Raw genomic sequence first — 55246 nt, 5'->3', positions numbered from 1 at the left:
GCGCGCGAAGCGCTCGCCGACGACGTCTCCGCGCGTGGCGAGGACCTGGCCGAACTTGACGTAGGACGGGCCGAGGCTTTCCAGCGCCCGGGCCAGGCGCTCGCCGGGATTGTCGGCGCGGTCGCGGCGCGCGATCAGCCGCAGGCCGCGCGACAGGATGCGCGCCGCGGCGGGCAGCTTCTCCTGATATTCGGCGGGCAGAATCGCGTCATGACGCGCCAGCGTCACGGCGGCGCGGGTCAGGCGGGCGAGGTGGGCGATCGTCGCGAACATCGTGGGCTGTTTAGAGGGGATGGAAGCGCCTGACCAGCGCGTCGAACCGACGCGCCGGGGCGGGTATCACCTATCGCCGCGGCCCCAGTCGCTCGGCGAAGGCCGATGCCAGTATGCCTGCGGGCAGGGCGACCAGCCCGACGCCGAGGATGGCAACGAAGCCGGCCGCGATCCGTCCCAGCGTGGTGATCGGATAGACGTCGCCATAGCCCACCGTCGTCAAGGTCGCGACCGCCCACCACAGGGCGCGCGGCACCGAGCCGAAGGCGTCAGGCTGGGCATCGGCCTCGACCACATAGAGCAGGACGGCCGAGGAAAACAGCATGACGCCGGCCATGGCGGCGGTCGCGGCCAGCCGGCGGCCGGCATCGCGGACCGCCTGACCGATCTCGCGGAAGGCCGGGAACATGGCGAACAGCTTCAGAAGACGGAACAGGCGGAAGAGACGGACCCAGCGTGCGGTCGCCCAGACTTCCGGGAAGAGCAGGAGCACGATCAGTTCCGGCAGGAAGGCGAGGAGGTCGAAGACGACCACCCACTGGCGGAAATAGGCGAGCCGCCCGCCCGGACCGGAGAAGGTGCGGTCGGCACCGGCGGCCCAGACCCGGAGCAGGAATTCCGCGCCGAACAGGACCGGAATGACCGCGTCCAGAAGGAGGATGCGCCGCCGCATGTCCGGGTCGAGGCCCGGCTCGGTCTGGACGGCGAGCAGAACCAGCGAGGCAATGATCACCGCAACGACGGCGAAATGCCCCCAGGTGAAATCCTTGCCGCCGGTATAGAGCAGGGCCCAGACCCGGCGTTGCAGCGAGCGTTGCGGTGCGGCCATCATTGTCCCCCGTCGCCAGAGGGTTAGCGATCAGCTGCCGGACTGTCCATCGGCGGCTTCGAACCGCACTGCGGGTTCGCCGATGCCATATCCGGCCAGCACGCTACGCATGGCCGGGGTGGTGCCGCGCAGCACCAGGCCGGTTCCGCGCCGCTGCGAGCGTTCGGCAAGACCGGCGAGCATGTGAGCGCCCGTGGAATCGATCAGCGGCACGTCCGACAGGTCGAGGATCAGCGTTGTCCGGCGTTCGGCGATGCGGTCGAGCACGGCACCGACCGAGGCGGCCGCACCGAAGAAGAGGGTGCCGGTGACCCGATAGACCACAGTGCCGGAATCGCCGGCCTCGTCCGGGCTGTAGGGGGCCAGCCGATCGGCCTGGTCGGTCGCGGCCAGTGGCGGATCGCCGGTGACGGAGGTGGTTTCCGACATGCGGCGGATGAACAGGATCGCGCCGAGCGCGAAGCCCGCCACGATCGCCTCGGCGAGGTCGCGGAACACGGTCAGGCCCAGCGTGACGGCAAAGACGGCAAAATCCCCGGCGGACGTGCGGGCCAGTATCGCGATCGCCCGGTGTTCGATCATGGTCCAGCCGATGACGACAAGCACGCCGGCGAGCGCCGCCAGCGGAATGTAGGCCAGTACGGGTCCGGCCAGGAGAAGAAAGACCAGAAGAAAGGCCGCATGCGCCAAGCCCGCCACCGGGCCGCGCGCGCCGGCACGGACATTGGTTGCGGTCCGGGCGATCGTGCCGGTCACGGGCAGGCCGCCGAACAGAGCCGAGGCAATATTGGCTCCGCCCTGGGCAACGAGCTCGCAATTCGACCGGTGGCGGCGCCCCGTCATGCCGTCTGCCACCGAGGCCGAAAGCAGAGATTCGATCGCGCCCAGCAGGGCAAAGGCGAACGCGTCCGGCAGGACGGCCATGACCCGGTCCTGCGACAGGTCCGGCAGGCGGGGCATGGGCAGGCCACGAGGCAATTCGCCGAACACGCTGACAACCGTCTCGACGGGAAGCCGCAGGACGAAGACGGCGAGGCTGGCCAGCACGATCGCGATCAGCATGCCCGGCCATTTCGGCAGCCAGCGGCGCTGGGCGAGGATGAGCCCGGCCGTGCCCGCGGCAATGGCCAATGCGGGTGTGTTCACCGATGGAAGCGCCTGCCAGAGGAGCGGCAACTTCTCGAGAAGCCCTGCGGGTTCGGGACCGTCGACCACGAGGCCGAGGGCGGGGCGGATCTGGCTGGCCAGGATGATCAGGCCGATTCCGGCGGTGAAGCCGACCGTGACCGGAAACGGGATGTATTTCACATATGTGCCGAAACGCAGAAGGCCGGCTGCGATCAGGATCACACCGGACAAAAGGACGGCAAGCAGCAACCCGTCGAGACCGTGCCGCAAGACGGTCGCCGCGATCAGGACGATAAAGGCTCCGGCCGGCCCGCCGATCTGAAACCGGCTGCCGCCGAGCGCCGAAACGATGAAGCCGCCGATGATCGCGGCATAGAGTCCGCGTTCCGGCGAGACGCCGCACGCCACGGCGATGGCAAGGGACAGCGGCAGGGCGACGATGGCGACGGTCAGTCCGGCAAGAAGATCGGCGCGGAATGCCGCGCTTCCATAGCCCTCACGCAGGACCGTGACGAGTTTGGGTGTGAACAGGTCGGCAAATGAGGGCTTCGACGATTCGGGCACGCAATGTCCCTCCCCGTTTCCCGTCATCGCATATCGGGGACGATCGGAACAATGACCTGCGTCAAAGCATCGCGGCGCGTTTCAGCAGCCAGTCACGCACGGCGGGATCGGCGGTCAGGTCCGCGGCCCGTCGATAGGCGTTCCCGGCCGCTTCCCTTTGCCCGGCTTCGGCCAGCAGGTGTGCCCTCGTCGCCCACCAGGGCTGAAAGTCGCTCACGCGTCCGGGATCGATGCGGTCGAGGGCGGCAAGGCCGGCGTCCGCACGGCCGCTTTCGGCCAGGGCTGCGGCCCGGGCAATCTGCGCACCGAGCGCCGGGGTGACCGTCACCAGGCGGTCGTAGAGCTGGACGATCGCGTCCCAGTCGGCCGATCCGCGGACCATGCGCGCGGCGTGTGCGGACTGGATGGCGGCTTCGAGCGCGAACCGGCCCGGCGGGCCGCATTCGATCGCGCGGCGCAGCGCGGTCTCGGCCTCCGCAATCAGGGAGCGGTCCCAGCGTGAGGTGTCCTGCCGGGACAGCGGAATGAAATCGCCCGCCATGTCGCGCCGCGACGGCTTGCGGGCTTCGCAGTGGAGCATCAGGGCGAGCAGGCCGTGAGCCTCGCCTTCGCCGGGCAGGAGGGCGGATGTCATCCGTCCGAGCGCGATCGCCTCGCGGGCAAAACCGCTGCGGACCCCGTCGAGCCCGGCCGGGTCGTCCCAGCCGGCGGTATAGGCCGCGTAGATGGCGGACAGGACGGCCCCGAGCCGGTCGGGCCAATCCGATCGCCCGGGTTCGCCGAAGCCGGGCCGGGTGGCGCGGATCTTCGCCTTCGCCCGTACCAGGCGCTGGCCCATAGCGGCGGGCGCGGTGAGGAAGGCCGCAGCGATGCGGGCCGCATCGAAGCCGAAGACGGTCTGCAGCATCAGCGGCGTGTGAACGTTCGAGGCAATCGCCGGATGGGCGCAGATGAAGAGCAGTTTCAGGCGTTCGTCGGGGAAGACGCTTGCCTCGGCATTGGCGGTCATCTCGGCTTCCTCGATCTGCCGCACCAGGTCGGGAGCGGCGGTTTCGGCCGTGGCGTTGCGGCGTGCGCGATCCACCAGGCGGCGGCGGGCAACCGCCAGCAGCCAGGCCTCCGGGCGTTCCGGTACGCCGCGCAGCGGCCAGGTTTCGAGCGCCGAAAGAAAGGCGTCGGCCAGTGCGTCCTCGGCGGAGGCGACATCGCGATTGCGCGCAGACAACCAGGCTATGAGCCGGCCATAGGCCGTCCGCGCGGCGGTTTCGGCCGCCGCGCGAGCCTGCCCGGCCTGTGATGGATCAGCCGCCATAGTCCGGGACGGGGCGGACTTCGACCGTTCCGGTCCTGGCCGCGGGACAGCGCTTGGCCCACTCGACCGCCTCGTCCATCGAGGCTGCCTCGATGACGTAGAAACCGCCCAGCTGTTCGCGGGAGTCGGCGAACGGACCGTCCTCGACGGCGGTGCCGCGCACCAGGCGGGCGGTGTGTGCCGCCGAAAGCGGCGCGCCCGAAACCATGGCGCCGGCTTTCGCCAGTGCGTCGGAATAGGCCATGTGTTCGCCAACGATCGCCATCTGTTGGGCTTCGGTCAGGCCAAAGAAGTTTTCCTCGGCCTCGTGCAGCAGGAGCATGAATTGCATGACAGCCTCCTAGGCGCGGTTCGTGGGTTGTACGGGGCGGACTTCAACTGCGCCGTTGGCGGCGGCGGGGCAGCGCGCCGCCCAGTCCATCGCCTCGTCGAGCGTGCCAGCCTCGATCAGGAAGAACCCGCCAAGCTGCTCGCGTGTGTCGGCATAGGGTCCGTCCTCGACAACGCCGTTCTTGAGCGTCGTTCCGGTGTCCGGCCCCTGCAGGCAGGCGCCGCCGACCGTCTTGCCGGCCTCGCTCGCGGCCTGGCTGTAGGCGAACCAGGGGGCCCAGTACTCGTCCTTGCGGTGATCGTCGCGCGCGGCGAAGTCGTCCGGCGTCTCGTAGATCAGGATGGCATACTGCATGTCTGTCCGGTCCTTTCGGTGTGAAATGCCGCACCGGAAATCGATGCGATCACGACAAGGACGTCCGGCAAAGCCCGATTTCGACACGCGGGCCGAAATTATTTCCCGTGCGGGGTGTCGACCGGCTTGTGGGAATGGTTTTCCTCGGCCCGTTCAACCACATCCTTCACCGGCGGACCGAAGCTGACGACGACATCGTCCGGACCGGCATTGACCCGCTCGGCCGTTGTGGAGAAGGCCAGCCGGCCGTTCGTCTTCAGGATGAAGAGCACCTTGGTCTCCGGGTCGCGCGAGGCGAGGAAGTCGTCATAGCCGAACTCCTCGCTGAGGCGCGTGCGCGAGAACACCCAGCCCTCCGCCAGCATGCGCTGCAGCTGGGTGTAGCTCATCCCGTCGCGGAACAGGGTGCGCCCGCCGACGGTGAAGTGCAGCTGGTGGCGCTCGGCGCGCTCGATATCGGCGTGCCCGTCCCCGTCCTGGACTCGAGTCCGGCCGAGCTGGAAGACCTGGCTGCGCCCGACTTCGGGGCCGAGGTCGGTACAGACGAGGGCGTTGTAGGCGTCGTTGTCGGTGGCGGCGATGAGCGCGCCATATTGCGCCATGTCGAGGCGGTGTTCGGCGGCCTCGGAGAGGATCTCGCCGTAATAGATGGGGATGCCGTCGCGCCGTGCCGGTGACAAATGGTTCCAGTTCGCATCGGCAATCAGGACCGGCATTTGCATTTCTGCCGCCTTGCGCGCCAGCGCCGTTGACCAGGGTGATCCGCCGACGATCAGGAGGCCCGGCGGTTCGGCGCGGGTGATGCCCAGCCAGTTGGAAAACGGCCGGATGGTAAAGCCGTGCAGGACGACGGTGACCATCACGATGAGGAAGGCGAGCGGCACCATGCGCCCGGCATCTTCCACGCCGTGTTCGACGAGGCTGGCGGCGAACAGGCCGGAAACCGCGACGGCGACGATGCCGCGTGGGGCGATCCAGGCGCAGAGAATCCGCTCCTTCCAGGTCAGTTTCGAGCCCAGCGTCGTCGACAGGACGACAAGGGGGCGGATAACGAGGAGGAGTGCGCCGAGGAAGAGGAGGTCGCGGACGCCGATCTGCATGATGTCGCCCAGCGTGATCGAGGCGGTGAGCACGATGAACAGGCCGGACACCAGGACGATGGTGATGGTCTCCTTGAACCGGCGCAACTCCTCGAGGCTTGCCAGCCGCGAATTGGCGAAGGCGATACCCATGATGGTGACGGTCAGGAGGCCGGCCTCCTCGAGGACGATATTGGTCGCGCCGAAGGCGATGACGACGGCGGCGAGAATGAGAGGTGCCTTGAGGAATTCGGGGACGAGGCCGCGCACGAAGGCCGCCGCGATCAGCCGGCTCGTCGCCAGGGCGATGATCGTGCCGATGACGATCGCGCCGCCGAGCCGCATGGCGATCTCCAGGAGGCCATCGCCCTGGGCGAGCGAGACGGCACCCTCATAGGCGATGACCGCGAAGATCGCGCCGATCGGATCGACGATGATGGCTTCCCAGCGCAGCAGTGAGGCGGGCCGGCGCGGCAGGCGCGCGGTTCTCAGAAGCGGCATGATCACGGTCGGGCCGGTGACCACCATGATGCCGGAAATGACGGCGGAGGTTTCCACCGACAGGCCGGCGAGGTTGTGAGCCGCCAGGAAGCCGAGCCCCCAGGTCAGGGGGGCACCGATGATGATCATCCGGCGGACGGCGGCGGACGTTTCGCGGATCTCGGCGAAATTCAGCGTCAACCCGCCCTCGAAGAGGATGATGGCGACGGCGATGGAAATCATCGGCTTGAGGAAGACACCGAACGTCTCGTCGGGTGCGATCAGCCCGGTCGCCGGGCCGACGAGGAAGCCCGCCAGCAGGAGGAAGACGATGGCGGGGGTCTGGGTGCGCCAGGCCAGCCACTGGGCCGCGATGCCGAGCAGCGCGATCAGCGCCAGGGCCAGAACCGGATCACTCATGCGTGTGTCCTAGAGCCGCCAGCCGGAATGAAGCGCCGCGATGCCGCCGGAATAATTGGTGACCGAGACGCGGTCGAAACCGGCGGCTTTCAGCTCGTCGGCGAAGGCATCCTGCGGCGGGAAGCGGCGGATGGATTCGACGAGATACTGGTAGCTGTCCCGGTCCTTCGCGACCGCCTCTCCGATGCGCGGAATCGCGTTGAACGACCAGGCGTCATAGATTCGTTCCAGCGCCTTCGTGGTCGGGCGCGAGAATTCGAGACACAGGAAACGCCCGCCGGTCTTCAGCACCCGGCGCATGTCCTTCAGCGCGGCGTCGCGGTTGGTCACATTGCGGATGCCGAAGGCGATGGTCACGCAATCGGCGATGGCGTCGGGCAGGGGCAGGCATTCGGCGTCGCCCGTCACCCATTGCAGGCGGTCGTCCGTGCCGCGCTTGAGGCCGGCGACCAGCATCTGCTCGTTGATGTCGGTGACGATGGCGCGGGCCGGTTCGCCGCCGCGGCGCTTGCGCACGCGCTCGGCGCGGTCGACGAAGGCGCGGGCGAGATCGCCTGTCCCGCCGGCCACATCGACCAGGGTCTGGCCGGGGCGCGGATTGGCCTCGGTGATCACCATGTCCTTCCAGACCCGGTGAATGCCGAGGCTCATCAGGTCGTTCATCACATCATAGCGGCGCGCGGAGCGGTCGAAGACGCCGCGCACGAGGCCGGCCTTTTCCTCGCGCGGAACCTCGCGGAAGCCGAAGGAAGCGGTGTCGGAAGCGTTCATGGCGCGCACCATAGGCGAGCGGGGGGAAGCGGGCTAGAAGCCTTTCCATGCCAGAGCTACCCGAAGTCGAAACCGTCCGAAGGGGTCTGATCCCGGCCATGGAAGGCCGGGTGATCGCGCGCGCCGAAATCCGGCGGCCCGATCTGCGCTTTCCTTTCCCGGACCGCTTCCGCGAGCGCCTGGAAGGCCAGACGATCGAGGCGCTGGAACGGCGGGCGAAATACCTGCTGGCGCGGCTGTGCTCCGGTGAGACCCTGCTGATGCATCTCGGGATGAGCGGCCGGTTCACCATCCATTGGCCGGAGGAAGGGGGCGGGGATTCACCGGGGGATTTCCATCATGCCGCCGGTGGGCTCGAGAAGCATGATCATGTGATCTTCGCGATGAGCGGCGGCATCTTCGTCATCTTCAATGATGCGAGACGCTTCGGATTCATGACGCTTTTCCCGACCGAGGGCGGAGAGGACGCCTCGCCCTTCCTGTCCGGTCTCGGTCCGGAACCGCTCGGGAATGAATTTTCGCCAGCCCATCTCGATGCCGTGCTCGCCGGGAAACGGACCCCGGTCAAGGCGGCGCTGCTTGACCAGCGCGTCGTGGCGGGTCTGGGGAATATCTATGTCTGCGAGGCGCTGTGGCGGGCCGGGATATCCCCGCGCCGGATGGCGGCGACCATCCCCGGCGCGCGGTCGGCGCGGCTGGTCCCGGCGATCCGGGACATCCTGAACGAGGCGATCGCCGCTGGCGGCACGACGCTGCGCGACTTCAAGGCGGCGGACGGGACGCTGGGTTATTTCCAGCACAGCTTCGCGGCCTATGGCCGGGAGGGTGAGCCCTGCCGCAAAGCGGACTGCGGCGGCATTGTTTCACGCCTCGTTCAGGCGGGACGGTCGACCTTCTTCTGCCCGGGCTGCCAGCGATAGGGACTCGCGCGTGGCGGGTCCCGCTGGACGAGCCGTGTCCGGGACGCCAGTCTCCGGCGCGAACCGAAACCCCAACACCCGATCTATCGAGAAGGGACTTTCCCAAATGTCTGCATTCGCAAGCTTCAAGACCTGGATTGCCGGCAGTGTCGCCGCGCTGGCACTGACCGCGCCGGCGCTGGCCGATCCGAGCCTGTGGCACCTCTCCGATGAAGACAGCGACATCTACATCTTCGGCACGGTGCATATCCTGCGCCCCGACGTGGAATGGCGCGCGCCGGCCGTGATGGCGGCGTTCGAAAGCGCCGACACGGTCTGGTTCGAGGCCCCGGTCAATGACCCGGCCGAGCAGGCGAACATGATGCCGCTGCTGCAGCGCTATGGCCTCAACCCGCCGGAGCGTCCGCTGTCGTCGCAGATTTCCGACGAGGCGAATGCGGCGCTGGCCGAACTCTCGCCTCTGCTCGGCACCTCGCCGGCCGCGCTGGAGCCGCTGCGCCCGTGGCTCGCCTCGGTCCAGATCACGGTCGGCTATGCCGTCATCGAAGGCTTCGACCCGACCTCCGGCGTCGAGGCCCAGCTGTGGCCCGAGGCGGTCGGCGCGGGCAAGGACTTGCAGTATTTCGAGACCGTCGAGGAGCAGCTGCAATTCTTCGCCAATCTCGATCGCGAGATCGAGGTCGAGCTTCTGGAGCAGACGCTGGCCCAGATCGACGAGGCGCCGGACACGCTGGACGGGCTGGTCACGGCCTGGGCGAATGGCGACCAGGCGACGATCGACCGGCTGATGAATGGTGATTTCCGCGACGATTCCCCGGAGGTCTATGACGTGCTGATTGCGCAGCGCAATGCGCACTGGGCCGATGTCGTGGAAGACATGATGGCCGGGTCGGGCACGGTGTTCATCGCCGTGGGTGCGGGCCATCTGCCGGGTGAAGGCGGCCTGATCGACCTGCTTGAAGACCGCGGCTTCACCGTCACCCAGGAATAGCCGCTCCACGGAAAGTGAAGGGCGCGGGTCTCGACCCGCGCCCGGCACTGCGTTATAGCGCCGCCCCTGATGCGGGGGCTGGCCCCCGGCAAGTTGGAGAGCCTCCATGGCCTACAAGATGATCCAGGTGAAGACCGAGGGCCGTGTCGGCGTGATCACGCTCGACCGGGCCGAGGCGCTGAACGCGCTGTGCGACACGCTGACGACGGAGCTGGCCGAAGCGCTGGCGGCGTTCGAAGCCAACAGCGATGTCGGCTGCGTGGTCCTGACCGGATCGAAGAAGGCCTTTGCCGCCGGCGCCGACATCAAGGAATTGCAGAGCAAGGACTTCGTCGGCCTCTATACCAACGATCCGTTCGAGAAGACCTGGGAATCGGTGGCCCGCTTCCGCAAGCCGATCATCGCGGCGGTGTCCGGCTATGCGCTGGGCGGGGGCTGCGAGATTGCCATGATGTGCGATTTCATCATCGCCTCGGAAACCGCCAAGTTCGGCCAGCCGGAAATCAATCTCGGCGTGATGCCGGGATCGGGCGGTACGCAGCGGCTGCCGCGTGCCGTGGGCAAGGCCAAGGCGATGGATCTGTGCCTGACCGGCCGGATGATGGACGCCGAGGAGGCCGAGCGCGCCGGTCTCGTCTCCCGCGTGGTTCCGGTCGATGATCTGATGGACGTGGCGATGGAGGCGGCGGAGTCGATCGCTGCGAAATCGCTGCCGATCGCGATGATGACGAAGGAAGCGATCAACCGCTCGTTCGAAATCGGCCTGACCGAAGGCATTCGCTGGGAGCGCCGTGTGTTCCAGTCGCAATTCACCACGGAAGACCAGAAGGAAGGCATGGCGGCCTTCGCGGAAAAGCGTGCCGCCCACTTCAAGCACAAGTAAGCTGCGGCCCGCCTCTCGGGCCTGTTGACGCAGACAGGCGGCGGGGCTATACGCCCCGCCTCGGTTTTGACCGCCGCGACCGCGCGGCGACAGACATACGGACAGATGACGCATGGCCAATACGGCTTCCGCCAAAAAGATGGTTCGCAAGCTTGCGCGCCGCACCGCGATCAACCGCTCGCGCCGTTCCCGCGTCCGCACCTTCCTGAAGAAGGTCGAGACCGCCATCACCGCCGGCGATCAGGGCAATGCCCGCGCCGCGCTGACGAAGGCGGAGTCGGAAATGATGCGCGCGGTTCAAAAGGGCGTGTTCCACAAGAACACCGCCTCGCGCAAAGTGTCGCGCCTGAGCGCCCGCGTGAAGGCGATGGCGAGCTGATCTTCAGCGCCTGACTTCGCGGCAGTTTCGAGAAACCCGTGACGATTCCGTCACGGGTTTTTTCGTGCCCGCAGGGGCCGATTCCGGCCCCGCTTGCGGCAACTGCAATTCGTAAAAAAAGTGTAAAATCGCAAACCTTGATCCGTTCACGCATTTTCGTCTGTCAAGCGAAGAATCTCGGAAAATGCCGACAGAGTCATATTGACGGTGAGGGGTCCGAGGTTAGTCTAGGGGCATCAGGACGATCTTCTCCATGCGGACGAAAATCCGGTCGGGCGGCGATGCATAACGCGTTTCGCCCGGGGAGATATTTATGATCTGAATTCAAATGCATAGCCCGATCCAGAGGCTAAATAAAAAGACGTTGGGGGCTTCGGTGTCGAAACAGGAAATTATCACGGGGGCGACCGGAATTCCGGCCGGCAATTCCAATATTTCGGAGATCTGGCGCGAAGTCCGTTCGCGCCTCAGGCGCGAGTATGGCGCGGCCCTGTTTTCGGCGGAAATGGCACGTTTGCGCGTGCGCATGACCGCCGACGGCAAGATCGAGGTCGTGGCGCCGAACGCCTTTTCGCGGGCCTGGGTCGAGGATCATGCCGGCGCCCGTCTCCAGGCCCTCTGGAGCGCGCTGGACGTCCGCAAGCGCCCCTTGTCGGTGATCAGCGAGGACGAAGCGGCGATGCGTGCGCCTGCGGCCCCGGCCGTCGAGGCCGAGCCTGCCCGTCCGGGCGGCGATGCCGCTGCCGAGGTCCGCACCGTCCGCCGTCCGGCCGAACGCTTCACCTTCGACACCTTCATGGTCGGCCCGTCGAATGAAGTCGCCTGCGCCGCGGCACGTTCCGTGGTCAATGGCTCTCCGTCGCCGTTCAATCCGGCCTTCTTCTATGGCGATTACGGATCCGGGAAGACGCACCTGCTCAATGCGATCGCGCATTCCGTCGAGCTGGGGCCGTCGCGGCGCAAGGCGCTCTACCTGACGGCGGAAGAGTTTCTCCAGGGCTTCGTCTCGGCGATGCGGGCGAAGGACACGTTCGCGTTCAAGGACATGGTCCGCAAGGTCGATGTCCTGCTGATCGACGACGTGCATTTCATCGCCGGCAAGCCGAAGACCGAGGACGAATTCCTGCACACCGTCGCGTCGCTGGTGGCGGACGGGCGGCAGGTCGTGCTGGCCTCGCACTGCCCGCCAAGCGAATTGCCGGTGATCGACCAGCGCCTGGCGTCGCTGCTGCGCGGCGGATTTGCCTGCGAGCTGTCGCGGCCCGATCTCGACCTGCGGCGCAAGATCCTCGATTGCAAGATTGCCCAGGCGCGCGGACACTATCCCGCATTGACGGTCGCCGAAGGCATTCGCGATTTCCTGGCCGCCCGGGTCACGTCCGGCGCGCGCGATCTCGAGGGCGTGCTCAACAACATCATCGCGCGCACGGCGCTGCTTGACCGCCCGGTGACGATGGAGGTGGTCGAGGCCGCGCTGCGCGAGCTGTCGATCCCTGGCGAGCGGCGCATCACGGTCGACGACATCCAGAAGATCGTGGCCGCCCGCTACGGCGTGAAGGTCGCCGACATCCAGTCGAAGCGCCGCACCAAGACGGTGGTGCGCCCGCGCCATGTCGCCATGTATCTCGCCAAGACGCTGACCACCCGCTCCCTGCCCGATATCGGCCGGCGGTTCGGTGGCCGCGACCACTCCACGGTCATCCACGCGGTCAACAAGGTCATCGCGATGATCGATGCCGGCGACCCGGTGAAGGACGAGATCGAGGCGCTCACCCGGGACATTCGCGGCTGACGCCGGACGGCCTTGCCCCGCCGCGTTGGACTTCGGGTCTTGCGGCGGGGCGAATTGCGGTGTGTTCTTCTCCTCTTCGCGAGCCGATTCCCCGCTGTTAGGGTGTATTCCCGACGCGCGGCCCGGCCGCCTCACATTCTCCGCCCGCCGCCTTCCGGCGACAGGCCCCAGCCAGACGATTGACCGCCATGAAGCTGACCATCGAGCGCTCCGCCCTCCTCAAGGCCCTCGGCCATGTGCAGGCCGTAGTCGAGCGCCGGAACACGATCCCGATCCTGTCCAACGTGCTGATCACGGCGGGGCCGGACGGGGCCAGTTTCGCGGCGACCGATCTCGATATCGAGATCCAGGAAAGCGTTCCCGCACGGGTCGATCGGGAAGGCATGGCGACCGCCCCGGCGCATACGCTCTACGAGATTGCCCGGAAACTGCCCGAAGGCGCCGACGTGACGCTGGAACTGTCCGGCGACGATCCGCGGATCAGCCTGAAGGCCGGCCGGTCGAGCTTCTCGCTGCCCTGCCTGCCGCCGGGCGATTTCCCGATGATGCCGACGGAGGATCTCGCGACCCGCTTCACCATCGAGGCGAAGGCGCTGGCGCGGCTGATCGACAAGACGCGGTTCGCGATCTCCACCGAGGAGACGCGCTATTATCTCAACGGTATCCATCTGCACGCCGCCGACAGCGATGGCCGCGCGACGCTGCGCGCCGTGGCGACGGACGGGGTGCGCCTGGCGCTGTCGGAAACCGATCTGCCCGACGGTGCGGCCGGCATGCCGGCCGTGATCGTGCCGCGCAAGACGGTGCAGGAGGCGCGCCGGCTGCTGGAGGATTCCGATGACGAGATCGATGTCTCGGTGTCGGAAGGCAAGATCCGCTTCCATCTCGGCAAGGCGGTGCTGACCTCGAAGCTGATCGATGGCGCCTTCCCGGACTATGAGCGCGTCATTCCGCGCGACAATCCCAAGGCGATGACGGTCGAGAACAAGCGCTTCGCGGAAGCCGTGGACCGGGTGGCGACGATCTCGATCGAGAAGTCGCGCTCGGTGAAGCTGTCGCTCGATGACGGCATGCTGACGCTGGCGGTAAACAATCCGGAATCCGGCCAGGCCTCGGAAGAGATGCCGGTCGAGTTCGGCGAGGGGTCGTTCACCATCGGCTTCAATGCCCGCTACGTGCTCGACGTGGCCGGCCAGATCGAGGGCAATGAGGCGCAATTCCACTTTGCCGACCCGGCCTCGCCGACGCTCGTGACCGACAGCGGCGATCCCGATGCGCTCTACGTGCTGATGCCGCTGCGCGTCTGATGCCGGCGCGGGTCCGCGCCAGGATGTCCGTTACACGTCTTCACCGCCTGCGTCTCACCGATTTCCGGGGCTATGGCGCGCTCGACCTCGATCCGGGGCCGGGGGCGAATGTGTTCTTCGGGCCGAACGGGGCCGGCAAGACCAATATTCTCGAAGCCATCTCCTTTCTTGCGCCCGGCAAGGGGCTGCGGGGCGCGGAAACCGAGGAGGTGATGCGTCACGATGCGTCCGGTCATGCCGGAGCCTGGGCGGTCTATGCCGAAGGCGAGGGGGCGGACGGTGAGGTGACGCTGGCGGCGGGCGCCCGCGCCGGCACGCGGCGCGAGACCCGGCTCGATGGCGCGCCGGCGACACGGTCGGCGCTCGCCCGCGCCTTCCCGATGCTCGCCCTGCAGCCGGAGGAAGACCGGCTGTTCGCCGGGCCGCGCGCCGATCGCCTCAAATTTCTCGACAAGCTGATCGCGGCGTCCCATGCCGGTCATGGCGAGGCGCTGCTGGCCTATGACAAGCTGCGCGCGCGGCGCCAGCGCCTGCTCGACGAGGGGCGGGCCGATCCGGCCTGGCTCGACGCGCTGGAAAGCGACATGGCGGGCCATGGCGTGGCGATCGCGGCGGCCCGGCTTGATGCGCTGGCGCGGCTGCAGGCGGAAATCGACGCCGCACCGGACAGCGCCTTTCCGAAGGCGGAACTGGCACTCGAGGGCGAGACCGAGGCCGACCTGGCGCGCGGCCTTCTGGCCGGAGATGCCGAGGACGCGCTGAAGGACCGGCTGCACGAGGGCCGCAACCGCGATGCCGCCTCGGGCCGGACGCTGTCACGGGGCCCGCACCGCACCGATCTAACCGCGCGTCACCGCGACAAGGACCGGCCGGCGGGGGAATGCTCGACCGGCGAGCAGAAGGCGCTGGTCGTGCGTCTTGCCCTGTCGCATGCCGCGGTGCTGCAGCGGGCCGTCGGGGCGGTGCCGCTGCTGCTGCTCGACGAGGCCTGCGCGCATCTCGACGCGCAGCGCCGGGCGGGCCTGGCCGAGGCGATCGCCGATCTCGGGGCGCAGGCCTTCCTGACCGGGGTGGAGCGCGGCCTGTTCGACGGTTTTGGCGGCGAGACGCGCTTCTTCGCGGTTGACGCCGGAGAGGTGACGCCGGGATGACGCTTGCCTCCTACGCCTCCTTTGCGGGCTTTCTCTTCGTGCTCTTCTTCACGCCGGGACCCGGCAATGTCGCCATGGTGGCGCGCACACTCGACGCCGGACCGGTGCACGGCTTCGTCTATGGCGGCGGCATCATCACCGGCGACATCTTCTGGATCACGGTGGCGATCACCGGGCTGACGGCGCTGCAGTCGCAGCTGGGGCCGTCGGTGTGGATCGTGAAGCTGGTCGGGGCGGGCGTGCTGTTGTGGTTCGCCTGGAAGGCCTTCCAGTCTTTCCGCAATCCCGAGACGCCGGAAAAGATCCGGGGCACGACATCCCGGCTCGGCTATCTCGCCACCTACGCGGCAGGCGTGGCGATGCCGCTGACCAATCCGAAACCGATTGTCTTCTACCTGTCGATCCTGCCGGCCTTCTTCGATCTCTCCCGGGTCGATCTGACCGCCTATCTGATCATGGTGGCGATCATGCTGGCGATGTATGCGCTGACCGCCGCCGTGCATGTCGGCCTCGCCGACCGGGCGCGCGGATGGCTGAAGGCGCGCGGCTTCAAGCGCTGGGCGGATGCGGTGACGGGGGTGGTGATGGTCGCCGTCGCGGTCGTTCTGGTGGTGCGGTAAGTCGCTGCTCCATTTCCCTCCCCTCAAGGGGGAGGGCGGGTGCATCATTTGCACCCGAATCAAGGCGGGAAACCGGGTGATTTTTACGCCTGTGTGACACCCGGTTTGAGCGAGTCCGGGTACTGCCCCGCAAGTCACTGATTCCATTAGGTTTACAGCGCCGTGAAACTGCACGCCGAAATTGGCCTTCCGACCCCGATTCGGCTAGAGTGCGCGGCATGAGCGACACACCGAATCCCGAGAATTCACAGGACTATGGCGCTGGCTCGATCAAGGTCCTCAAGGGCCTCGACGCGGTGCGCAAACGCCCCGGCATGTATATCGGTGACACCGATGACGGGTCGGGTCTGCACCACATGGTCTACGAGGTCGTCGACAACGCGATCGACGAGGCGCTGGCGGGCCATGCCGACAAGGTGACGGTGACGCTGCATGCCGACGGATCGGCGAGCGTGTCGGACAATGGCCGCGGCATCCCGGTGGACCTGCACGAGGGCGAGGGCGTCTCGGCGGCGCAGGTCATCATGACCCAGCTGCACGCCGGGGGTAAGTTCGACCAGAATTCCTACAAGGTCTCGGGCGGTCTGCACGGCGTCGGCGTGTCGGTCGTGAACGCGCTGTCGGAATGGCTGGACCTGACGATCTGGCGGGGCGGCAAAGAGCACAGGATGCGCTTCCGCATGGGCGATGCGGAAAACGGCAAGGACCTCGAAGTCACCGGCGAGGCCGGCATTGACGAGAAGGGCCGGCCCAATCGCGGCACGCTGGTGCGCTTCATGCCGTCGGAGACGATCTTCTCCAACATCGAGTTCAAGCGCGACACGCTGATCCACCGGCTGCGCGAGCTGGCCTTCCTCAATTCGGGTGTGCGCATCGTGTTCCGCGACGAGCGCACGCCGGAGGCGTATGAGGAAGTGCTGCAATATGAGGGCGGTGTGGCCGCCTTCGTGCAGCATCTCGACCGCAACAAGACGCCGCTCTTCACCCCGCCCGTGCTGGTCACCGGCGAGCGCGAAGGCGTCTCGGTCGAGGCAGCGCTGGAATGGAATGACAGCTATCACGAGGCGGTTCTCTGCTTCACGAACAACATCCCGCAGCGCGATGGCGGCACCCATTTGGCCGGCTTCCGCGGCGCGCTGACCCGGGTGATCAACAATTACGCGGCAACGTCGGGGCTGGCGGCGAAGTCGAAGGTGGCGATCACCGGCGATGATGCGCGCGAAGGCCTGACCTGCGTGCTGTCGGTGAAGGTGCCGGACCCGAAATTCTCGTCCCAGACCAAGGACAAGCTGGTGTCGTCGGAAGTCCGCCCGGCGGTCGAAGGCACGGTCTACGAAAAACTCGCCGAATGGTTCGAGGAGCATCCGGCCGAGGCCAGGGCCATCGTCGGCAAGATCGTCGAGGCCGCGGCCGCCCGCGAGGCGGCGCGCAAGGCGCGCGAACTGACGCGGCGCAAGTCGGCGCTCGACATCACCTCGCTGCCCGGCAAGCTGGCCGACTGTCAGGAGAAGGATCCGGCGAAGTCCGAACTGTTCATCGTCGAGGGCGATTCCGCCGGCGGGTCCGCGAAACAGGGCCGCAACCGGGAAAACCAGGCCGTGCTGCCGCTACGCGGCAAGATCCTGAACGTCGAGCGCGCGCGTTTCGACAAGATGCTCGGCTCGGACCAGGTCGGCACGCTGATCACCGCGCTCGGGACCGGAATCGGCCGCGACCAGATCGACTACAACAAGCTGCGCTATCACAAGGTCATCATCATGACCGACGCCGATGTCGACGGCGCGCACATCCGCACGCTGCTGCTGACCTTCTTCTACCGGCAGATGCCGGAGCTGATCGAGCGCGGCCATCTCTATATCGCGCAGCCGCCGCTCTACAAGGTCGAGCGCGGCCGGTCGGAACGCTACATGAAGGACCAGGCGGAGATGGATCTCTCGCTGCTCGAAGAGGGCAGCGGGGAGGCGACGCTGACCCTCGCCGACGGCAGTGTCATCGCCGGGCCGGACCTGCTGGAGCGGGTCAAGACGGCGCGGCTGGTGAAGCTGGCGGTCGAGCGCCTGATGGCGCGTGCGCCGGGCTTCGCGATCGAGGCCGCGGCGATGGCCGGGGCGCTGGCTCCCGACGCCGACGGCCATGTCGAGAAGGCGGCGGCGCTGCTCAACCTCACCGCAGACGAGGGCGAGGACAACTGGACCGGCCGCGTGTCGGACGAGGGCGGGCTGGTGTTCCAGCGCGAGGTGCGCGGCGTGACCGAGAAGGTCGTGCTCGACGAGGCGCTGCGCGTCTCGCCCGACGCCAAGCGCCTGACCGAGCGGGCCTCCGATCTCGCCAGCGACTATCAGGGCGCGGCGGTGTTCGCGGGCAAGCTGGGCGAGGTGCGGGTGTTCACGCCGACCGGCCTGGTCGATGCCGTGCTCGCGGCTGGCGCCAAGGGGATGAAGATCCAGCGCTACAAGGGTCTGGGTGAGATGAACCCCAGCCAGCTGTGGGAGACCACGCTCGACCCGAATGCGCGTTCCTTGCTCCGGGTGAAGGTCGAGGAACTCGACGGGGCGGACGAGCTGTTCTCGCGCCTGATGGGCGATCTCGTCGAACCGCGCCGCGACTTCATCGTCGCCAATGCGCTCGACGCGGAGATTGATGCTTAAACTCATCATTCCGGCGAACGCCGGAATCCAGATTCCAGGCGCGACCGGATCCCGACTTTCGTCGGGATGACGGTCACACGTGATTTCACGGGATCCCCGCCTTCGCGGGGATAGCGGCATCCCCGAAGGGATGCCTTACAAAAACCTCACACCCCGTTCAGTTCACAGACTCGCCTGAAAGGGGTATGAGCCCCGCTCCGCCTCTCCCCGAGCGAAGGACAGATCCATGCCGCACCTCTTCACGCCGCCGGTCCGCGACGAGGCCGCGCCGCCGCTGTTCAACACGCGGCGCATCGCGCTGGCCTTTGCCGGCCTCGCCGCGCTGGTCATGTCGCCCTTCGCCGCGCTGGCGATGACCCAGACGCAGGAAATGATGTTCGACCGGCCGCTGCTGCTAGCGCAGGCGCCCGAAGACCGGGTCTCCGACCTGCTCTCCGCCGACCGGCATATCCTGGTGGTGCGCCATGCGCGCAAGCAATCCGAGGACTGCAATGCGATCGAGTGTCCGCTCGGTGAACCGGGTCAGGCGATGGTCGCCGTGCTTTCCACGCTGATCGGCGACCGGCCGGTTGACGCGGCCTATGCCAGCGCGGCCTGCCGCACGGCGGCGACGGCAGAAGCCGGCGGCGCCTGGGTGATGATGCACCGCGCGGGAGACGATTACCCGCTCGCCTGCGGCGGCGGGACGGTCGACCGGACCCGCGCCGAGGCGATCAATGATGCGCGCGAAAGCCTGAACCGCTGGACGCTGGCCGCCGAGCATTCCAACACGGTCTGCCTGTGGGTGACGAGCTTTGCGGGTGAAGTCGCCGCGTCGGAGGCCGGATGCAGCGCCGAAGGTTCGGTCGGATCCGAAGCCTATGGCGATATCTACTGGCTCTACCGGGTTGGCGGGCAATGGCATGCGGTGACACTGCCAGGCGTGTTCGACGCGGAATAGAATGGGTATCCGCCCTCCCCCTTGAGGGGAGGGCCGGGAGGCTGCGCGTCAGCCAGCCGACCGGGGTGGGGGTGTCTTGATCGCCCGCTCACCCCACCCCGCTCCCGTCTTCCTGACGGAAGCCGCTCGCGTCCCTCCCCTTGAAGGGGAGGGAAGAGGCTTCATCCCAGCGGGTATTCCGCCTCGACGCGATAGAGGTTCGGCGCATTCTCGCGCGGGTGGCTGGAATAGAGGCAGAAGCGGTCGACGGTGAAGGCGGGCGTGGAAAACAGTGCGCAACGGCGCTCGAAGGCCAGCACCCGTTCCACTTCGGTGCGCTTCAGATAGGCCAGCGTGACATGCGGCGTGTAGCGCCGCTTCTCCGCCACCAGCCCGGCGCGGCGGGCCGCCCGGTCACAGGCCTGTGCCAGCAGCATCAGCGAGGGGTGGGATTCCACCCCGATCCAGATCGCGTGCGGGTCGGTCTTGCCGAAACTTCCCGCCCCCTTGAGCGCAAGCTGGAAGGGCTGGACACGCGCGCAGGCCAGTTCCGCGTCGAGGTCCTCGGCCGTCGCCTCGTCCATGTCGCCGAAGAATTTCAACGTGATGTGGAAATTCTCGCGCGGCGACCATTTCGCGCCCGGCACGCCCTTCTGCAGATGCACGAGGCGTTCCGCGATCTCGTCGGGGACGGGCAGGGCGGCGAACAGACGCAATGACATGGCGCGGCGGACATCCCTCGGCGGACGCAAAAATCCAGTGAAGGCACGCTATAGGGCGATTTCGTGACACTGGCTGCGGACAGGGCCGCCGACCCGCTAGGGGGGATTCACCCCCGCCTCCGTCTCCCCTTGTCACCCGGCGGCTCTGCACCGATATTGACCCCGGAACCGGACTGCGCGTCATCCCGCGCGCGGCCGGAATGGTTACTGAAAGCGAGACTGAGAAATGAACGAATTTTCCCGTGGCTATGCCGGCTCGCAGACGATGGACATGTCCGTCGATGCCGGGCTGCGCAGCTTCATGCTCGGTGTCTACAACAAGCTCGGACTCGGCCTGATCGTTTCGGGCCTGCTGGCTGTCGCGACCTCGCAGGTCCCGGCCGTCCGCGACCTGCTGTTCACCGTCCAGGTGACGCAGCAAGGCGCTTCGATCGGCCTGACCGGGCTTGGCATGATCGTGCAGTTCGCGCCTCTGGTGCTGCTGTTCGGCTCGATGTTCCTGATGAAGAACCCGACGGCACGCGGCGCCGGCCTGCTCTACTGGGCGGTCGTGTCCTCGATCGGCGCGTCGCTGGGTCTGGTTCTCCTGATCTATACCGGTGAGAGCGTGGCCACGACCTTCTTCGTGACGGCGGCGGCCTTTGGCGGCCTGTCGCTGTTCGGCTACACGACCAAGAAGGATCTGTCGGCGATCGGCAGCTTCCTGATCATGGGCGTGATCGGCCTGCTCATCGCGATGGTCGTGAACATGTTCCTGCAGAGCCCGGCGCTGATGTACGCCATCTCGGCGGCTGGTGTGCTGATCTTCTCGGGCCTGATCGCCTGGGACACGCAGCGCCTGAAGGCGACCTATTACGCGCTCGGCGGCGACCAGCGCGGCATGGCGGTCGCGACCAATTTCGGGGCGCTGTCGCTGTACATCAACTTCATCAACCTGTTCCAGTTCCTGCTGATGTTCCTCGGCAACCGGGAATAGGAACGCGGTTGTCCGGGTTTCCCGCGCAAGCGGGAATCCGGAACCTGGTGCAATATTCGGGTCCCCGCCTGCGCGGGGACCCCATTTTTTTCGACTATTCCACCACGCGGAAGCGGCGGCGGTCGAAGAAGGCCAGCAGGCTGGCGATTTCCTGACCGCGTTTCAGGATCGTTCCGCCGGGGGCGAGAATCTGCCACGCGCCCTGGCGGCGCGCATCGGCGGGCGTCTTCACGATGCGGTAGAGCGGGTGTTCGCTGGTGCGGCGGTAGACGGAGAACACCGCCTGTTCCTTCATCGCGTCGATGGCGTAGTCGCGCCACTCGCCCGCCGCGACCATGCGGCCGTAGACGCGCAATATGGCGTCGAGCTCCCGCCGGTCGAACATCACCTTGCCGGATTGCCTGAGGTTCGCGGGACTTCCCGTCACGCGCGACTCCTTTCCGCCATCATTCGCCTCTCAGGTGTAGCGCGGCTCCACCGCCCGAATCCTTAATTACGGACATTTCATCACATGCCCCATTCCGGTCAAATTTCGGTCGCCGGAGCGCCGCATCGCCCGGCGACCGTCCCAGTCGTCGGCCGGGCGGCCAATGGGACGGATCCAGGTTTCAGACAGCCCCCCCAGCCCCCCGGATTCGCGCCTTCGTCCGGCCGGCACCCTCCATTGACCGCTCCGTCAGGACCTGCCCAAACCGCGTCTGGCCAAGCCGCGCGCAGCAAGGTAACGCTTGTCTCCCTCACCACGCCGAGGAAGGGCTGACACCAGACATGCTCGCCGTCGAACAGCTGAAGAAGCGTTTCGGGACCCGCAAGGCGGTGGACGGTGTGAGCTTCACCGTCGCCCCGGGCGAGGTGCTGGGCTTTCTCGGCCCCAATGGCGCGGGCAAATCGACGACGATGCGGATCATCGCCGGGCGGCTGGAGCCCGATGGCGGGCGGGTGCGCGTCGGCGGCAACGACACGGTCGCGAACCGCCGCGCGGCACAGGCGCTGACCGGTTATCTGCCGGAAGGCGCGCCGGCCTATCCGGCGATGACGCCCTTCTCCTTCGTCGAATTCTGTCTTGCGGCGCGGGGCTGGCACGGCGCGGCGCTTAGAGCCGCGCGCGATCTCGCGCTCGACCGGGTGCATGTCGGCGACCATCGTCATGACCGGATCGCGACCCTGTCCAAGGGCTACAAACGCCGCACGGCTCTGGCCGCGGCGATCGCGCACGATCCGCCGGTTCTCATTCTCGACGAGCCGACCGACGGGCTCGATCCGAACCAGAAGGACGAGGTGCGCTCGCTGATCCGGGCTATGAGCGCCGACAAGGCGATCGTGATCTCGACCCATATCCTCGAGGAAGTCCCGGCGGTGTGCAGCCGGGCGATCATCATCGACCGGGGGCAGATCCTCGCCGATGCGACGCCGGAGGAAATCGCCGCGAAGACCGGGTCGGGCCGGCTCGACGATGCCTTCCGCAGCCTGACCACCGGGCGCGACCGGCGCGGACGGGAGGATGCAGCATGAGCGCGGAGGGCCGTTTCGTTCCGTCCGGCTGGCCGGGCCTGAAAGCCGTCGTGCGGCGCGAACTCGGCGCGTATTTCACGACGCCGCTGGCCTGGGTGTTTCTCGCGGCCTTCGCGTTCGCGGCCCCGGCCTTCGCCTTCAATGTCGGGCGCTTCTTCGACACCAACCGGGCCGATCTCGCCCCGCTCTTTGCCTATCTGCCGTGGCTGCTCATGATCCTGATGCCGGCGCTGGCCATGCGCGCCTGGGCGGAGGAACGCGAGCTCGGCACGATCGAGACGCTTTTGTCCCTGCCGATGCCGCTGTGGGCCGCATCGCTCGGGAAATTCCTCGCCGCCTGGTCGGTGGCCGGGCTGGCGCTCGCGGCCACCTTTCCGATGTGGATTGCGGTCAACTGGCTGGGCGCGCCCGATAATGCCGCCATCGCGGTGGGCTATCTCGGAGCCCTCCTGCTGGCCGGGGCGCACCTCGCCATCGGACAGGCGCTGTCGGCAGTCACGCCGAACCAGGTCGTCGCCTTCGTGATGGGCGTGCTCGTCGCCTTCCTGCTGACCATGGCGGGCCTGCCCTTCGTTACCGGAGCGCTGTCGTCCTCGGTTCCGGCCTGGATGGTCGAGGCCGTGGCCCACATGAGCGCGCTCGACCGCTATGCCGCGTTCGAGAACGGCGTCGCGCGCCTGCCGGACCTCGTCTACTTCCTCAGCCTGATCGCGGGCGGGGTGACGGCGGCGGGCCTGATCGCCGGTTCGACGCGGGAGGGCGGACGATGAGCCGCAAGCTGCATCTCGCCCTGATGCTGATCGGCCTCGTGATCTCGGTCATCGCGGTCAACATGATCGCCGCGAACTGGCTGTCGCGGGTGCGGATCGATGCGACGGAAGCCGGGCTCTACCGCCTCTCCGACGGAACGCTCGAGACGCTCGACGAAATCGGCGAGCCGGTGCGCTGGACCTTCTACTATTCGCGCCGGGCGGCGGCGGACTATCCCGCCATCCGCGCCTATGGCGCGCGGGTGCGCGAGCTTCTGCAGAGCTATGAGGCGGCGGCGAACGGGCGGATCCGCCTCGTAGAGATCGACCCGGAAGCCTTTTCCGAGGACGAGGACGCGGCGATCGAAGCGGGGCTGACCCCGGCGCCGATCGGCGAGGGCCAGCGGCTTTTCTTCGGTCTCGTTGCCGAGGACAGCGTCGACCGGCGGCTGGCGATCGCCTATTTCGCGCCGGAGCGCGAAGCACTGCTGGAATACGAGCTGACGGCGATGCTGGGGAATCTGGTGCGGACCGAGACACCGGTCCTCGCCATCCTGACCGGTCTGCCGCTGGCCGAGGACGCGCCGGCCAGGCTGAACAGCCGCATCGTGCAGCAACTGGAAGCCAGTTACACGATCGAATGGGTCGACCGCAGCTTTGTGGAATTGCCCGACGCCGACGCGATGCTGATCGTGCATCCTCCGCGCCTGTCCGACGCCCAGCTCTACGCGATCGACCAGTTCGCCATGCGGGGCGGGCGCATCGTCGCCGCGCTCGACCCGATGGCGCATGTCGCGCTGCGCCCCGGCCCTGACGGCCTGCCGCCGGTCAATGCCCGCCGCTCGAGCGATCTGGGCGCGCTGACGCAGACCTGGGGCGCGGTGTTCGACCCCGATGTGACGGTGATGGACCGCGAACTGGCTCTGCCGGTGCAGGTCAATGAGGGTGGACGGGTGCGCGTGCGGTCCTATCCGCTGTGGTTCGCGCCGGGGCCGGAGCAATTCTCCCAAACCGACCTGGCGATGGCCGGCTTTTCCCGGGGCATCAATCTCGGCTCGCCCGGCATGGTGACGCTTGAAGAGCGCGCCGGCGTGCGCGCCGAAGCGCTGGTCACGACCAGCGCGGACGCGGCGCGCTATCCCGCAGAGCAGGCCGCCAGCAATCCCGGACCCGACGCACTGGCCGAGGCTTGGCCGGAAGAGAGCGGACGCTACGTGCTTGCGGCGCGGATTTCCGGCGTGCTGCCTTCGGCCTTCCCGAACGGCCCCCCGGAGGGCGCGGAACGCATCTTCGATGTGGCCGAGCATCTGCCGCAGGCCAATGGCCCGACGGATGCGGTGGTGATCGCCGATGCCGACTGGCTTGATGACAGCTTCTTCCTGACGCGCGATGCGCAATTCGGGGACAGCGTTGTCGCCGACAACATGTCCTTCGCGCTCAACCTCGTCGACATGGCGCTGGGCAATCGCTCGCTCGTCGGGCTTCGCGCCGCGCCGTCCTCGGCGCGGCCGATGACGCGGGTGGACGATCTGCGCGAACGCGCCGAGGCGCGCTATGTCGAGGAACAGGCCGCGCTGCAGGCCGGGATCGACGAGGCGCAGGAGCGGCTGGCCGCGCTGGAAGACCCGTCGGCGACCGCCGAAGCCGCTGACCTCGCGCCGGAGGAACGGCTCGACGAGGTGAACCGGCTGCGTGACAATATCGCCTCGGCCGAACAGCGCCTGCGCGAAGTTGAACGTGATTTCCGCCGTGATATCGACGCGCTCGACAATGCGCTGCGCCTGTGGACGTTGTGGCTTCCGCCGCTTCTCATCCTGCTTTTCGGACTTGGCCTGACCGGTTGGCGGCGCTGGAGGGCGCGGCCGTGACGCTGTCGCCCGAACAGACGCGGCTGCGCGAGGTCATCCTGACGGGATGCGTGGCCCTGGTCCTGTTCGCCCTGGGTCTGGCAGGCTTCCTGCTGACCGGAGGCGAGGACGACCTGCCCGCGCGCAGCGGACCGGTCCTGCCGCGCCTCGCCGGCGATCCGGGCGCGGTCTACACGATCGAGATCACCACGAAGGAAGACCGTTTCGTACTGCAGGAAGACGGCGAGGGCTGGGTGTTGCTCGGCCGCGGCGGCTATCCCGCCGATGCCGGCCTTGCCGCGCGCCTGATCTCCCGGCTGGCCGCGCTCGAATACGCGGGACCACGCACCGCCGACCCGCAACGCCACGCCCTGCTCGGACTTCAAGCGCCCGAAGAAGGTGGAGATGCCACTTCGATCGTGCTGCGCGATTTCGAGAGCCAGGTCGTCGGCGAGGTGCTGGCCGGCGCCCGGCGCGGCGAGCGCGGCACCTATCTGCGCCTGCCGGGCGAGGACCAGGCCTGGGCGGCGGACGGGGTTCTTCCGGCGATCGCGACGCCGCAGGACTGGATGAATCTCGACTTCCTGGCGCTCGGTACGGACTCGATCGCGCGCGCCTATGTCGTGCCGGTCGACGGGCCGCCCTACTTCCTCGAACGCCCCGGCCTCAGCCAGCGCAATTTCGCCCTGCGCGCGCCCGCTGGCTGGCAGTTGATCACGCCCGGGGCGGGCAATGGCACCGGCACGGTGCTGGGCCGGCTGCGCTTCCGGGATGTCCGCGCGGCGCAATTCGAGGAGCGGCCGATCGCGCGCTACGAAGCGGAGACCTTTACCGGCCTGCGGCTGGAGATCGCCGTGCATGACACGGGCGGGGCGCGCTGGGCGGTGATCCGTGCCATCGCCCTGACCGATGACGCGATGGAAGACGCGCTGGCGCTCAACAATCACGCCGACCAGCTCGCCTTCCGGCTCAGCGATCTGACCGAAGAGCGGATGATCCGCCCCCTTTCGGAGATCGCCGAACCGGTCACCCGGTCCGAAGATGCGCCTTAACCAGATCACATTGCCGGTGCGCGACATCGCGCGCTCGAAGACCTTCTATCTGACGCTGGGATTCCGGCTGCTGGTCGACAGCCCGCATTATTGCCGCTTCCTCGCGCCGGACGGCGACACGACGTTCTCGATCCATGCCGAAGACGGGGTGATCGGGACCGGTCCGGTCCTTTATCTCGAAAGCGCCGACATGGACGGCGACTTTGCCCGGCTGCGCGCGGCCGGGGTGACGTTCGATACCGAACCGGCGGATGAAAGCTGGCTGTGGCGCGAGGCGTGCTTCCGCGACCCGGACGGGCATTACTGGAAGCTCTATTTCGCGGGCGGGAACCGCGTGAACCCGCCCTGGCGGGTGACGGGTTAGGCTCAATTCCTCTCCTGTTTGACGCTCCCCGGTATCGCGAAGCGATGACCGGGGCCCAAAGATTCGAGCGATTTCTGGATCCCGGACCGGCTGCGCCGTCCGGGAAACGTCAATTGAGATGTCCCTGGGGTCCCCATGAAAATGGGGACCTGAATGTCGTGCCAGCTTCGGGTTCCCGCTTTCGCGGGAAACCCAGGGGAAAGGAATCCTCACCCCACCCCGCTCCCGTCTTGCTCACGCAAGCCGCTCGCGTCGCTCCCCTTCAAGGGGAGGGATGGGGTCTCAGTCGTCCCCGTCCTGCTCGAACTCGCCGACGCCGTAGACCGGGCCGCCTTGCGCGCCCTGAACAATGATGACGCCGGACGTGCCCTCGGGCAGGGCAGCGCCGTATTCGGCCTGGCCGCCGGCCCAGTGACCGAGCGGGATGAGGGCGCGGACCGGATTGTAGAGCTGCATGTCGAGCCCGGCATTCTCCCCGGCTTCGATCCCGACCGTGTGCCAGCCGGGTTCGAACACGGCGAGCCAGATTTCCGATGCCGAGGGCGGCGATCCGGACACCTCGATCGTGTGATTGCCGTTGCCCGTCGCCAGCGTGGTGACGTGGACTCCGGCCATCATCGCCATGCGGCGGCGCTGCAGCGCCGACAGGATGGCGTCGGTCTGGCGGCCCTCGGCCTCGGCCGCACCGTCGATCACGAATTGCGGCGTGTAGACGCGCGGCACGTCGAGGCTGGATTTGTAGAGGCGCTGGCGCTCGGTGAAGGCGGGCTGGGCGTAGGTGTCGCGCCAGCCATAAATGTCCCAGTAGTCGACGGCGAAGCCGAGCGCGATCACATCCTCGCGCTCGTCCAGCTCACCGAGATAGAGATTGGCCGCCGGGCAGAGCGGGCAGCCCTGGCTGGTGAAGAGCTCGACCAGGATCGGACGCACCTGTTCCGGCGGGTCCGGCACATGGGCCGGTCCCGCGGCGGCTGTGGCCAGCCAGATGAGGGCCGAGATCACGGACTGCATGATAGCCAGTTAGGCGCTCCCCGCGCGACAGGCCAATCAATTGAGCGTGACCGGCCGCGAGGGGAGTGTGCCCTGAATGACTAGTGCGCGACAAGATTCCTGAGGACGTAATGCAGGATGCCGCCGGCGCGGTAGTATTCGAGCTCGTTCTCGGTATCGATCCGCACCCGCGCCTCGGCCGTCTTCACCGTGCCGTCGGCATTGGTGATGGTGACGGTCAGCAGCTCGCGCGGCTGCATCGTCTCGATGCCGTCCACACTGACCATTTCGTCGCCGGTAATGCCGAGGCTTTCGCGCGTCGCGCCGCCCTCGAACTGCAGCGGCAGGACGCCCATGCCGATCAGGTTGGAGCGGTGGATGCGCTCGAAGCTTTCCGCGATCACGGCGCGCACGCCCAGCAGGACGGTGCCTTTCGCCGCCCAGTCGCGCGACGAGCCGGTGCCGTATTCCTTGCCGGCCACGATGACGAGCGGCGTGCCCTCGGTCTGGTAGGCCATGGCCGCGTCATAGATCGCCATCTGCTCGCCGGACGGGAATTTCTTCGTGTAGCCGCCTTCGATACCGCTCAGCATCTGGTTCTTGATGCGGATGTTGGCGAAGGTGCCGCGCATCATCACCTCGTGATTGCCGCGGCGCGAACCGTAGGAGTTGAAGTCGCGCGGGGCGACCTGGTGGTCCTGCAGATAGCGGCCGGCCGGGCTGTCGGTCTTGATCGAACCGGCCGGGGAGATGTGGTCGGTGGTGATCGAGTCGGCGAACAGGCCGAGGATGCGGGCCTTGGCGATATTGCCCGGCGCGACCGGGTTCATCGTCATGCCTTCGAAATAGGGCGGGTTCTGAACATAGGTGGAGGTGGAATCCCACGCATAGGTGAGACCGCCCTCGACCTCGATCTTCGCCCACATCTCGTCGCCCTCGAACACGTTGGCGTAGCGCGAGGCGAACATGTCGGCGGTCACCGCCTGACGCACAACTTCGGCGACTTCGGCGCTGGTCGGCCAGATGTCGGAGAGATAGACGGGCTCGTTTTCCTCGTCATAGCCGATCGGGTCGTTGTAGAGGTCGACATTCATCGAGCCGGCGATGGCGTAGGCCACGACGAGCGGCGGCGAGGCAAGATAGTTCGCCCGCACATCCGGGTTCACGCGGCCCTCGAAATTGCGGTTGCCCGACAGCACCGAGCAGGCCACGAGGTCGCCCGACTGCACGGCCTTGGCAATCCGGTCCGGCAGCGGTCCGGAATTGCCGATGCAGGTCGTGCAGCCATAGCCGACCAGGTTGAAACCGAGCGCGTCGAGATCGTCCTGCAGGCCGGCTTTCAGGAGATAATCGGTGACGACCTGCGAGCCCGGGGCGAGCGAGGTCTTGACCCAGGGCTTCACCTTCAGGCCGCGCCTGACCGCGTTGCGGGCGACGAGACCGGCGCCGAGCATGACGGACGGGTTCGAGGTGTTGGTGCACGACGTGATCGCAGCGATCACGACATCGCCATGGCCGATCGAATAGTCGGTGCCTTCGACCTGAACCCGCTTGTGGGCCTCGGCCATCTTCTTGAACTCGCTGTCGAGCTGCACGGCGAAGGCGTCGGAGGCGGTCGAGAGCGGCACGCGGTCCTGCGGACGCTTCGGACCGGCGAGCGAGGGCTCGACAGTCGCCATGTCCAGCTCCAGCGTGTCGGTAAAGATCGGGTCGGCAGCGTAATCGGGGCGGTACAGGCCCTGGGCCTTGGCATAGGCCTCGACCAGCTTGACCCGGGACGGGTCGCGGCCGGTGGCCTTGAGATAGGCCAGGGTCTCGTCGTCGATCGGGAAGAAGCCGCAGGTCGCGCCGTATTCCGGGGCCATGTTGGCGATGGTTGCCTCGTCGGCCAGCGACAGGTGGTCGAGGCCGTCACCGAAGAATTCGACGAATTTGCCGACCACGCCGCGCTTGCGCAGCATCTGGGTGACGGTGAGGACGAGGTCGGTCGCGGTCGCGCCTTCCGGCAGCTTGCCGGTCAGCTTGAAGCCGACGACTTCCGGGATCAGCATGGAGACGGGCTGGCCGAGCATGGCCGCTTCGGCCTCGATGCCGCCAACGCCCCAGCCGAGGACCGAGAGGCCGTTGACCATGGTGGTGTGGCTGTCGGTGCCGACCAGCGTGTCGGGATAGGCGATCGTCTCGCCATCCTCTTCTTTCGTCCAGACGGTCTGGGCGAGGTATTCGAGATTGACCTGGTGGCAGATGCCGGTGCCGGGCGGGACGACGCGGAAATTGCGGAACGCCTTGGCGCCCCATTTGAGGAATTTGTAGCGCTCCAGATTGCGCTCGTATTCGCGCTCCACATTGTCCTTGAAGGCATTGGCACTGCCGAACACGTCGACCATCAGCGAGTGGTCGATGACGAGATCGACCGGCACCAGCGGGTTGATCATGTTCGGGTCGCCGCCGAGCTTCTTGGCCGCATCGCGCATCGCCGCGAGGTCGACCACGGCGGGCACGCCGGTGAAGTCCTGCATCAGCACGCGCGCCGGGCGGTAGGCGATCTCATGGTTCGACGTCTTCTCGGTCAGCCAGGTGACCATGGCCTCGATATCGGCCTTGACGACGGTCTTGCCGTCTTCATGACGCAGCAGGTTTTCCAGAAGGACTTTCAGCGAGGCGGGCAGGCGCGAAATGCCTTTCAGCCCGTTCTGCTCGGCGACCCTGAGGTCGAAATAGACATACGACTTGCCGTCGACATCGAGGGTGCGGCGGCATTTGAAGCTGTCGAGAGAGGCCATCTGGAGCGGTTTCCTTCCGATTGGAACGGTCCATCGCACCGCGTGCCGCAGTGCGGAATCGAGCGCGTTTTAGACCCCAAGAGCGTCCCGGGCAATGCATGGTGGTGACGGGCGCGGCAATCGGTTCGCTTGACCGGCCCCGGACAAGCGGCGAAACCGGAGCCAATGGACGCAAGCGGGCAATATTCCACCGATATCCGGGCCGAGGCGCTGACCCTGTCGCGTGGCGGGCGGATCGTCGCCGACGGGCTGTCGCTGGCCGCCGACCCGGGCGGGGCGGTGCTGCTGACCGGGCGCAACGGGGCGGGGAAGACGACGCTTCTGCGCGCGCTGTCGGGCCTGCTTCGTCCCGAAGCCGGGACGGTGACCTTTTCGGGAGCGCCGGCACGGCAGGCCGGGCCGATGGTCACGGCCTGGCTCGGTCATGCCGATGGTCTGAAACCCGGCGAGACGGTGCGCGAGGCCGTCGATTTTGCCGCCGCGCTGCATGGCCGCGATCTGGTTGCTGCCGATTCAGCCCTTGAAGCGCTCGCGATCGATGCGCTCGACGAACGCCCGTGCGGTCGCCTGTCACGCGGGCAAAGCCGCCGTGTGGCGCTGGCACGGGTGCTGCTGTCGGGGCGGCCGGTCTGGCTGCTCGACGAGCCGGCGGGACCGCTTGATGCCGCAGGCCGGGATTTGCTGGCGCAATCGGTTGCGTCGCACCGGGCGCAGGGCGGGGTGGTGATCGCCGCGACGCACCAGCCCCTCGACTGGCCCGGCGCGCAGGTGATGGAGATCGGCGCATGAGCGCAGTCGCCGCCCTGTTTGCACGCGAATTGCGCCTCGCCTTCGCGGGCGGGGGCGGACCCGCCGGGCCGGCGGCCTTTTTTCTGGCGGCGCTGACGCTGGCGCCGCTGGCAATCGGACCGGGCGGACAAGTGCTGGCCGCCGCGGGGCCGGGCGTGATCGCCTTCGCCGCGCTGCTCGCCGTCTTGCAGGGCGCGGAACGGCTTTATGGCGACGACCTCTCGGACGGCACGCTCGACGTCTATCTCCTGTCCGGGCTCGACCCGTCTGTGATCGCGGCGGTGAAGACGCTGGCGGCCGGCGTCGCCACGCTGTGGCCATTGCCGCTGATCGGCGTGCTGGGCGGGATCGCGTATGGACTGCCGCCCGTGGCCGCGCTCTTCCTTGGCGGGTCGCTGGCCTGCGCGCTGCCGGGGCTTGCCTTCATCGCCGGTCTCGCCGGGGCGCTCGCCGCCGGGGTGAAACGGGCCGGGATACTGGTCGCGCTGATCGCCGCGCCGCTGATGATCCCGATCCTCGTCTTCGCGGCGGCGTCGGGCCGGGCGGCGTTCGAAGGCGACAGCCGGGCGGTTGCGAGCCTGATGATCGCCGCGGCGCTGAGCCTGATCGTTTCGGCGTTGTCCCCCTTTGCGATCGGGGCCGTGTTGCGCGCCCGAAGCGAGTAAAATCCGCTTCACGCCCCGTGATTTTTGCCGCGAAACGCCCTAGATTCGCCGGCGTGACCGGCCATCAGGGGGCTTTCATGTCGCGCCGCAGTCTCGTTCCTCTTGCACTCGTGCTGGCCGCCTGTTCGCCGCAACAGGGCGGCGAGGTGGCTTCCCCCGACGTGTCCATATCGGCCGGGAGCGGCGCGGATGCGCCGGCCGCGGTGCCGGCCGGACCGGTCGAGGTGGAGAATATATCGGGACAAAGCGAAGCCGCGACCTGGGAGACGGTGTTCGACGACGGGCTGTCGCAGTATCCCGGTCTTTACGAATATGTCCGCGCGGCCAGCGAGGCGGCGATGCGGGAAATGTCCGAGGCCGCGGCGCGCGATCATGCCAACTGGCAGGAGGACGGGGCGCAGTGGGAGTGGCGGCCCTACGATATCGGCTGGACGTGGGAGATCGTGTGGAGCGACGAGACCCGCGTCAGCGTGTTGCAGTCCTGGTATGAATACACCGGCGGCGCGCATCCCAATCACGGTTCGGGCAGCGTGTTGTGGCTGGTGCCGGAGCAGCGCACGGTCGGCCTGTCCGAACTGTTCGAGGATGGCAGCGAGGGCTCGCCTGCGATGACGGCGCTGCTGGACGCCATTCGCGCCAGTCTGATCGAGCAGAAGTCGCAGCGCCTCGGCGAGTATTTCAATGCCGACGACCAGGGCATGTGGCTCGGCGATCTGACCGCAAGTGCGGAGAGTTTCGGAGCCTTCACCCTGGCCCTCTCGACCGAGCCGGAGCGCGCGGGCGGTCTGATCTTTCATTTCGACCCCTATGCGGTCGGGGCCTATGCCGAAGGCGATTACCGGGTCCTGGTGCCGCAATCACTGTTCCGCGCCGATCTGTCGGCGGACTGGCGGGGCGTGTTCGCGGGCGAACCTGATGTCAGCCCCGAGGATCTGGAGCCGTGACCCGAGGCGGCCTGCGACAGCAGGACGCTTGCCCATCCCGACCTGAGGCCGTAAGCGCGCAGGCATGATCAGCTATCTGGCCAATCCGCGGCGCTTCGACATCTTCGCGCGCTACGCCATCCCGGTGGCGGGCGCGCTGGCGGCGGTGCTGATCGCCGTGGGCCTCTACCTGTCGCTGATCGGTTCGCCGCCCGACTATCAGCAGGGCGACACGATCCGCATCATGTATATCCACGTGCCGGCGGCCTGGCTGGCGCTGGCGCTGTATTTCGCGATGGGGATATCCAGCGCCATCTTCTTCATCTGGCGGCACAATCTGGCGGATGTCGCGGCGGCCTCGATCGCGCCTGTCGGTATGGTGTTCGCCGGCCTCTGCCTGATCACCGGAAGCCTGTGGGGCAAGCCGACTTGGGGCACGTGGTGGATCTGGGATGCGCGGCTGACCTCGATGCTGATCCAGTTCCTGCTGTTTCTCGGCTACATGGCGCTGCGCGGTGCGCTGGAGGACGAGAAGCTGGCCGCGCGGCTGGCCGCCATCCTCGCCATGGCGGGCCTTCTGAACCTGCCGATCGTGAAATTCTCCGTCGATTGGTGGGCGAGCCTGCACCAGGGCGCGACCGTGTTCCGTGACGGCGGGCCGAGCATCGACCCGAGCCAACTGGCGCCGCTGCTGGTCATGGCGTTTGGTCTTACCGCCCTGGCGGCATGGATCGTGATGTACCGGATGCGCAGCGTGATCATGGACCGGCGCGCAAGGGCGCTTAGTCAGGCCCGCGAAGCCCGGGGAGGCGCGGCGTGATGAGCGAGCTTTTTGCCTTTTCCCACCCGGCTTTCATCTGGCCGGCCTATGCGATCACCGCGCTGGGCGTTGGCGGGCTGGTCTACTGGATATTGTCGGAACGCGCCGCGGTGAAGAAACGCCTCGAACGCGAGGAAAGGCGCGCGGCGCGATGAACGGGCTGCGTCTCCTTCCCGCCGGGGTGCTCGTCGTTCTGGTCGCCGTCTTTGCCTGGCTGCTGCTCGGCCCGGAACGGGTCAGCGACGACCCGATGGTTGGCCAGAGCGTGCCGTCGGTCACGCTCGAGGCGCTGCCCGGCCGCGCGGGGTTCGATCCGGCTGCCATCGAAGGCCCCTATCTGCTCAACATCTGGGGCAGCTGGTGTCCGCCCTGCCGCGCCGAACATCCTCTGCTGATGCGGCTCTCGGAAGAAGGCATCCCGATCTATGGCGCGGCCTGGCGCGACAGTCCGGAGAATGCCGGGCGCTTCCTCGCCGAGCTTGGGGACCCCTTCGCCGGCGTGGTGCTCGACCCGCGCGGCGAACTGGTCATCGGGCTGGGCGTCACCGGCGCGCCGGAAACCTTCATCGTCGACGCGGACGGCATCATCCGCGCGCGTCATGCCGGCCCGCTGACGCCGCAGGCGCTGCAGCGCGACATCATACCGGTCTGGAACGAGGTTTCGGGGGAGTAGGCCCCGGTTTTTGCTTCGATCAGCACAACTTTCGCGTTAGTCTTCCCGTCAAAGAGAGGGGAAGGCCGCATGCTGACAACACTGTTTTCGATCCTGCTGACGGCGGGGATGGCACCCGGGAGCGGGCCGTCCGCCGCACCGTCCTTCGCCTTCTGCCAGATCAATGCCGAGCGGCGAGGCGATGCTCCGCCCACGGGTTTCACGGCCGAATGCCCGACCCGGCAGGACGATCACGCGGCGCTGCAGGCCGCCGCCGATCATGCGCTGGCCAGCGTCAATCTCGACCTCAACCGGCGCGAGCGTTTCGCCGTCGCGCGGGAAATGGTGATGGAGCGTGCCGCGGACGGCAGTTGGCATGCCGCCGAGGGCCAGATGCTGATCCGGCCGATGTTCCTCGTGCCACCCAACGAATTCCTGCGCCGCCCGCGCCATTACCGCTGCGACTATGTCGTCTGGCCGGGGCGCGACGGGCGCGGCGAGGACATGGAGATGACCTGCTATGCCGGCGGATCGACCCGGCCCTCGCGCCCGGCGCAGCGCACGATGGAAGATTTCGTCCGGTCCACGCGCTGGGTGCCGACCGGCACGCGCTATTGCTTCACCCATTCCGAAGTGGGTGAAGTGGATGGCACGGACAGCCGCGGCCGGGTGATCGCGGGCGAACCGCTCGATGACAACCTGCCCTGGCCCGACTACTGCCCGGAGTGGTGAGGTCTTCTATACAAGCCAATGATTGAACTCCCCGCGAAAGCGGGCACCCCGGCCGATTGGGGAGCAGGGGTAGCTCCGGAATGCGGTGCGACGCTTTCGGCGCCCCTGACCCGAACCGGTTCGAGGTCCGGGATCGCGCGACGCGCGTCCGGGAATTCAGGAGTTGTTGATCCGGCGGGAGAACGCCAGCCTTCCGGTTTTTGCTTCGATCAGCACAACTTTCGCGTTAGTCTCTTCGGGAAAGAGGGGAGTGCCTTGATGTTGCTGCTGTTTCTAGCCGCCTTGGTCTCACAGGAGATCACCGAACTTCCGTTCAACGCGCCACCGCCACCGGAAGACTGCCGGACTGAAGCGATGTGCGCCGAAGCCGAGGCGATCGTGAAACCCCCAGTTCCCGAGCCTGACGCAGGACCGGCGTCTCCGCTAGACGAGCCGAATATCGCCCGGTGCCGTGTGGAGTATGGCGGGGAAAATCCGGAGATTGGCGGCCCGCGCTCCCTGCGCGCGACATGCTCTGCGGATGCGGAAGAGGCGGATCTGCTGCAGGCTACGGCTGACGCTGCACTCGAGCGCGTTTCCGTGCGCGGAATCGACCGGCATCAGTATGTCGAACTGGCCCGCGATATCCGGTTTCGCTTCGATCCTGACACCCGATCCTATTCCGCCATACCCGGACAGGACTTCATCCGCGGCATCCCGGCGATCCCTCCGCGGATCATGGCGCGCGGCGACAGCTACGCCTGTTCCTTCGGTATCGAGGTCGATGGTGACGGTTCGCCGGACGATCACGAGTTGACCTGCCTTGTCGAGGGAGAGCGGCGCTACGTCTTCATGGGCGATGCCCAGCGCAGCGTCCGCAATGCGATCCGGGCCACCCGCTTCGTACCGACCGGAGAATCCTATTGCCACGCGGATCGCTATGCGATCGAGATCGATGGTTATGGACCGCAGGCCTACATCGATCAGCTGCCGCGCTATTGCGAGGCCGAAGAATGATCGCGGCGGCGCTGCTCATTCTGGCCGCGCCCGTCGAGCCTGCCGCGCCGGCTCCCGATACGCCGGTCCAGTCCTGCGTGATGGTCTATGGCGGCCACGAGCCGGAAACCGGCGGGCCTCGTTCGCTGGCGGCGCAGTGTCCGGCGGGTGCGCCCTATCCGGACCGGCTTCAGGCCGCGGTCGATTCGGCGCTGGACGTTATTCCCCTGGGACGATGGGGCCGGGATCGCGCCTTCCACCTCGCCACGGAGGTTCTCTTCCGGTTCGACCCCGAAACGGCTCGATATCATCCCGAGCCGAGGCAGGTGCTGATCAGTGCCTATCTCGACATCCCGTCCGCGCTGTTTGAAGCCGAAAGAGGGTTTGCCTGCACCGCCGCGACACGGATCGGTCCGGACGGCCGTCCGGGCGAGCCGGATGTCTACTGCCTCGTCGAAGGCGAGCGGCCGCGCACGATCACCCGCGAGGCGGAACGCGCCGCGCGCGATGCGGTGCTGGCGACACGCTACGTGCCGACCGGCGAACGCTATTGCGAGACGATCGAATACACCGCGACGATCCACCGGTCCGATCCGGCGGGCTATGTCGATCAGCTGCCCGACCTGTGCGAGGAGGGGGAGTGATCGCGGCGATCCGGTAAGCAGCCAGGCGTCATTACCGCCCCGGATCGGGGTCAGGGGTAAACTCCGGCGGGAATCCAGAAGGCCCGGAATACTGGACCCCGCCTTCGCGGGGGTGACGGACGATTTTGTGTGACGCTCCCCGGATTCGCGCAGCGAAGTCCGGGGCCCATATTGCTCGCCGCCTGGATCCCGGACCGGCTTCGCCGTCCGGGAAACGTCCGACCGGGCAATCGAAACCCCGACTCGCCCTCGCCTGCCTTCGCTGCTAAACCCCGCCGCCATGTTCAAGGCCAGCGTGCTCACCCTCTTCCCGGATGCGTTTCCGGGCGTGCTCGGCGTCTCCGTGATCGGGACGGCGCTGAACCATGGATTATGGGCGCTAGAGACTGTGGACATCCGGAAGTTTTCCCGTCATAAGCACGCCTCCGTTGACGACACCCCGGCTGGCGGGGGCGCTGGAATGGTGCTTCGCCCCGATGTGGCGGCAACGGCGATCGACGCGGTGACTGCCCCGGACAACGGGGAACGGCCGCTGATCTACTTGACGCCCCGGGGCCGTCCGCTGACCCAGACCCGCGTACGCGAGCTGGCTGCGGGACCCGGCGTTGTCGTGTTCTGCGGCCGCTTCGAAGGCCTCGATGAGAGGGTGATCGAAGCGCGCGGGATGGAGGAAGTCAGTGTCGGCGATGCGGTGCTCGCCGGCGGTGAAGTGGCGGCGCAATACCTCATCGAGGCTTGCGTCAGGCTGATCCCCGGGGTGATCGGGGACCCGGCTTCCGCCGAAGAGGAAAGTTTCGAGGGCGATCTCCTCGAATATCCTCACTACACGCGTCCGCGCGTGTGGGAGGACAGGGAGATCCCCGAGGTTCTGCTCTCGGGTAACCACGCGAAGATCGCGGCGTGGCGGCGGGAGCAGGCGGAGCGGATTACGAAGGAACGCCGTCCGGACCTGTGGGCGAGACACAGCCGGCGCGATGGAGAGTGAGAGATGAATATCGTCGAAGAAATCGAACGCGAGGAAGCCGCGCGCGTTCTCGAAGGCAAGACCATCCCGTCCTTCGATCCGGGTGACACGCTGAAGGTTCACGTGCGCATCAAGGAAGGCGACCGCGAACGTATCCAGGTGTTCGAAGGCGTCTGCCTCGGCAAGAATGGCGGCGGGATCAACGAGTCCTTCACCGTCCGCAAGATCTCGTTCGGCGAGGGTGTGGAGCGTGTCTTCCCGACCCACTCCCCGATCGTCGACAAGATCGAGGTTGTCCGCCGCGGCAAGGTGCGCCGTGCGAAGCTGTATTACCTGCGCCAGCGCGCCGGCAAGTCGGCCCGTATCACCGAGCGCACGACCGGCCGTTCGAACGACTAACAGGATTTCCGGCCGGCCCGTCCGGCCCGGTCAACTGCACAACGCCCGCCGGAAATCCGGCGGGCGTTTTGCTTTGCGCCCCCGGCTCTTGCATAACGGGCGCAGCAGAAAGAGGGATGCCCGGCATGGCCGAGGAGATGAGCGAACAGGTCGCGCTGGAGACGGTGAATGCCGGTCTGCAGATGCTGGGCGCAGGACAGCTGGGCGAGGCCGAGGCCGTCGCCGACGCGGTGCTCGATGCGCGCAAGGACGATCTGATGGGCCTTTATCTCAAGGCCCAATGCCGCCGCGTGGCGGGCGATGCGGAATCCGCGTTGCGCCTGGCGCGCAAGCTGGCCCGCGCGCGGCCGGACGAGCCGGTCATCGCGGTGCTGCTGGCGCTGTGCGTGCTCGACACCGGCGACGGCGAGACCGCGATCAAGCTTCTGAAGAAGGTGCAGGACGAGGGCCGGCCCGATGCCGACCTCAGCTACAATCTCGCCAGCCTGCTCTACGACAAGGGCGACAGGCGCGGCGCGGTCGACGCCTATGACCGGGCGCTGGCGGTCAATCCCGACCACTATTACGCCATTCGCGGCTTGGCCCACACGCTGTCGGAACTGGGCGAGGACCGCCGCGCCGAGGCGCTGGCACTGCGCGTCACCGGCCAGGTGCCGGACGATCCCGTCGCGCTGTCGGTGCTGTGCCGCGCCGATGTGCGCCGCGGCGAACCGGCCAAGGGCGTGGAGCGGATGAAGCTGCTGTGGACGCAGAATCCCGATGCGGTGAACACCGCCATTGCGCTCGGGCGGCTCGGCGAGGCGAAGGAAGCTACTGGCGATTTCGCCGGCGCGTTCGAGGCGTGGAAGACGGCGAATGACCGTCTGCGCACGCATTTCGCTGACCAATATGCCGGCGACAGCGGGGCGTATTCGCTGGATGCGGCGAAGCGGGTGCGGGCGTTCAATGAGGGCCTGACCCCATCCTCGCCCAAGCCGCAGGGTGACGGGCCGGCCCCGGTCTTCCTCGTCGGCTTCCAGCGGGCCGGCACGACGCTGATGGAACAGATCCTGGCCGCGCATCCGGCGATCACGACAACGGGCGAGGATGCCTCGATCAAGCCGCTGGTCGATGCCGCGGGCCGCAGCGAAGCCGAGCTGGCCGAGCTGATGAAGGGCGATGCCGACCGGATGAAGGGGCTGCGCAAGGCGTACTGGAAATCCGCCGGCGGCGCGCCGAAGCCGGGCGCGGTCTTCATCGACAAGCTGCCGCTGAACATGATGTGGCTGGGTGTGATCGCGAACGTCTTCCCCGACGCGAAAATCCTGCTGGCGCTGCGCGACCCGCGCGATGTCGTGCTGTCGGCCTTCCAGCAGCGCTTCGGGATGAATTCGGCGAATTACGCCATGCTGACGGTAGAGGGCACGGCGGCCTATTACGATGCCGCGACCGGCGCCGGGACCGCCGCGATGCGGGCCTTCCCGGACCTGTCGGTGCTGGAGGTCCGCTATGAGGACCTCGTCGGGGATGTCGAGGGGCAGGCGAAACGGATGATCGGTTTCCTCGGCCTCGACTGGGATCCGTCCGTAATGGATTACCGCGAGAAGGCGAAGACGCGAACGATCACCACGCCGTCGGCGACGCAGGTGACCGAACCGGTCTACACGAAGTCGATCGGGCGCTGGAAAGACTATCGCTTCGCGCTGGAACCCGTGCTGCCGACGCTCGACTACTGGGCGAAGCATTGGGGCTATGGGTCCGAATGAAGCCCTCCCTCGTCATCCTGACCGGGGCGGGGATATCGGCGGAATCCGGGCTCGGCACCTTCCGTGACGCCGACGGCGTCTGGTCGAAATTCGACTGGCGGCAGCTGGCGACGCCGGAAGGGTTCGCGAACGACCCCGTCGCCGTGCACGGCTTCTACAATGCCCGCCGGCAGGGCCTTGTCGCGGCCGCGCCGCACGCCGCCCATACCGCGCTGGCGGAGCTTGAGACGGGCTGGCGGGCGTCGGGCGGGGATTTCCTTCTGGTGACGCAGAATATCGACGATCTGCACGAGCGCGCCGGCAGCCGGGCGCTGATCCACATGCATGGCGAATTGTTCAAGGCGCGCTGCGGGGCGTGCGGCACGGTCACGGACTGCCGCACTGACCTGTCGATCGCCGACGCCTGCACCGCCTGCGGCCGGGAGGGCCGGATGCGCCCGCATGTCGTGTGGTTCGGCGAAATCCCGCTCGGGATGGAGGAGATTTTCCCGGCGCTGGAAACCGCGACGCATTTCGCCGCGATCGGAACCTCGGGCACGGTGTGGCCGGCGGCCGGCTTCGCCGAAGCGGCCAAGATCGCGGGCGCGCGGACCTGGGAATTGTCGCTCGAGGCGGGGGAGGGTGGGCATTTCTTCGATGTCACGGACTATGGACCCGCGAGCGAGACCGTGCCCCGATGGGCGAGAACGATGATGGACGAGATCCGCGCATGAGCATTCCCGATCCCCGCCTCTCGGAAGGGCACACACGGCTGCGCATGGGCCGGCCGGAGGAGGCCGAGACGCTGGCCGACGCGCTGATCCGCGACAATCCGGGCGATACCGAAGCGCTCTATCTCAAGGGCATGTGCCGCCGGGCGGTCTATGACTATGCCGGGGCGCTGGAGATTTTCCGCGATCTCGATGCGCGCACGCCGGGCCAGGCCGGCGTGCTGATCTTCCTCGGGCTTGCCCATCAGGGTCTGGGGCAGAGCCGTGAAGCGGAGGCTGCCTTTGCGAAGGCGGAAGCCGCGAACCCCGAACAGCCGCTGGCGGCCTTCTATCGTGGCATGGCGCTGTTCGATCTCGGCAACAAGGCAGGGGCGGTCGCGGCCTATGAGCGCTGCATCCGGCTCGATCCGAACCATGTCGCGGGACTGCGCAGCCTCTCCCATACGCTGCACTCGATGCGCCGTTTCGAGGACGCCGAGGCGGTCGCCGCCCGCGGGCTGAAGCTGGCGGCGGGCGATCCGGTCCTGTCCGCAGTGAAAAGCAATGCCGAGCTGCGCCGCGGCGAAATGCAGAGCGCGCGGCAGCGGATGGAGACGGTCTCGCTGGCGAATGCCTCGCCCGTCAATGCCGCGCTGGCGCTGAAGACGCTCGGCGATGTGCGCGAGGCCGAGGGCGATTTTCGCGGCGCGTTCGAAGCCTGGGCGGAGGCCAACAAGCGCGAGCGCGACTGGGCGCTGCCGGCCTATGGCAATGACGAGACGCCCTATTCGTTGGCCGGGGTGCGGCGGGCGAAGTTCTTCTTCGACAAGGCCGAGGGCCTGACGACCGGAACGGCGGAGGGTCCGTCGCCCGTCTTCCTCGTCGGCTTTCCGCGCTCGGGCACGACGCTGCTGGAAAACATCCTCGCGGCGCACCCGGCGATCACGACCAGCGAGGAAAAGGCGCATGCCTGGCCGGCGCTGGCCGAGACGGGGGAATACCAGGCAAAGCTGCCGGACCTGATGGCGGCGGACGACGCCACGCTGGAACGGCTGCGGTCGGAATACTGGAAGCGCGCCTGTCCGGACGGTCTGCCGGGCGCGGGCGAGGTCTTCGTCGACAAGCTGCCGGCCAATCTGGGCTGGATCGGCCTGCTCGGCCGGCTTTTTCCGGGCGCGAAATTCCTTATGGCGGTGCGCGATCCGCGCGACTGTGTGCTGTCGGCCTTCCAGCAGCGTTTCGCGATGGGCGCGGCGATGTTCCGCATGCTCGACATGGAAGATGCGGCGGCCTGGTATGATGCCAGCTTCGGCGCGGCCGAGGCGGCGCGCCGGGCGATGCCGGGCCTCGACGTGCATGTCGTGCGCTATGAAGACCTCGTCGCCGATCTCGAAGGCGAGGCGCGCAAGGCGATCGCCTTCCTCGGTCTCGACTGGGACGATGCGGTGCTCGACTACCGGGCGAAGGCAAAGGACCGCCAGATCAACACGCCGTCCGGCCCGCAGGTCGACAAGCCGGTCTATTCGGACTCGGTCGGACGGTGGAAGCATTACGCCTTCGCCTTCGAGCCGGCGATGCCCTTCCTGGAAAGCTGGGTGGAGTATTGGGGCTATGAGCACTGATCCCGGCTTCGATCCGAAGCGCGCCATCGAGGCGGGCCTCAGGGCGGTCGAACAGGGCCGTCCCGGGGAAGGTGTGCAGATCGCCGAGGAGACGCTGCGCCGGGCCGGAAAGTATCCGGGCGCCTATTTTCTCATGGCCTGGGCGCTGCGTGCGCTGGGCGAAGCGCAGGAGGCGATCTCCTATGCGCGTAAGGCCGAAAAGGCCGGTGGACGCGATCCGCTGACGCTCAACCTGCTGGCGCTGCTGTACAAGGAGGCAGACCAGTTCGACCTCGCCCGCCGTGCCTGGCAGGACGTGCTGCGCAAGGAAAAGCGCGCGCTCGACGCGGTGCTCGGCATCGCCCGGCTCGACCGCGATCTTGGCCGCTATGACGACGCCTATGCCGGGTTCGAGCGGGCGCTGAAAATGGCCCCGCATCATCCCGACACGCTCGCCTCCTACGCCGATGCCAAGGCGCGCGGCGGGGCGTATGAGACGGCCGGACATATGGCCGCGCACGCGCTGGCTCATGCCCCGGAACACCCGCTGGCACTGGCTGTCTGGGCCGGCGAGGCGCTGAAGACCGAAACCCCGGAGACGGTCATCGCCCGGCTTGAGGCCGGGCTGGCCGCGGGCAAGGGCAATCCTGCGCTGCGGGCGCAGGCGATCGGGCGGCTGGGCGAGGCGCTGGACAAGGCCGGGCGGCATGACGACGCCTTCGCCCGTTACAGCGAAGCCAACCGCCTGCTCTATCAGTCCGCGATCCATGCCTGGGGAGAGATGGATTATTCCCTGCCGCACCTCGTCTCGTTGCTGGGGGCACTACGCGACGCCGCGCCCGCGGCATTGACCGGCATCGAGGACAAGGCGCCGCCCGCGCCGGTCTTCCTGGTGGGGTTCCCGCGCTCGGGTACGACACTTGCGGCGCAAATTTTCGCCGGTCATGACCGCGTGGTGCTGTCCGACGAGCGGGAGAATGCCGGGGCGATCCTCGAAGCCGCGGGCCGCAGCGCGGAGAGCTGGCGCGACTTCCTCGCCATGTCCCCGCAACGGCGCACGGGGCTGCGCCGGGCCTACTGGAAGGCGGCGCGGCCTGAGGGTCCGCTCAGGGATGGCCGCGTGCTGGTCGACAAGCTGCCGGCCAATCTCGCGATGATTGCGGCCCTCGGCGCGGTCTTCCCGGACGCAAAATTCATCGTCATGACGCGCGATCCGCGCGATGCGGTCCTGTCGGCGTTCAAGCAGCGTTTCGAACCCAATCCGTCGACGGTGCACTTCATGACGATCGACACGGCGGCGGCCTATTATGACGCCTCGCACCGTCTGCTGGACGCAGCACAGCGCCTCCTGCCCGGTCTCGATATCCGCTTCCAGTCCTACGAGACGCTGGCAGGATCACCCGAGGTTGAAGGCAAGGCGATGGCCGGGTTTGCCGGGCTCGACTGGCAGGATGGCATGCTCGATGTGGCGGCCCGGGCCGGAGCGGCCGATATCCGTACGCCGTCCGCGCCGCAGCTGCGCGAGACGATCGAGGCGCGTTCGACCGGCCAGTGGAAGCCCTATGCGCGGCAGATGGAGGGCGCAGTGAAAATACTGACGCCGTGGATCGAGCGTTGGGGTGTTTCCGGCTGACGCGCGCTACGCCTCGTCCTCGATGCGGTGCATGTCGTCATCGCTGAGGCCGAAATGGTGGCCGATCTCGTGCACCAGGACATGGGTGATGAGATCGGTCAGCTTCACATCGCCGCGGTCCTGCCATTCGGCGAGGATCGGCTTGCGGTAGAGCCAGACCTGGTCGGGCAGTGTCGCGCTGTCGAGGGTCGATTTCTGCGACAGGTCGACGCCGTGATAGAGTCCGGTCAGCTCGTAGGGGTCGTCCATCCCGAAATAGTCGAGCGTTTCCTGTTCCGCAAAGTCGTCGACGCGGATCACCACGCTGCCGCACATTTCCCGGAAGCCGGCCGGCATGGCCTGCCAGGCCTGTTCGGCGAGGGCGGCGAATTCGTCGAGCGAGGGCATGGGTGTGTGCTGGATCATCGTCCCGCGCATGTAGGGCGTGAAACGCCGGCTTGCATCCTGAACGAAGAGGGAACAAAATCAGCGCCATGAGCCTCGATGCCTTCGCGTCCGCCGCCAATCCGGCAATCGACGATGCCCGCCAACTGATGCGCGGCGCGGCGCGGCTGCTCTACGACCACGGCTACAATGCCATTCCGGAGTTTTCGCTGGCGTCGTCGCGGCGCGCCGACCTGTTCGCGGTCGGGCCGAAGGGCGAGATCACCATTGTCGAGATCAAGTCCGGGATTGCCGATTTCCGTGCCGACAACAAGTGGCATGAATACCGGGATTATTGCGACCGGCTGTATTTCGCCGTGTCGGCGCGCTTCCCGCGCGACATCCTGCCCGAAGATGCCGGCCTGATCGTTGCGGACGGGTTCGGCGCGGCGATCCTCCGGGAATCCCCGCACCATCCGCTGGCCGGGGCGCGGCGCAAGGCGGTGACGCTGCGCTTCGCGCGCTGCGCGGCGGAGCGGCTGATGCGGCTCGACGTCTAGCCGAGCGCGGCGGCGAGGGCGGCTTCGAAGTCCGCCACCCGGCCGGCATAGCGGCGTTCGCAGATCTCCAGCGTTTCCGGCTGCGCCCGGTCGGGCGCGCCGCTGTCGAAGGGCGGGGCCGGGTCGTATTCGATGCCGAGCTGGATCGCCCGGGCGACGCTTTCGCCGGCGATTTCCGCCGTGATCGTCAGGGCGAAGTCGATCCCGGCGGTCACGCCGCCGCCGGTGAAGAGATTGCCGTCGCGCACGACGCGCGCCTTCACCGGCTCCGCGCCGACCCGCGCGAGATGGGAATGCCAGGCCCAGTGCGTGGTGGCGCGCTTGCCTTTCAACAGACCCGCCGCCCCCAGAATGAAGGCACCGGTGCACACCGAGGTGACATAACGGGCACCTTCGGCCTGACGCTTCACGAAGGCGATGGTGTCCGCGTCCTGCATCGCCTGGTCGATGCCGAAGCCGCCGGGCACGCACAGCATGTCGAGCTTCGGGCAGTCATTGAAATCGGTATCCGCCAGCAGGAAAGGACCGCAATCGGTCTCGACCGGGCCTTTCGTCTTGGCGACGAGATGAAGTTTCGCGCCCGGCAGGCGGGCGAGCACCTGCAGTGGCCCGGTGAAGTCGAGCTGGGTCAGATTGGGGAAGAGCAGGAAGCCGATATGGAAGGGCTCGGCCATGATCGCGCTCCAGAAATGCAGTGGTTAGCGTGGTGCGCGCTTCGCCAGAATCCGCTGCAGGGTGCGGCGGTGCATGTTCAGGCGGCGGGCCGTTTCGGAAACATTGTGACCGCAGGATTCGTACACGCGCTGGATATGTTCCCACCGCACCCGGTCGGCGGACATCGGATTGTCGGGCGGGGGCGGGGCGTCGCCGCGATTGAGCAGCGCCTTGATCACGTCTTCGGCGTCGGCCGGCTTGGAGAGATAGTCGACCGCGCCGGACTTCACCGCCGCGACCGCGGTGGCGATATTGCCATAGCCGGTCAGCATGACGACGCGGCAATCGGCCCGCGATTCGTGCAGCGCCTTGACCACGTCGAGACCCGACCCGTCGTCGAGGCGCAAGTCGAGCACGGCAAAAGCGGGCGGGTTCCCTCTGGCGATCTCCAGCGCCTCGTCGACCGTGCCGACGGCGGAGACGATGAAGCCCCGCTGGGTCATGGCCCGCCCGAGGCGGGTCCGGAACGGCGCATCGTCATCGAGCACCAGAAGCGTGCGGTCTTCGGGAAGGTCGAGCGGTGCACCAGTGTCGGTCATGATCGAATCAAACTCTCATCCGTATGCGGGATGTCTATCTAGACCGCGTTTCCGGCAACTTCCACCCGCGAGCGAGGCCAGGTGACGGTAACCCGGGCGCCGCCAAGCGCAGAGTCGTTGGAGACGTGAACCGTGCCGCCGAGGCGCTCGTTGAGCGTGATCGCGATGAAGACGCCCAGCCCCAGCCCGCCGCCCGGTTCGCCGCGCCTTCGGCTGGAGATGTAGGGCTCGCCGATCTTTGACAGGATGTCGGGCGCGAAGCCCGGCCCGTCATCCTCGATGATCACGCCGACCCGTGCGTCGTCCCACCAGCCGGTGACATTGACCCTTGCGTCGGCGAATTCCACCGCATTCTCGATCAGATTGCCGACGCCGTAGAGCATTTCCTGCTGGCGGATGAGGACCGGGGGTTCGGCCCCTTCGCGCGGCAGGGCGAGTTTGATGACAATGGCCGTGCCGAGACCACGCAGCGGCGCGGAAATCTCTTCCAGCGCATCGTTCAGGGCGACGCGGTCGTGCATGGCGTCGCTCGCGTGACGCTGCTGCGACAGGCGTTTGAGAATGTCCCGGCAGCGTTCGGCCTGGCTGACGAGAAGTTCGGCATCCTCCTTCAGGACCGGATCGGTCGCGCCGCGCGCCAATTCCTTGGCGGTCAGCTGGATGGTGGCGAGCGGTGTGCCGAGTTCATGCGCGGCCGCTGCCGACAGCGCGCCGAGCGCCGAAAGGCGCTGCTCTCTGGCGAGAATGCCCTGGGTGGCGGTCAGGGCAGCGCCCATGCGCTGGGCTTCCTGCCCGATCCGCCAGGCATAGGCGGCGGTGAAGGCGATGGTGATGATCATCGCCGTGGCCATGCCGGCGAGATAGATGTCGGGCAGGCTGGGTGGTTCGCCCACTCCCCAGGGCAGGGGCCAGGCCGCAAACACCATCATCGCGCCGCCCGCCATGGCGATCGCCACCAGCGCGGCGGACCAGCGCGGCGGCAGGGCTGCGACCCCCACCGTGATCGGTGCGACCAGGAGAATCAGGAAGGGGTTGGACCAGCCGCCTGTCAGCGTGACCAGGCCGATCAGCTGGACCGCGTCATAGGCCAGCTGCCAGAAGGCTTCGCGGTCGGTTGCGAAGCGCTGCAGCGGGCGGGTCAGATGAAGACCGACATTGAGGCCGGCGCTGGCCATGATGAAGGCGGCGCAGAACAGGATCGGCAGGTCGAAGCCGAAGCCGAAGAAGACGGTGAGGATGGCGACGCTCTGGCCGAGTACGGCCAGCCAGCGCAGATTGACCAGCGAACGCAGGCGCAACCGGCCCAGCAAGGGGCCGCGGTCGGAGCCGGGCGGGGTCGATTCCCAATCGGTTTCGAAGCTCATGTCTGACCTATACCGCAATCAGGCATGGACGCGAGCGGAATGGAGTCATACCTTCCGCATCGTTTTGCTGCACTGCGGCGTAACGGGAGTTGCACTGCATCATGCCCTTTTCCCGGCAACCGGTCTGGATCTACGCGCTTCTGGCGGGCGTTGCGGCGCTGGCCATCATGTTCGGCGTCCTGATGCTGACCGGCACGCGCGACAGCGGTCCGATCGTGCGTACCAGCGGCCAGGCCCAGATCGGCGGCCCCTTCACCCTCGTCAACCAGGACGGGGAGACGGTGACCGATGCCGATTTCCGCGGCAAGGCGATGCTGATCTATTTCGGTTTCACCTATTGCCCGGACATCTGCCCCTTCTCGCTGCAGACGATGGACGCAGCGCTGGCCCAGCTCAGCGCAGCCGACCGGGCGCGGGTCCAGCCGATCCTGATCAGTGTCGATCCGCGGCGTGACACGTCCGAAGCGCTCGCGACCTATGTGCAGAGCGACGCCTTTCCCGACGGGCTGGTCGGGCTGACCGGTACGCCGGAGCAAATTGCCCAGGTGACGCAGGAATACCGCGTCATCTACCGCGAAACGGAGGAAGGCCAGGAGGATGACAGCTATCTCGTCGATCACACCTCCTTCATCTATCTGATGGATTTCGAAGGAGAATTCGTAACGGTTTTCAGCCACGGCCATACGCCGCAGGCGATTGCCGATACGCTTCAAGACTTCCTTGACCAGGAGCGGTCATCCTGACCGCCGGTTAGCCCGCATTCTCGCCCCCGAACGGGGCGCAGGGAGGATTCATGCTCTACAGCATGCACGAAATGACACGGTTGGCGCTGACGCCCTGGCGGGCGGCGGCGAATGCCTCGCGCCGGGTGCTGCGCGCGCCGTGGAACCCGGTCGGCGAGACCTTCGCCGGCCGCGCTGCGGCCGCAGCGGCGGACCTGTTCGAGTCGGTGACGCGCCGCTATGGCAAGCCGGACTGGATGCTGCCCACCACCGAAATCGACGGCCAGACCGTCAAGGTGACACCCGAGACGGTGTGGTCGAGCCCGTGGTGCGACCTCGTCCATTTCGCACGCGAGGGCGCGAAACCGGGAGATCCGAAAATTCTCCTGGTCGCACCGATGTCTGGCCACTACGCGACGCTGCTGCGTGGCACGGTCGAGACCTTCCTGCCAAACCACGAAGTCTACATCACCGACTGGATCGATGCGCGCATGGTGCCGCTCACCGAAGGCCGGTTCGATGTCAGCGACTATATCGACCATGTCCGCCAGATGATCACCGAGACCGGCGCCGATACGCATGTCGTGGCGGTGTGCCAGCCCGGCCCGCTGGTTCTGGCCGCGGTGTCGCTGATGGCCGAGGACAAGGATCCGGCGCGCCCGGCGAGCATGACCTTCATGGGCTCGCCGATCGACGCCCGGAAATCCCCGACCGTGCCGAACAAGCTGGCCGAGGAAAAGCCGTTCGAATGGTTCGAGAACAATGTGATCCACACCGTGCCGCCACCCTATCCGGGCGCGCTGCGGCGGGTCTATCCGGGCTTCCTGCAGCTTGCCGGCTTCATGAACATGAACTGGGACAAGCATGTGGACGCCCACTGGCAGTATTTCTCCGACCTCGTCGAGGGCGACGGCGAGCCGGTGGAGAAGCATCGCGAATTCTACGACGAGTATCTCGCCGTGATGGATCTGACCGAGGAATTCTACCTGCAGACGATCAGGCTGATCTTCCAGGAGCATGCGCTGCCGCGCGGCGAGCTGATGCATCGCGGCCGCCTGGTCAATCCCGCGGCGATCACGGACGTGGCGCTGATGACCGTCGAGGGCGAGCGCGACGACATTTCCGGGATCGGCCAGACCCAGGCGGCGCACGATCTGTGCGTCAACATTCCCGAGGCGATGCGCGTCGACTGGGTGCAGCCGAAGGTCGGCCATTACGGCGTCTTCAACGGCAGCCGCTTCCGTGCCGAGATCGCGCCGCGCATGGGCGCCTTCTTCCGTGAGCACGCCAGTTCGGGCGGCACGGGCAAGACGAAGGCGGCCTGACCGCGTCTTCCCCGGCCTGAAACGGAAAAAGCCCCGGCGGAACCCGCCGGGGCTATTTCATTGGTGACTTTCCGTATCGCCTATTCCGCAGCCGGTTCGGCGGACACGGTGATGCCATAGGCGTCGAAGTCGAACGCACCGGTTTCGCCGGCCCGGACCAGCGTGCCGATCGAGATCGGTTCTTCCGGTTCGACAGCGATGGTGATGGTGCCGCCCTCGTTGATGAAGGAGACGAGCGCTTCGGACAGCTGGGAGACCAGCGGCCGCGGCACTTCGGCGGGCACGCCCATGAGTCCCAGCGAAATCATGGCGCCGGCCTGCTGGCGCAGCTCGTCCTTGGACATGCCCTGGGCCGCGGACCCGGCGGTCAGCGCCCGGTCGAGCAGGGAATGGTCCTCGAGGCGGATGACGAGGCGGTTGATCATCAGCGGATCGAATATCGCCATCATGTCCTCGCCGTCCAAATCACCCGGCTGCATGGCGGTCGACAGGCGCATCGCCTCGCGGGCATAGGCCATGTAGCCCGCCAGGTCGCTTTCCGCCTCGATCCGGAATCCGTCGGTCATCTCGAAATAGTTCTCGCCGCGCGAATAGACCCGGTCGTCATCGAGGTCATAAACGGCCTCGCTGCCACCCTGCAGTTCGATCTGCTGGTAGCCGAGCATGCCGAGGCCGAGCGCCAGTTGCGCGCCGAAGGCCTGTTCGGTGTTCGGCCGCACGACCAGCGGCGTCATGTTCGACGTCATGACGACTTCGCCCGCGCGCTCGTCGATTGCGGCGGACAGGGAGTCCATGTTGACGATGACGCCGCCGATATTGGCGTCGAGCCCGGTGAAGCGGAAGCTGTCATAGGCATCGAACGGATTGTAGCTGTCGATGTCGACGGCCCCGGCTTCCTCGACCAGCGCTTCGCCGGCCTGGGATGCCATTTCGGCGGCGATGCCGCGATTCACGCCGTCGATCATCGACGGCCCGATATTCTCAATCACCATCTCGTCGAAGCCGAAACGGATTTCACCCGCTTCCGGGTCGGTGCCGGCAAAGCCGAAACCCGACAGTTCGAACCGGCCGAGCCGGTCGCCCTGGTAGTCCGACATGGCGAAGCGGGCGAGGGTGAACTCGAAATCCTCGTCGGCGTTCGGAGACGCCATGTTCAGCCCTTCGAAGGCGAAATTGTCGAAGCGATAGCTGGCGAAGTCGGGGTCCTCGTCCTCGTCGGGCTCCACGCCGGAGAAGCCGCGCGCAAAGTCCGCAACCATGGCGGCGTTCGGGTTTTCCAGCAGCAGGCGGGTGAAACCGCCTTCCGACGTTTCGCCCTCTTCGCCGACGAAAGTCGCGTTCTCGATCGACAGGCGGTCGAAGATGACATCGCCATCATCGTCAAAGCGCGGTGCGGCGACGATCATGCGTTCGGCGCGGACGGCGTCGAAATCCACATCGCTGCCGGAGTCGAGTTCGATCGCATTTCCATCCTCATCGGTCAGCGCCGCTTCTGCGTCGTCATCGTCCGGTGTGGTGTCTGCGAAGACCACGTCGGTGAAGGTGTAGACACCGTCGTCGAAGGTTCGTTCACCCCAGGAGACCGCCCCCTCTCCTGAAGTGGCGAGATGAAGCGCCGCGAGCGCGGAGGCCGCCGTCGCCTCGTCGACTTCGGTGGTTGTGCCCTGCGATTCATTGCCGCCGCATGCGGCAACAAGCACGGCGATCGCGGCGCTGGTGGTGAGTTGTGCTAGACGCATTCAATTCCCCTGTCTCTGGTGTTCCGGTCCGGGCTGTGCCCAATGTGTTTTCATACTAAACGGTAATGATGACAGGCGTCTGCCCCCGAATCAGGGGAAAGTCGGCGCCTAGTTCCCGCCCGCGAGCCGGGACAGGAAGGACGAGATCGGATCGTTGCGCTCCTCGTCGTCCTCGTCGTCCTCGTCGGGCAGGTCGGGCTGCCAGCGCGGCTGGGCCGGCAGGGGTTCAACCGGGGCCGCTTCGGCGAAGGCACGGAAGATCAGGGCCGGGGGGCCGCCGCCCGCGGCGCGTTCGGTCGGGCTGAAATCGTCATTCCCGACCCAGATCGCCGTCGTCATGCCGTCGACATAGCCAGCGAACCAGGCATCGCGGTTGTCGTTGGTCGTGCCGGTCTTGCCGCCGGTGATGCGGCCGGGAAGACCGGCCGCCCGGCCGGTGCCATAACTGACCACGCCGCTCATCAGTTCACGCATCCAGGTCAGGGTGCGGGCATCGAGCACGACCGGGCCGGGCGTGTCGTCATTGACATAGAGGACGTCGCCGGCCGCCGTCTCGATGCCGCGAATGGCATAGGGGTCGGCGCGCAGTCCGCCATTGGCGAAGGCGGTATAGGCGCCGGCCAGCTCGATCGGCGTCACCTCGAAGGCCCCGAGCGCCATGGAGGGGTCGAGCCGGATCTCGCTGTCGATGCCAAGACGGCGGGCGAGGGCGGCGATATGCCCGCGGCCGGTTTCTTCAGCCACGCGGACTGCCACGACATTCGAGGAGTCGATGAAGGCGTCACGCAGCGTGATCGGACCGGCATAGCGGCCGGAATAATTCTCCGGCGACCAGTTGCCGTAGGAGACCGGCAGGTCGTCACGCACGTCATCGGGAGTCAGACCGCCCTCGAAGGCGGCGGCGTAGACGAACGCCTTGAACGAGGAGCCGGGCTGGCGGCGGGCGAGGACGGCCCGGTTGTATTGCGAGGCGGCATAGTCGCGTCCGCCGACCATGGCGCGTACCGCGCCGTCGGGGGCGAGGGCGACCATCGCGCCCTGGGTTGCGCCGCGGGCGGTGTCGGGATTGTCGAGAACGCCGCGCAAGGCCGCCTCGGCGGCGCGCTGGGCGTCGACGTCGAGCGTGGTGCGCACGACCAGGTCGGCGCGCGGATCGCCGGACAATTCGCGCGCCTGGCCAGCAATCCAGTCGACGAAATAGCCGGCGCCCGGACTCGAAGCCTCGCGGGCGACCCGGATCGGTGTTTCCGCCGCGGCCAGGCGTTCTTCCTCGGTGATGCGTCCGGTCTCGTACATCAGGTCGAGCACGACGGTCGCGCGTGCGGCGGCGCGGCCGAGATCGTTGGCCGGGCTGTATCGCGAGGGGGCTTTCAGCAGGCCCGCGAGCAGAGCGGCTTCGCCGAGCGAAACCTCGGTGGCGCTGCGCCCGAAATAGCGCTGGGCGGCGGCCTCGACGCCGTATGTGCCGGCGCCGAAATAGACCCGGTCGAGATAGAGGGCGAGAATCTCGTCCTTGGTGAAGCGCGCCTCGAGCTGGAAGGCGAGGATCATCTCCTGAACCTTCCGGACAAGCGTGCGGTCGCTGGTCAGGAAGAGGTTCTTGGCCAGCTGCTGGGTAATGGTCGAACCGCCCTGAACAACCTGACCGGCGCGGATATTGGCCCACAGGGCGCGGAGCGTGCCCCGTAGATCGACACCATGATGCTGGTAGAAACGGCGGTCCTCGACCGCGAGCACCGCATCGACCAGATAGGGCGGCAATTCGTCGATGCTCAGCGCCCGGCCGTGGCTGGCGCCTCGGCGGGCGATGACCCGGTCCTCGTGATCGAGGAAGACGATGCCGCCGACGCGCGCGGGATCGGTGTCGAGCGTGTCGATCGAGGGCAGGTCGCGGGCGATCGCGACGAGCCAGGCCGATCCGGCGAGAAAAGCGATGATGAAGACGGACAGGAGCGGGCGGACGAGGCGTTTCCAGCCCGATCCGTCGGCGGACTTGCGGGCGCGGCGGCGCGGCGGTTCCGGGCGGTATCCCGGCACGCGTCTTTCGGGCGGATCGCGCCGCCAGGGCGGCGGCGGTGGGCGCCGGTCGGTCATGTCTCTCTTCCCCTCCGGTCCGGAAACCGTCCATTCCGGAAGTTCATTATCCGCTTACCGTGATCGCCGAGCGGCGTTAAGGCGGCGTGAATGTGTCACACCCGCCCTTGCGGCAGCGGCTTTTTGCCCCGAATGTGCACGCTGTCCTCTTGGGGGTTGTCATGTCTCAGCGTATTCGCCGGGCGGGTGCCGCCGGCGTCCTGCTTCTCGCTTCCGTGATCCTGGCCGGGTGTCTCACGCCCTATGAAGGCCGGCCGTCGACCTGTGACGGCGATCCGAACCATCCGAACTGGCCCTATTGCCACGGCGCGGAACCGGGCGGCTCGCAGCCGCGCGACTTCCCCGACCGGATCGGGGGATGATGAACGCCGCCTGACCATCGCCGTCAGGATGGGATCACGCAGGTGCTGGCAAGGTCGCTCCAACACAGGGGAGGTTTGCCATGTTCATCAGTCCGGAACTCGAAATCGCCGCCGTCTCGGGCGCCGCCGCGCTGGTCATCGGCGGGGCCGTGGCGCTGTTCGGTCACCGTGCGGTGCTGGCCGCGGCATGGCGGGCCGGCCGCCTGATCGCAAGGCGGCGCCTGTATTCCAGCATCGTGCTCGGGGCGCTGGCCTCGGGCGGTCTTGTGGCGGCGAATGCGACCGGTCTCGAGCCGGCCGCCGCGGGCGATGCCTTCAGCTTCTTCCAGAACAATCTTGCCGAGGCGCTGCACGCGCTGGGTGGGTAGGGGTTCCTGTTTTCCTCCCCCGTTCACGGGGGAGGGGGACCACGAAGTGGTGGAGGGGGGAGGCCCGGGGTCCCCATGAAAATGGGGACCTGAAGCGTGCACCCGGTTTCGGATTCCCGCGTTCGCGGGAACCCCTGATGTAAAATCAAGCCGCAGGCGGTTCGGTCTCGGTGTGGGTGAAGTCGAAGCCGATATCGCGGCCGCCATAGCTGCCGCTCTCGAAATGGTCGGCGGCTTCCTTGAAATGATTGGTCAGATGCGCGTAGAGCGCATCGAAGAACTCCCCCAGGCGCTCCGGCGTCAGCGGCAGGCGGAAATCGAAGTCCGGACCGCCGGCAATGGCGACATCGAGATCCGGTCCCTGCTTGGCCGCACTCACGACGACCCGGATCCAGTCGCCGGTGTGCGTGACCCGGACGGCCAAACCGAAACTGATCGGGGCCAGCGGCAGGAAGCCCTTGCCCGATACCGAGAAGGCGCCGGAGCCGTAATTCTGCGGCAGCCAGGCCCCCTCCGGCGGCACCAGCCACACGCATTTCTTGCGGTCGCCGAGATATTTGCAGAAACCCTCCGCGAGCTGTTCGGCGAGCGAGCGGATCAGGGCGTAGTTCTCCAGACTGGCTTCACCATAGCGGCTGGCGATATCCGCGAGGCGGTCGAAACGGGTCGGTGACTCTGCGGACATTTCTGGCTCCCTGTGACGGCGAATGCAGGCTAGTCTGTGACCGCTCGGAAGGGGACCCCGCATGCACAGATTTGCACCGACAATGTTGGCCGCCGCCGTGTCCGCGATGGTTGCGGGCTGTTCGGCCCCGGAGGCGGACGCACCGGTCACAAGCATCTGGAACACGCTCGACGGTACGGCCCCGCTTGTGATCGCCCATCGCGGCGCATCGGGGGAACGGCCCGAGCACACGATCGCTGCCTATATGCTGGCGATCGAGCAGGGTGCGGACGTGATCGAACCGGACCTCGTCGTGACGGCGGACGGGGTGCTGGTGGCGCGCCACGATGCCTATCTGTCAACGACGACGAATGTCGACGCGCATCCCGAATTTGCCGACCGCCGGCGCGAACTGTTCGGCATGAGCGACTGGTGGGTCCAGGACTTCACGCTGGAGGAGTTGCGCACATTGCGCGCCATCCAGCCACAGGAGGGGCGCTCGCGGTCCCATGACGGGGTCTTCATGGTGCCGACCTTCGAGGAGATTCTCGATCTGGTCGAGGAACAGGAAGCGGCCTGCGGCTGCACGATCGCGATCGAGCCGGAAGTGAAGCACCCCGCGGAATTCACCGAAATGGGTCTTGATCCGTTGCCGCTGCTGCTGACCGCGCTGCGGGACCGCGATCTCGACCGGGCCGATGCGGCGGTGGTCGTGCAGTCCTTCGACGCGACGTTCCTGCAACGGATGGACGCGCAAAGCGATGTCCGCCTGGCGATGCTGTATGCCGGTCCCGACGATCCGGAGGGAAATGCCGGCGGCCTGCCGATGGAGGCGATCGCGCTGTTTGCCGATGCCGTCGGTCCCTACAAGGGGCTGTTGTTCAATGCGGACGGGGCGTCATCGGGCTATGTCGAGGCGGCGCACGCGCTGGGGCTCGCCGTGCACACCTGGACGGTGCGCGACGACCGCGAACCGGTGATCGGCGTCTCGGTCGAGGAGGAAATCAGGGCGCTTTATGCGCTGGGCGTCGACGGGGTGTTCACCGACTTCCCGG

General features: G+C 67.2%; 55 protein-coding genes and 1 pseudogene (1 of these 56 cut by a window edge). 37 read left to right on the top strand and 19 right to left on the bottom strand.

The features are described 5' to 3' along the window. The 8 genes from ubiB to ACFOOR_RS07250 all read right to left on the bottom strand — a co-directional run. Positions 1-273, bottom strand: the beginning of a protein-coding gene (ubiB, locus tag ACFOOR_RS07285; protein WP_343164905.1) for a 2-polyprenylphenol 6-hydroxylase. It extends 1299 nt beyond the left edge of the window; 273 of the gene's 1572 nt are visible here — the first part of the coding sequence; the start codon lies at positions 271-273; its stop codon lies beyond the left edge, outside the window. 70 nt (positions 274-343) lie between these two features. Further along, positions 344-1102, bottom strand: a complete 759-nt coding sequence (locus tag ACFOOR_RS07280; protein ID WP_343164906.1) for an ion transporter — start codon at positions 1100-1102, stop codon at positions 344-346. Between the two features lie 30 nt (positions 1103-1132). Continuing rightward, entirely contained in the window at positions 1133-2821 is a 1689-nt protein-coding gene (locus ACFOOR_RS07275; RefSeq protein WP_380214163.1) for a SulP family inorganic anion transporter, read from the bottom strand. Between the two features lie 34 nt (positions 2822-2855). Beyond that, complete coding sequence (locus ACFOOR_RS07270; RefSeq protein WP_343164908.1) at positions 2856-4106, bottom strand: RNA polymerase sigma factor; 1251 nt, start codon at positions 4104-4106, stop codon at positions 2856-2858. After that, the gene (locus ACFOOR_RS07265; protein WP_343164909.1) at positions 4096-4437 is read right to left on the bottom strand and encodes a YciI family protein; all 342 of its coding nucleotides are present in this window, start codon (positions 4435-4437) and stop codon (positions 4096-4098) included. Before ACFOOR_RS07265 ends, ACFOOR_RS07270 begins: the two co-directional genes overlap by 11 nt. Before the next feature lie 9 nt (positions 4438-4446). After that, on the bottom strand, positions 4447-4791 hold the full coding sequence (locus tag ACFOOR_RS07260) for a YciI family protein (protein WP_343164910.1): 345 nt from the start codon (positions 4789-4791) through the stop codon (positions 4447-4449). A 98-nt stretch (positions 4792-4889) separates the two neighbouring features. Next, positions 4890-6770, bottom strand: a complete 1881-nt coding sequence (locus ACFOOR_RS07255; RefSeq protein ID WP_343164911.1) for a cation:proton antiporter — start codon at positions 6768-6770, stop codon at positions 4890-4892. Between the two features lie 9 nt (positions 6771-6779). Beyond that, on the bottom strand, positions 6780-7541 hold the full coding sequence (locus ACFOOR_RS07250) for a class I SAM-dependent methyltransferase (RefSeq protein ID WP_343164912.1): 762 nt from the start codon (positions 7539-7541) through the stop codon (positions 6780-6782). A 47-nt stretch (positions 7542-7588) separates the two neighbouring features. Between ACFOOR_RS07250 and mutM the strand changes: the two genes are divergently transcribed. The 10 genes from mutM (at position 7589) to ACFOOR_RS07200 (ending at position 19172) form a co-directional block, all read left to right on the top strand. After that, entirely contained in the window at positions 7589-8461 is an 873-nt protein-coding gene (mutM, locus tag ACFOOR_RS07245; protein WP_343164913.1) for a bifunctional DNA-formamidopyrimidine glycosylase/DNA-(apurinic or apyrimidinic site) lyase, read from the top strand. Between the two features lie 106 nt (positions 8462-8567). After that, positions 8568-9452, top strand: a complete 885-nt coding sequence (locus ACFOOR_RS07240) for a TraB/GumN family protein (protein WP_343164914.1) — start codon at positions 8568-8570, stop codon at positions 9450-9452. 106 nt (positions 9453-9558) lie between these two features. Continuing rightward, complete coding sequence (locus ACFOOR_RS07235; protein WP_343164915.1) at positions 9559-10335, top strand: enoyl-CoA hydratase; 777 nt, start codon at positions 9559-9561, stop codon at positions 10333-10335. Positions 10336-10447: 112 nt separating this feature from the next. After that, the gene (gene rpsT, locus ACFOOR_RS07230; protein WP_343164916.1) at positions 10448-10714 is read left to right on the top strand and encodes a 30S ribosomal protein S20; all 267 of its coding nucleotides are present in this window, start codon (positions 10448-10450) and stop codon (positions 10712-10714) included. Positions 10715-11090: 376 nt separating this feature from the next. Continuing rightward, positions 11091-12506: a chromosomal replication initiator protein DnaA gene (gene dnaA / locus ACFOOR_RS07225; RefSeq protein WP_343164917.1), complete on the top strand. Its 1416-nt coding sequence runs from the start codon at positions 11091-11093 to the stop codon at positions 12504-12506. A 188-nt stretch (positions 12507-12694) separates the two neighbouring features. Continuing rightward, a complete protein-coding gene (dnaN, locus tag ACFOOR_RS07220; protein ID WP_343164918.1) occupies positions 12695-13813 on the top strand; it encodes a DNA polymerase III subunit beta in 1119 nt (372 codons plus the stop codon). A gap of 23 nt (positions 13814-13836) precedes the next feature. Further along, positions 13837-14964 carry a DNA replication/repair protein RecF gene (recF, locus tag ACFOOR_RS07215; protein ID WP_343164919.1) on the top strand — a complete coding sequence of 376 codons (1128 nt, stop codon included), beginning with the start codon at positions 13837-13839 and terminating at the stop codon, positions 14962-14964. Beyond that, positions 14961-15584 carry a LysE family translocator gene (locus tag ACFOOR_RS07210; RefSeq protein WP_343164920.1) on the top strand — a complete coding sequence of 208 codons (624 nt, stop codon included), beginning with the start codon at positions 14961-14963 and terminating at the stop codon, positions 15582-15584. The genes recF and ACFOOR_RS07210 overlap by 4 nt, the downstream gene beginning before the upstream one ends. Positions 15585-15802: 218 nt before the next feature. Then, complete coding sequence (gene gyrB, locus ACFOOR_RS07205; RefSeq protein ID WP_343164921.1) at positions 15803-18232, top strand: DNA topoisomerase (ATP-hydrolyzing) subunit B; 2430 nt, start codon at positions 15803-15805, stop codon at positions 18230-18232. 226 nt (positions 18233-18458) lie between these two features. Further along, a complete protein-coding gene (locus tag ACFOOR_RS07200) occupies positions 18459-19172 on the top strand; it encodes a hypothetical protein (protein ID WP_343164922.1) in 714 nt (237 codons plus the stop codon). Positions 19173-19333: 161 nt separating this feature from the next. Here ACFOOR_RS07200 and thpR read toward each other — a convergent pair whose 3' ends face one another. Next, a complete protein-coding gene (thpR, locus tag ACFOOR_RS07195) occupies positions 19334-19873 on the bottom strand; it encodes an RNA 2',3'-cyclic phosphodiesterase (protein WP_343164923.1) in 540 nt (179 codons plus the stop codon). Positions 19874-20099: 226 nt separating this feature from the next. Here thpR and ACFOOR_RS07190 point away from each other — a divergent pair, with 226 nt between their 5' ends. Further along, the gene (locus ACFOOR_RS07190; protein ID WP_343164924.1) at positions 20100-20849 is read left to right on the top strand and encodes a Bax inhibitor-1/YccA family protein; all 750 of its coding nucleotides are present in this window, start codon (positions 20100-20102) and stop codon (positions 20847-20849) included. 94 nt (positions 20850-20943) lie between these two features. Here the strand turns inward: ACFOOR_RS07190 and ACFOOR_RS07185 are convergent, their stop codons facing one another. Further along, positions 20944-21234 carry a DUF2794 domain-containing protein gene (locus tag ACFOOR_RS07185; RefSeq protein ID WP_343164970.1) on the bottom strand — a complete coding sequence of 97 codons (291 nt, stop codon included), beginning with the start codon at positions 21232-21234 and terminating at the stop codon, positions 20944-20946. Between the two features lie 410 nt (positions 21235-21644). Here ACFOOR_RS07185 and ACFOOR_RS07180 point away from each other — a divergent pair. The 5 genes and pseudogenes from ACFOOR_RS07180 to ACFOOR_RS07160 all read left to right on the top strand — a co-directional run. Further along, positions 21645-22361: pseudogene (locus tag ACFOOR_RS07180) on the top strand (ABC transporter ATP-binding protein); the annotation flags it as partial. Beyond that, on the top strand, positions 22358-23131 hold the full coding sequence (locus ACFOOR_RS07175; protein WP_343164926.1) for an ABC transporter permease: 774 nt from the start codon (positions 22358-22360) through the stop codon (positions 23129-23131). The pseudogene ACFOOR_RS07180 and the gene ACFOOR_RS07175, both read left to right, overlap by 4 nt. Then, positions 23128-24978: a Gldg family protein gene (locus ACFOOR_RS07170; RefSeq protein ID WP_343164927.1), complete on the top strand. Its 1851-nt coding sequence runs from the start codon at positions 23128-23130 to the stop codon at positions 24976-24978. The genes ACFOOR_RS07175 and ACFOOR_RS07170 overlap by 4 nt, the downstream gene beginning before the upstream one ends. Further along, on the top strand, positions 24975-26009 hold the full coding sequence (locus ACFOOR_RS07165) for a DUF4340 domain-containing protein (RefSeq protein ID WP_343164928.1): 1035 nt from the start codon (positions 24975-24977) through the stop codon (positions 26007-26009). Before ACFOOR_RS07170 ends, ACFOOR_RS07165 begins: the two co-directional genes overlap by 4 nt. Further along, on the top strand, positions 25999-26373 hold the full coding sequence (locus tag ACFOOR_RS07160; protein ID WP_343164929.1) for a VOC family protein: 375 nt from the start codon (positions 25999-26001) through the stop codon (positions 26371-26373). The genes ACFOOR_RS07165 and ACFOOR_RS07160 overlap by 11 nt, the downstream gene beginning before the upstream one ends. 282 nt (positions 26374-26655) lie before the next feature. On the opposite strand, the gene ACFOOR_RS07155 is transcribed toward ACFOOR_RS07160, so the two are convergent. Further along, positions 26656-27384 carry a DUF1223 domain-containing protein gene (locus tag ACFOOR_RS07155; RefSeq protein WP_343164930.1) on the bottom strand — a complete coding sequence of 243 codons (729 nt, stop codon included), beginning with the start codon at positions 27382-27384 and terminating at the stop codon, positions 26656-26658. A gap of 80 nt (positions 27385-27464) precedes the next feature. After that, on the bottom strand, positions 27465-30146 hold the full coding sequence (gene acnA / locus ACFOOR_RS07150) for an aconitate hydratase AcnA (protein ID WP_343164931.1): 2682 nt from the start codon (positions 30144-30146) through the stop codon (positions 27465-27467). Positions 30147-30311: 165 nt separating this feature from the next. Between acnA and ccmA the strand changes: the two genes are divergently transcribed. From ccmA to ACFOOR_RS07075, 15 genes are all read left to right on the top strand, one after another. Further along, positions 30312-30935 (top strand): heme ABC exporter ATP-binding protein CcmA, encoded by a 624-nt coding sequence (ccmA, locus tag ACFOOR_RS07145; RefSeq protein ID WP_343164932.1) that lies wholly within the window; start codon positions 30312-30314, stop codon positions 30933-30935. Continuing rightward, positions 30932-31600 carry a heme exporter protein CcmB gene (locus ACFOOR_RS07140; RefSeq protein ID WP_343164933.1) on the top strand — a complete coding sequence of 223 codons (669 nt, stop codon included), beginning with the start codon at positions 30932-30934 and terminating at the stop codon, positions 31598-31600. The genes ccmA and ACFOOR_RS07140 overlap by 4 nt, the downstream gene beginning before the upstream one ends. A gap of 77 nt (positions 31601-31677) precedes the next feature. Further along, on the top strand, positions 31678-32544 hold the full coding sequence (locus tag ACFOOR_RS07135) for a DUF3298 and DUF4163 domain-containing protein (protein ID WP_343164934.1): 867 nt from the start codon (positions 31678-31680) through the stop codon (positions 32542-32544). A 64-nt stretch (positions 32545-32608) separates the two neighbouring features. Next, positions 32609-33343, top strand: a complete 735-nt coding sequence (locus ACFOOR_RS07130) for a heme ABC transporter permease (RefSeq protein WP_343164935.1) — start codon at positions 32609-32611, stop codon at positions 33341-33343. Next, the gene (gene ccmD, locus ACFOOR_RS07125; protein ID WP_343164936.1) at positions 33343-33498 is read left to right on the top strand and encodes a heme exporter protein CcmD; all 156 of its coding nucleotides are present in this window, start codon (positions 33343-33345) and stop codon (positions 33496-33498) included. The genes ACFOOR_RS07130 and ccmD overlap by 1 nt, the downstream gene beginning before the upstream one ends. After that, positions 33495-34016: a DsbE family thiol:disulfide interchange protein gene (locus tag ACFOOR_RS07120; protein ID WP_343164937.1), complete on the top strand. Its 522-nt coding sequence runs from the start codon at positions 33495-33497 to the stop codon at positions 34014-34016. The genes ccmD and ACFOOR_RS07120 overlap by 4 nt, the downstream gene beginning before the upstream one ends. A gap of 69 nt (positions 34017-34085) precedes the next feature. Further along, positions 34086-34727, top strand: a complete 642-nt coding sequence (locus ACFOOR_RS07115; protein ID WP_343164938.1) for a hypothetical protein — start codon at positions 34086-34088, stop codon at positions 34725-34727. 258 nt (positions 34728-34985) lie between these two features. Continuing rightward, positions 34986-35723, top strand: coding sequence for a hypothetical protein (locus tag ACFOOR_RS07110; RefSeq protein ID WP_343164939.1), 738 nt, complete (start codon positions 34986-34988; stop codon positions 35721-35723). Further along, complete coding sequence (locus tag ACFOOR_RS07105) at positions 35720-36346, top strand: hypothetical protein (RefSeq protein ID WP_343164940.1); 627 nt, start codon at positions 35720-35722, stop codon at positions 36344-36346. Before ACFOOR_RS07110 ends, ACFOOR_RS07105 begins: the two co-directional genes overlap by 4 nt. 280 nt (positions 36347-36626) lie before the next feature. Then, positions 36627-37331: a tRNA (guanosine(37)-N1)-methyltransferase TrmD gene (trmD, locus tag ACFOOR_RS07100; protein ID WP_343164941.1), complete on the top strand. Its 705-nt coding sequence runs from the start codon at positions 36627-36629 to the stop codon at positions 37329-37331. Positions 37332-37334: 3 nt separating this feature from the next. Beyond that, the gene (gene rplS, locus ACFOOR_RS07095; RefSeq protein ID WP_343164942.1) at positions 37335-37709 is read left to right on the top strand and encodes a 50S ribosomal protein L19; all 375 of its coding nucleotides are present in this window, start codon (positions 37335-37337) and stop codon (positions 37707-37709) included. Positions 37710-37834: 125 nt separating this feature from the next. Further along, positions 37835-39454, top strand: coding sequence for a tetratricopeptide repeat-containing sulfotransferase family protein (locus ACFOOR_RS07090; protein ID WP_343164943.1), 1620 nt, complete (start codon positions 37835-37837; stop codon positions 39452-39454). Continuing rightward, positions 39451-40167, top strand: coding sequence for an NAD-dependent deacylase (locus ACFOOR_RS07085; protein WP_343164944.1), 717 nt, complete (start codon positions 39451-39453; stop codon positions 40165-40167). Before ACFOOR_RS07090 ends, ACFOOR_RS07085 begins: the two co-directional genes overlap by 4 nt. Continuing rightward, positions 40164-41765 (top strand): tetratricopeptide repeat-containing sulfotransferase family protein, encoded by a 1602-nt coding sequence (locus ACFOOR_RS07080; RefSeq protein ID WP_343164945.1) that lies wholly within the window; start codon positions 40164-40166, stop codon positions 41763-41765. The genes ACFOOR_RS07085 and ACFOOR_RS07080 overlap by 4 nt, the downstream gene beginning before the upstream one ends. Then, on the top strand, positions 41755-43377 hold the full coding sequence (locus ACFOOR_RS07075) for a tetratricopeptide repeat-containing sulfotransferase family protein (protein WP_343164946.1): 1623 nt from the start codon (positions 41755-41757) through the stop codon (positions 43375-43377). The genes ACFOOR_RS07080 and ACFOOR_RS07075 overlap by 11 nt, the downstream gene beginning before the upstream one ends. 6 nt (positions 43378-43383) lie before the next feature. On the opposite strand, the gene ACFOOR_RS07070 is transcribed toward ACFOOR_RS07075, so the two are convergent. Then, positions 43384-43794, bottom strand: a complete 411-nt coding sequence (locus ACFOOR_RS07070; RefSeq protein WP_343164947.1) for a metallopeptidase family protein — start codon at positions 43792-43794, stop codon at positions 43384-43386. A 56-nt stretch (positions 43795-43850) separates the two neighbouring features. On the opposite strand from ACFOOR_RS07070, the gene ACFOOR_RS07065 reads away from it, so the two are divergent. Next, positions 43851-44300, top strand: a complete 450-nt coding sequence (locus tag ACFOOR_RS07065) for an MmcB family DNA repair protein (RefSeq protein ID WP_343164948.1) — start codon at positions 43851-43853, stop codon at positions 44298-44300. Here ACFOOR_RS07065 and ACFOOR_RS07060 read toward each other — a convergent pair. From ACFOOR_RS07060 to ACFOOR_RS07050, 3 genes are read right to left on the bottom strand one after another with little or no spacing between them, the layout of a single operon-like run. Then, positions 44297-44974: a DJ-1/PfpI family protein gene (locus tag ACFOOR_RS07060; RefSeq protein WP_343164949.1), complete on the bottom strand. Its 678-nt coding sequence runs from the start codon at positions 44972-44974 to the stop codon at positions 44297-44299. The genes ACFOOR_RS07065 and ACFOOR_RS07060 overlap by 4 nt on opposite strands. Positions 44975-44998: 24 nt before the next feature. Continuing rightward, complete coding sequence (locus ACFOOR_RS07055) at positions 44999-45553, bottom strand: ActR/PrrA/RegA family redox response regulator transcription factor (protein ID WP_343164950.1); 555 nt, start codon at positions 45551-45553, stop codon at positions 44999-45001. Between the two features lie 38 nt (positions 45554-45591). Further along, on the bottom strand, positions 45592-46917 hold the full coding sequence (locus tag ACFOOR_RS07050) for an ActS/PrrB/RegB family redox-sensitive histidine kinase (RefSeq protein WP_343164951.1): 1326 nt from the start codon (positions 46915-46917) through the stop codon (positions 45592-45594). Positions 46918-47018: 101 nt separating this feature from the next. Here ACFOOR_RS07050 and ACFOOR_RS07045 point away from each other — a divergent pair, with 101 nt between their 5' ends. Together ACFOOR_RS07045 and ACFOOR_RS07040 are read left to right on the top strand one after the other, a co-directional pair. After that, complete coding sequence (locus ACFOOR_RS07045) at positions 47019-47660, top strand: SCO family protein (protein ID WP_343164952.1); 642 nt, start codon at positions 47019-47021, stop codon at positions 47658-47660. 50 nt (positions 47661-47710) lie between these two features. Continuing rightward, on the top strand, positions 47711-48964 hold the full coding sequence (locus ACFOOR_RS07040; RefSeq protein ID WP_343164953.1) for a polyhydroxyalkanoate depolymerase: 1254 nt from the start codon (positions 47711-47713) through the stop codon (positions 48962-48964). 80 nt (positions 48965-49044) lie between these two features. Here ACFOOR_RS07040 and ACFOOR_RS07035 read toward each other — a convergent pair whose 3' ends face one another. After that, entirely contained in the window at positions 49045-50703 is a 1659-nt protein-coding gene (locus ACFOOR_RS07035) for a hypothetical protein (RefSeq protein WP_343164954.1), read from the bottom strand. Between the two features lie 108 nt (positions 50704-50811). After that, a complete protein-coding gene (locus tag ACFOOR_RS07030; RefSeq protein ID WP_343164955.1) occupies positions 50812-52797 on the bottom strand; it encodes a transglycosylase domain-containing protein in 1986 nt (661 codons plus the stop codon). A gap of 161 nt (positions 52798-52958) precedes the next feature. Between ACFOOR_RS07030 and ACFOOR_RS07025 the strand changes: the two genes are divergently transcribed. Further along, positions 52959-53159 carry a hypothetical protein gene (locus ACFOOR_RS07025; protein WP_343164956.1) on the top strand — a complete coding sequence of 67 codons (201 nt, stop codon included), beginning with the start codon at positions 52959-52961 and terminating at the stop codon, positions 53157-53159. A gap of 80 nt (positions 53160-53239) precedes the next feature. Then, positions 53240-53527 carry a hypothetical protein gene (locus ACFOOR_RS07020; RefSeq protein WP_343164957.1) on the top strand — a complete coding sequence of 96 codons (288 nt, stop codon included), beginning with the start codon at positions 53240-53242 and terminating at the stop codon, positions 53525-53527. 145 nt (positions 53528-53672) lie between these two features. On the opposite strand, the gene ACFOOR_RS07015 is transcribed toward ACFOOR_RS07020, so the two are convergent. Then, positions 53673-54212, bottom strand: coding sequence for a hypothetical protein (locus tag ACFOOR_RS07015; protein ID WP_343164958.1), 540 nt, complete (start codon positions 54210-54212; stop codon positions 53673-53675). Between the two features lie 61 nt (positions 54213-54273). On the opposite strand from ACFOOR_RS07015, the gene ACFOOR_RS07010 reads away from it, so the two are divergent. Next, the coding region (locus tag ACFOOR_RS07010) for a glycerophosphodiester phosphodiesterase family protein (RefSeq protein ID WP_380214136.1) at positions 54274-55246 on the top strand (973 nt) is incomplete at its 3' end.

It is taken from the genome of Hyphobacterium vulgare (assembly GCF_042643335.1).
GTDB lineage: Bacteria > Pseudomonadota > Alphaproteobacteria > Caulobacterales > Maricaulaceae > Hyphobacterium > Hyphobacterium vulgare.
The sequence above is the reverse complement of the archived record's forward strand: the minus strand, read 5'-3'. Positions and strand labels throughout refer to the sequence as shown.

What these genes read in the sequence shown, in the direction of transcription:
- ACFOOR_RS07080 (WP_343164945.1), top strand. Translation starts at nt 40,164, where the DNA reads ATGAGCATTCCCGATCCCCGCCTCTCGGAAGGGCACACACGGCTGCGC.
- ACFOOR_RS07265 (WP_343164909.1), bottom strand. Translation starts at nt 4,437, where the DNA reads ATGCAATTCATGCTCCTGCTGCACGAGGCCGAGGAAAACTTCTTTGGC.
- ACFOOR_RS07040 (WP_343164953.1), top strand. Translation starts at nt 47,711, where the DNA reads ATGCTCTACAGCATGCACGAAATGACACGGTTGGCGCTGACGCCCTGG.
- ACFOOR_RS07280 (WP_343164906.1), bottom strand. Translation starts at nt 1,102, where the DNA reads ATGGCCGCACCGCAACGCTCGCTGCAACGCCGGGTCTGGGCCCTGCTC.
- ACFOOR_RS07135 (WP_343164934.1), top strand. Translation starts at nt 31,678, where the DNA reads ATGTCGCGCCGCAGTCTCGTTCCTCTTGCACTCGTGCTGGCCGCCTGT.
- ACFOOR_RS07070 (WP_343164947.1), bottom strand. Translation starts at nt 43,794, where the DNA reads ATGCGCGGGACGATGATCCAGCACACACCCATGCCCTCGCTCGACGAA.
- ACFOOR_RS07170 (WP_343164927.1), top strand. Translation starts at nt 23,128, where the DNA reads ATGAGCCGCAAGCTGCATCTCGCCCTGATGCTGATCGGCCTCGTGATC.
- recF (WP_343164919.1), top strand. Translation starts at nt 13,837, where the DNA reads ATGTCCGTTACACGTCTTCACCGCCTGCGTCTCACCGATTTCCGGGGC.
- ACFOOR_RS07185 (WP_343164970.1), bottom strand. Translation starts at nt 21,234, where the DNA reads ATGTTCGACCGGCGGGAGCTCGACGCCATATTGCGCGTCTACGGCCGC.
- ACFOOR_RS07060 (WP_343164949.1), bottom strand. Translation starts at nt 44,974, where the DNA reads ATGGCCGAGCCCTTCCATATCGGCTTCCTGCTCTTCCCCAATCTGACC.
- ACFOOR_RS07020 (WP_343164957.1), top strand. Translation starts at nt 53,240, where the DNA reads ATGTTCATCAGTCCGGAACTCGAAATCGCCGCCGTCTCGGGCGCCGCC.
- ACFOOR_RS07085 (WP_343164944.1), top strand. Translation starts at nt 39,451, where the DNA reads ATGAAGCCCTCCCTCGTCATCCTGACCGGGGCGGGGATATCGGCGGAA.
- ACFOOR_RS07115 (WP_343164938.1), top strand. Translation starts at nt 34,086, where the DNA reads ATGCTGACAACACTGTTTTCGATCCTGCTGACGGCGGGGATGGCACCC.
- rpsT (WP_343164916.1), top strand. Translation starts at nt 10,448, where the DNA reads ATGGCCAATACGGCTTCCGCCAAAAAGATGGTTCGCAAGCTTGCGCGC.
- ACFOOR_RS07025 (WP_343164956.1), top strand. Translation starts at nt 52,959, where the DNA reads ATGTCTCAGCGTATTCGCCGGGCGGGTGCCGCCGGCGTCCTGCTTCTC.
- ccmD (WP_343164936.1), top strand. Translation starts at nt 33,343, where the DNA reads ATGAGCGAGCTTTTTGCCTTTTCCCACCCGGCTTTCATCTGGCCGGCC.
- ACFOOR_RS07035 (WP_343164954.1), bottom strand. Translation starts at nt 50,703, where the DNA reads ATGCGTCTAGCACAACTCACCACCAGCGCCGCGATCGCCGTGCTTGTT.
- ACFOOR_RS07155 (WP_343164930.1), bottom strand. Translation starts at nt 27,384, where the DNA reads ATGCAGTCCGTGATCTCGGCCCTCATCTGGCTGGCCACAGCCGCCGCG.
- ACFOOR_RS07105 (WP_343164940.1), top strand. Translation starts at nt 35,720, where the DNA reads ATGATCGCGGCGGCGCTGCTCATTCTGGCCGCGCCCGTCGAGCCTGCC.
- rplS (WP_343164942.1), top strand. Translation starts at nt 37,335, where the DNA reads ATGAATATCGTCGAAGAAATCGAACGCGAGGAAGCCGCGCGCGTTCTC.
- thpR (WP_343164923.1), bottom strand. Translation starts at nt 19,873, where the DNA reads ATGTCATTGCGTCTGTTCGCCGCCCTGCCCGTCCCCGACGAGATCGCG.
- trmD (WP_343164941.1), top strand. Translation starts at nt 36,627, where the DNA reads ATGTTCAAGGCCAGCGTGCTCACCCTCTTCCCGGATGCGTTTCCGGGC.
- dnaN (WP_343164918.1), top strand. Translation starts at nt 12,695, where the DNA reads ATGAAGCTGACCATCGAGCGCTCCGCCCTCCTCAAGGCCCTCGGCCAT.
- ACFOOR_RS07130 (WP_343164935.1), top strand. Translation starts at nt 32,609, where the DNA reads ATGATCAGCTATCTGGCCAATCCGCGGCGCTTCGACATCTTCGCGCGC.
- ACFOOR_RS07255 (WP_343164911.1), bottom strand. Translation starts at nt 6,770, where the DNA reads ATGAGTGATCCGGTTCTGGCCCTGGCGCTGATCGCGCTGCTCGGCATC.
- ACFOOR_RS07260 (WP_343164910.1), bottom strand. Translation starts at nt 4,791, where the DNA reads ATGCAGTATGCCATCCTGATCTACGAGACGCCGGACGACTTCGCCGCG.
- ACFOOR_RS07210 (WP_343164920.1), top strand. Translation starts at nt 14,961, where the DNA reads ATGACGCTTGCCTCCTACGCCTCCTTTGCGGGCTTTCTCTTCGTGCTC.
- ACFOOR_RS07075 (WP_343164946.1), top strand. Translation starts at nt 41,755, where the DNA reads ATGAGCACTGATCCCGGCTTCGATCCGAAGCGCGCCATCGAGGCGGGC.
- ACFOOR_RS07175 (WP_343164926.1), top strand. Translation starts at nt 22,358, where the DNA reads ATGAGCGCGGAGGGCCGTTTCGTTCCGTCCGGCTGGCCGGGCCTGAAA.
- gyrB (WP_343164921.1), top strand. Translation starts at nt 15,803, where the DNA reads ATGAGCGACACACCGAATCCCGAGAATTCACAGGACTATGGCGCTGGC.
- ACFOOR_RS07240 (WP_343164914.1), top strand. Translation starts at nt 8,568, where the DNA reads ATGTCTGCATTCGCAAGCTTCAAGACCTGGATTGCCGGCAGTGTCGCC.
- ACFOOR_RS07050 (WP_343164951.1), bottom strand. Translation starts at nt 46,917, where the DNA reads ATGAGCTTCGAAACCGATTGGGAATCGACCCCGCCCGGCTCCGACCGC.
- ACFOOR_RS07015 (WP_343164958.1), bottom strand. Translation starts at nt 54,212, where the DNA reads ATGTCCGCAGAGTCACCGACCCGTTTCGACCGCCTCGCGGATATCGCC.
- ACFOOR_RS07030 (WP_343164955.1), bottom strand. Translation starts at nt 52,797, where the DNA reads ATGACCGACCGGCGCCCACCGCCGCCGCCCTGGCGGCGCGATCCGCCC.
- ACFOOR_RS07275 (WP_380214163.1), bottom strand. Translation starts at nt 2,821, where the DNA reads ATGACGGGAAACGGGGAGGGACATTGCGTGCCCGAATCGTCGAAGCCC.
- ACFOOR_RS07270 (WP_343164908.1), bottom strand. Translation starts at nt 4,106, where the DNA reads ATGGCGGCTGATCCATCACAGGCCGGGCAGGCTCGCGCGGCGGCCGAA.
- ACFOOR_RS07200 (WP_343164922.1), top strand. Translation starts at nt 18,459, where the DNA reads ATGCCGCACCTCTTCACGCCGCCGGTCCGCGACGAGGCCGCGCCGCCG.
- ccmA (WP_343164932.1), top strand. Translation starts at nt 30,312, where the DNA reads ATGGACGCAAGCGGGCAATATTCCACCGATATCCGGGCCGAGGCGCTG.
- ACFOOR_RS07190 (WP_343164924.1), top strand. Translation starts at nt 20,100, where the DNA reads ATGAACGAATTTTCCCGTGGCTATGCCGGCTCGCAGACGATGGACATG.
- mutM (WP_343164913.1), top strand. Translation starts at nt 7,589, where the DNA reads ATGCCAGAGCTACCCGAAGTCGAAACCGTCCGAAGGGGTCTGATCCCG.
- ACFOOR_RS07055 (WP_343164950.1), bottom strand. Translation starts at nt 45,553, where the DNA reads ATGACCGACACTGGTGCACCGCTCGACCTTCCCGAAGACCGCACGCTT.
- ACFOOR_RS07160 (WP_343164929.1), top strand. Translation starts at nt 25,999, where the DNA reads ATGCGCCTTAACCAGATCACATTGCCGGTGCGCGACATCGCGCGCTCG.
- ACFOOR_RS07140 (WP_343164933.1), top strand. Translation starts at nt 30,932, where the DNA reads ATGAGCGCAGTCGCCGCCCTGTTTGCACGCGAATTGCGCCTCGCCTTC.
- ACFOOR_RS07045 (WP_343164952.1), top strand. Translation starts at nt 47,019, where the DNA reads ATGCCCTTTTCCCGGCAACCGGTCTGGATCTACGCGCTTCTGGCGGGC.
- acnA (WP_343164931.1), bottom strand. Translation starts at nt 30,146, where the DNA reads ATGGCCTCTCTCGACAGCTTCAAATGCCGCCGCACCCTCGATGTCGAC.
- ACFOOR_RS07065 (WP_343164948.1), top strand. Translation starts at nt 43,851, where the DNA reads ATGAGCCTCGATGCCTTCGCGTCCGCCGCCAATCCGGCAATCGACGAT.
- ACFOOR_RS07250 (WP_343164912.1), bottom strand. Translation starts at nt 7,541, where the DNA reads ATGAACGCTTCCGACACCGCTTCCTTCGGCTTCCGCGAGGTTCCGCGC.
- ACFOOR_RS07090 (WP_343164943.1), top strand. Translation starts at nt 37,835, where the DNA reads ATGGCCGAGGAGATGAGCGAACAGGTCGCGCTGGAGACGGTGAATGCC.
- ACFOOR_RS07110 (WP_343164939.1), top strand. Translation starts at nt 34,986, where the DNA reads ATGTTGCTGCTGTTTCTAGCCGCCTTGGTCTCACAGGAGATCACCGAA.
- ACFOOR_RS07235 (WP_343164915.1), top strand. Translation starts at nt 9,559, where the DNA reads ATGGCCTACAAGATGATCCAGGTGAAGACCGAGGGCCGTGTCGGCGTG.
- ACFOOR_RS07120 (WP_343164937.1), top strand. Translation starts at nt 33,495, where the DNA reads ATGAACGGGCTGCGTCTCCTTCCCGCCGGGGTGCTCGTCGTTCTGGTC.